The 55,899-nt window shown below is 72.0% G+C and carries 56 protein-coding genes, 2 tRNA genes, 4 pseudogenes and 1 riboswitch (1 of these 63 only partly in view); of the genes and pseudogenes, 27 read left to right on the plus strand and 35 right to left on the minus strand.

Annotated elements, in window-relative coordinates:
* Positions 1 to 1,055, minus strand: a 1,055-nt coding sequence (locus tag B277_RS08330; protein WP_007927232.1) for a serine/threonine-protein kinase, incomplete at its 3' end; no start/stop codon positions are given.
* A gap of 64 nt (positions 1,056 to 1,119) precedes the next feature.
* Positions 1,120 to 1,548 carry a CBS domain-containing protein gene (locus tag B277_RS18395; protein ID WP_007927234.1) on the minus strand — a complete coding sequence of 143 codons (429 nt, stop codon included), beginning with the start codon at positions 1,546 to 1,548 and terminating at the stop codon, positions 1,120 to 1,122.
* Between the two features lie 102 nt (positions 1,549 to 1,650).
* Between B277_RS18395 and B277_RS08340 the strand changes: the two are divergent.
* The 4 genes and pseudogenes from B277_RS08340 to B277_RS08355 all read left to right on the plus strand — a co-directional run bounded on the left by B277_RS08340 (position 1,651) and on the right by B277_RS08355 (position 5,728).
* Positions 1,651 to 3,086, plus strand: a pseudogene (locus B277_RS08340) (alpha,alpha-trehalose-phosphate synthase (UDP-forming)).
* Between the two features lies 1 nt (position 3,087).
* The gene (otsB, locus tag B277_RS08345; protein WP_007927239.1) at positions 3,088 to 3,840 is read left to right on the plus strand and encodes a trehalose-phosphatase; all 753 of its coding nucleotides are present in this window, start codon (positions 3,088 to 3,090) and stop codon (positions 3,838 to 3,840) included.
* Between the two features lie 64 nt (positions 3,841 to 3,904).
* A complete protein-coding gene (locus tag B277_RS08350) occupies positions 3,905 to 5,149 on the plus strand; it encodes a DUF4032 domain-containing protein (RefSeq protein WP_007927241.1) in 1,245 nt (414 codons plus the stop codon).
* On the plus strand, positions 5,150 to 5,728 hold the full coding sequence (locus B277_RS08355) for an RDD family protein (protein WP_007927243.1): 579 nt from the start codon (positions 5,150 to 5,152) through the stop codon (positions 5,726 to 5,728).
* Between the two features lie 15 nt (positions 5,729 to 5,743).
* On the opposite strand, the gene rlmB is transcribed toward B277_RS08355, so the two are convergent.
* Together rlmB and cysS are read right to left on the minus strand one after the other, a co-directional pair.
* Complete coding sequence (rlmB, locus tag B277_RS08360) at positions 5,744 to 6,727, minus strand: 23S rRNA (guanosine(2251)-2'-O)-methyltransferase RlmB (RefSeq protein WP_007927244.1); 984 nt, start codon at positions 6,725 to 6,727, stop codon at positions 5,744 to 5,746.
* Complete coding sequence (gene cysS / locus B277_RS08365) at positions 6,727 to 8,160, minus strand: cysteine--tRNA ligase (RefSeq protein WP_007927245.1); 1,434 nt, start codon at positions 8,158 to 8,160, stop codon at positions 6,727 to 6,729. The genes rlmB and cysS overlap by 1 nt, the downstream gene beginning before the upstream one ends.
* Positions 8,161 to 8,200: 40 nt before the next feature.
* Between cysS and B277_RS19055 the strand changes: the two genes are divergently transcribed.
* Positions 8,201 to 8,659 (plus strand): hypothetical protein, encoded by a 459-nt coding sequence (locus B277_RS19055; protein WP_128277292.1) that lies wholly within the window; start codon positions 8,201 to 8,203, stop codon positions 8,657 to 8,659.
* 9 nt (positions 8,660 to 8,668) lie between these two features.
* On the opposite strand, the pseudogene B277_RS16815 reads toward B277_RS19055, so the two are convergent.
* Together B277_RS16815 and B277_RS08375 are read right to left on the minus strand one after the other, a co-directional pair.
* Positions 8,669 to 9,299: pseudogene (locus tag B277_RS16815) on the minus strand (MBL fold metallo-hydrolase).
* Complete coding sequence (locus tag B277_RS08375) at positions 9,296 to 10,384, minus strand: S-(hydroxymethyl)mycothiol dehydrogenase (protein WP_007927247.1); 1,089 nt, start codon at positions 10,382 to 10,384, stop codon at positions 9,296 to 9,298. Before B277_RS08375 ends, B277_RS16815 begins: the two are co-directional and overlap by 4 nt.
* A 92-nt stretch (positions 10,385 to 10,476) precedes the next feature.
* Between B277_RS08375 and B277_RS17945 the strand changes: the two genes are divergently transcribed.
* Both B277_RS17945 and B277_RS17950 read left to right on the plus strand, forming a co-directional pair.
* Positions 10,477 to 10,803: a hypothetical protein gene (locus B277_RS17945; protein WP_007927248.1), complete on the plus strand. Its 327-nt coding sequence runs from the start codon at positions 10,477 to 10,479 to the stop codon at positions 10,801 to 10,803.
* Positions 10,800 to 11,498, plus strand: a complete 699-nt coding sequence (locus B277_RS17950) for a type 1 glutamine amidotransferase (protein WP_007927249.1) — start codon at positions 10,800 to 10,802, stop codon at positions 11,496 to 11,498. The genes B277_RS17945 and B277_RS17950 overlap by 4 nt, the downstream gene beginning before the upstream one ends.
* A gap of 4 nt (positions 11,499 to 11,502) precedes the next feature.
* Here B277_RS17950 and ispF read toward each other — a convergent pair whose 3' ends face one another.
* The gene (ispF, locus tag B277_RS08390; RefSeq protein WP_040881212.1) at positions 11,503 to 12,003 is read right to left on the minus strand and encodes a 2-C-methyl-D-erythritol 2,4-cyclodiphosphate synthase; all 501 of its coding nucleotides are present in this window, start codon (positions 12,001 to 12,003) and stop codon (positions 11,503 to 11,505) included.
* Between the two features lie 55 nt (positions 12,004 to 12,058).
* Between ispF and B277_RS08395 the strand changes: the two genes are divergently transcribed.
* Positions 12,059 to 13,123, plus strand: a complete 1,065-nt coding sequence (locus B277_RS08395; RefSeq protein WP_007927251.1) for an NAD(P)-binding domain-containing protein — start codon at positions 12,059 to 12,061, stop codon at positions 13,121 to 13,123.
* Here the strand turns inward: B277_RS08395 and ispD are convergent.
* Both ispD and B277_RS08405 read right to left on the minus strand, forming a co-directional pair.
* The gene (gene ispD / locus B277_RS08400; protein WP_007927252.1) at positions 13,095 to 13,757 is read right to left on the minus strand and encodes a 2-C-methyl-D-erythritol 4-phosphate cytidylyltransferase; all 663 of its coding nucleotides are present in this window, start codon (positions 13,755 to 13,757) and stop codon (positions 13,095 to 13,097) included. The two genes, B277_RS08395 and ispD, sit on opposite strands and share 29 nt — an antisense overlap.
* 44 nt (positions 13,758 to 13,801) lie before the next feature.
* Positions 13,802 to 14,284 carry a CarD family transcriptional regulator gene (locus B277_RS08405; RefSeq protein ID WP_007927253.1) on the minus strand — a complete coding sequence of 161 codons (483 nt, stop codon included), beginning with the start codon at positions 14,282 to 14,284 and terminating at the stop codon, positions 13,802 to 13,804.
* A 155-nt stretch (positions 14,285 to 14,439) separates the two neighbouring features.
* Here B277_RS08405 and B277_RS08410 point away from each other — a divergent pair, with 155 nt between their 5' ends.
* Positions 14,440 to 14,961, plus strand: coding sequence for a hypothetical protein (locus B277_RS08410; protein WP_007927254.1), 522 nt, complete (start codon positions 14,440 to 14,442; stop codon positions 14,959 to 14,961).
* Positions 14,962 to 15,028: 67 nt separating this feature from the next.
* On the opposite strand, the gene B277_RS08415 is transcribed toward B277_RS08410, so the two are convergent.
* Together B277_RS08415 and B277_RS08420 are read right to left on the minus strand one after the other, a co-directional pair.
* Entirely contained in the window at positions 15,029 to 15,709 is a 681-nt protein-coding gene (locus tag B277_RS08415) for a response regulator transcription factor (RefSeq protein WP_007927255.1), read from the minus strand.
* On the minus strand, positions 15,709 to 16,881 hold the full coding sequence (locus B277_RS08420) for a sensor histidine kinase (protein WP_007927257.1): 1,173 nt from the start codon (positions 16,879 to 16,881) through the stop codon (positions 15,709 to 15,711). The genes B277_RS08415 and B277_RS08420 overlap by 1 nt, the downstream gene beginning before the upstream one ends.
* Before the next feature lie 156 nt (positions 16,882 to 17,037).
* Between B277_RS08420 and phoU the strand changes: the two genes are divergently transcribed.
* Positions 17,038 to 17,712, plus strand: coding sequence for a phosphate signaling complex protein PhoU (gene phoU / locus B277_RS08425; RefSeq protein WP_040881213.1), 675 nt, complete (start codon positions 17,038 to 17,040; stop codon positions 17,710 to 17,712).
* Between the two features lie 62 nt (positions 17,713 to 17,774).
* On the opposite strand, the gene B277_RS08430 is transcribed toward phoU, so the two are convergent.
* From B277_RS08430 to B277_RS08445, 4 genes are read right to left on the minus strand one after another with little or no spacing between them, the layout of a single operon-like run.
* The gene (locus B277_RS08430; RefSeq protein ID WP_007927262.1) at positions 17,775 to 18,509 is read right to left on the minus strand and encodes a phosphoglyceromutase; all 735 of its coding nucleotides are present in this window, start codon (positions 18,507 to 18,509) and stop codon (positions 17,775 to 17,777) included.
* 22 nt (positions 18,510 to 18,531) lie between these two features.
* Positions 18,532 to 19,056 carry a type III secretion system chaperone family protein gene (locus B277_RS08435; RefSeq protein WP_007927264.1) on the minus strand — a complete coding sequence of 175 codons (525 nt, stop codon included), beginning with the start codon at positions 19,054 to 19,056 and terminating at the stop codon, positions 18,532 to 18,534.
* Positions 19,053 to 20,333: a D-inositol-3-phosphate glycosyltransferase gene (mshA, locus tag B277_RS08440; protein WP_007927265.1), complete on the minus strand. Its 1,281-nt coding sequence runs from the start codon at positions 20,331 to 20,333 to the stop codon at positions 19,053 to 19,055. The genes B277_RS08435 and mshA overlap by 4 nt, the downstream gene beginning before the upstream one ends.
* Positions 20,330 to 21,061, minus strand: coding sequence for a hypothetical protein (locus tag B277_RS08445; protein WP_156811764.1), 732 nt, complete (start codon positions 21,059 to 21,061; stop codon positions 20,330 to 20,332). The genes mshA and B277_RS08445 overlap by 4 nt, the downstream gene beginning before the upstream one ends.
* An 82-nt stretch (positions 21,062 to 21,143) precedes the next feature.
* Between B277_RS08445 and B277_RS08450 the strand changes: the two genes are divergently transcribed.
* Positions 21,144 to 21,956 carry a class I SAM-dependent methyltransferase gene (locus B277_RS08450; RefSeq protein WP_007927267.1) on the plus strand — a complete coding sequence of 271 codons (813 nt, stop codon included), beginning with the start codon at positions 21,144 to 21,146 and terminating at the stop codon, positions 21,954 to 21,956.
* Here B277_RS08450 and B277_RS08455 read toward each other — a convergent pair.
* Genes B277_RS08455 through B277_RS08475 form a run of 5 tightly spaced genes read right to left on the minus strand, consistent with a single transcriptional unit; the run spans position 21,944 to position 24,763 of the window.
* Positions 21,944 to 22,309, minus strand: a complete 366-nt coding sequence (locus B277_RS08455; RefSeq protein ID WP_007927270.1) for a phosphomannose isomerase type II C-terminal cupin domain — start codon at positions 22,307 to 22,309, stop codon at positions 21,944 to 21,946. The genes B277_RS08450 and B277_RS08455 overlap by 13 nt on opposite strands.
* A gap of 49 nt (positions 22,310 to 22,358) precedes the next feature.
* The gene (locus B277_RS08460; protein ID WP_007927272.1) at positions 22,359 to 22,652 is read right to left on the minus strand and encodes a DUF2516 family protein; all 294 of its coding nucleotides are present in this window, start codon (positions 22,650 to 22,652) and stop codon (positions 22,359 to 22,361) included.
* Between the two features lie 9 nt (positions 22,653 to 22,661).
* Complete coding sequence (gene dtd / locus B277_RS08465) at positions 22,662 to 23,090, minus strand: D-aminoacyl-tRNA deacylase (RefSeq protein WP_040881202.1); 429 nt, start codon at positions 23,088 to 23,090, stop codon at positions 22,662 to 22,664.
* A complete protein-coding gene (locus B277_RS08470; RefSeq protein WP_007927276.1) occupies positions 23,087 to 24,076 on the minus strand; it encodes an asparaginase in 990 nt (329 codons plus the stop codon). The genes dtd and B277_RS08470 overlap by 4 nt, the downstream gene beginning before the upstream one ends.
* A gap of 60 nt (positions 24,077 to 24,136) precedes the next feature.
* The gene (locus B277_RS08475) at positions 24,137 to 24,763 is read right to left on the minus strand and encodes a hypothetical protein (RefSeq protein WP_007927277.1); all 627 of its coding nucleotides are present in this window, start codon (positions 24,761 to 24,763) and stop codon (positions 24,137 to 24,139) included.
* Positions 24,764 to 24,766: 3 nt separating this feature from the next.
* Between B277_RS08475 and B277_RS19060 the strand changes: the two genes are divergently transcribed.
* The gene (locus B277_RS19060) at positions 24,767 to 24,982 is read left to right on the plus strand and encodes a hypothetical protein (protein WP_238539388.1); all 216 of its coding nucleotides are present in this window, start codon (positions 24,767 to 24,769) and stop codon (positions 24,980 to 24,982) included.
* Positions 24,983 to 25,219: 237 nt separating this feature from the next.
* On the opposite strand, the pseudogene B277_RS19065 reads toward B277_RS19060, so the two are convergent.
* Together B277_RS19065 and ygfZ are read right to left on the minus strand one after the other, a co-directional pair.
* Positions 25,220 to 25,333 (minus strand): annotated as a pseudogene (locus B277_RS19065) (hypothetical protein); the annotation flags it as partial.
* Positions 25,334 to 25,395: 62 nt separating this feature from the next.
* Positions 25,396 to 26,418: a CAF17-like 4Fe-4S cluster assembly/insertion protein YgfZ gene (gene ygfZ, locus B277_RS08485; protein WP_007927280.1), complete on the minus strand. Its 1,023-nt coding sequence runs from the start codon at positions 26,416 to 26,418 to the stop codon at positions 25,396 to 25,398.
* Between the two features lie 55 nt (positions 26,419 to 26,473).
* On the opposite strand from ygfZ, the gene B277_RS08490 reads away from it, so the two are divergent.
* Positions 26,474 to 27,469, plus strand: coding sequence for an LCP family protein (locus B277_RS08490; protein WP_007927283.1), 996 nt, complete (start codon positions 26,474 to 26,476; stop codon positions 27,467 to 27,469).
* 55 nt (positions 27,470 to 27,524) lie between these two features.
* Here B277_RS08490 and B277_RS08495 read toward each other — a convergent pair.
* Both B277_RS08495 and B277_RS19550 read right to left on the minus strand, forming a co-directional pair.
* A pseudogene (locus B277_RS08495) lies at positions 27,525 to 28,020 on the minus strand (heme-binding beta-barrel domain-containing protein).
* A 49-nt stretch (positions 28,021 to 28,069) separates the two neighbouring features.
* The gene (locus tag B277_RS19550) at positions 28,070 to 28,195 is read right to left on the minus strand and encodes a hypothetical protein (RefSeq protein ID WP_274517177.1); all 126 of its coding nucleotides are present in this window, start codon (positions 28,193 to 28,195) and stop codon (positions 28,070 to 28,072) included.
* A 760-nt stretch (positions 28,196 to 28,955) separates the two neighbouring features.
* Between B277_RS19550 and B277_RS08500 the strand changes: the two genes are divergently transcribed.
* The 8 genes from B277_RS08500 (at position 28,956) to pstB (ending at position 38,077) form a co-directional block, all read left to right on the plus strand.
* The gene (locus B277_RS08500) at positions 28,956 to 29,663 is read left to right on the plus strand and encodes a response regulator transcription factor (RefSeq protein ID WP_040881214.1); all 708 of its coding nucleotides are present in this window, start codon (positions 28,956 to 28,958) and stop codon (positions 29,661 to 29,663) included.
* Complete coding sequence (mshD, locus tag B277_RS08505; protein ID WP_007927288.1) at positions 29,660 to 30,553, plus strand: mycothiol synthase; 894 nt, start codon at positions 29,660 to 29,662, stop codon at positions 30,551 to 30,553. The genes B277_RS08500 and mshD overlap by 4 nt, the downstream gene beginning before the upstream one ends.
* 5 nt (positions 30,554 to 30,558) lie before the next feature.
* Positions 30,559 to 32,841: an RNA degradosome polyphosphate kinase gene (locus B277_RS08510; RefSeq protein WP_007927290.1), complete on the plus strand. Its 2,283-nt coding sequence runs from the start codon at positions 30,559 to 30,561 to the stop codon at positions 32,839 to 32,841.
* 2 nt (positions 32,842 to 32,843) lie between these two features.
* Complete coding sequence (locus B277_RS08515) at positions 32,844 to 33,800, plus strand: NUDIX hydrolase (protein WP_007927292.1); 957 nt, start codon at positions 32,844 to 32,846, stop codon at positions 33,798 to 33,800.
* A gap of 222 nt (positions 33,801 to 34,022) precedes the next feature.
* The gene (gene pstS / locus B277_RS08520; RefSeq protein WP_007927294.1) at positions 34,023 to 35,138 is read left to right on the plus strand and encodes a phosphate ABC transporter substrate-binding protein PstS; all 1,116 of its coding nucleotides are present in this window, start codon (positions 34,023 to 34,025) and stop codon (positions 35,136 to 35,138) included.
* Between the two features lie 115 nt (positions 35,139 to 35,253).
* The gene (pstC, locus tag B277_RS08525) at positions 35,254 to 36,213 is read left to right on the plus strand and encodes a phosphate ABC transporter permease subunit PstC (protein ID WP_051987952.1); all 960 of its coding nucleotides are present in this window, start codon (positions 35,254 to 35,256) and stop codon (positions 36,211 to 36,213) included.
* Positions 36,213 to 37,274, plus strand: a complete 1,062-nt coding sequence (pstA, locus tag B277_RS08530) for a phosphate ABC transporter permease PstA (RefSeq protein WP_007927296.1) — start codon at positions 36,213 to 36,215, stop codon at positions 37,272 to 37,274. Before pstC ends, pstA begins: the two co-directional genes overlap by 1 nt.
* Positions 37,275 to 37,297: 23 nt before the next feature.
* Positions 37,298 to 38,077, plus strand: a complete 780-nt coding sequence (pstB, locus tag B277_RS08535) for a phosphate ABC transporter ATP-binding protein PstB (RefSeq protein ID WP_007927297.1) — start codon at positions 37,298 to 37,300, stop codon at positions 38,075 to 38,077.
* 85 nt (positions 38,078 to 38,162) lie between these two features.
* Here the strand turns inward: pstB and B277_RS08540 are convergent, their stop codons facing one another.
* The 7 genes from B277_RS08540 to B277_RS08570 form a co-directional block, all read right to left on the minus strand.
* Complete coding sequence (locus tag B277_RS08540; RefSeq protein ID WP_007927298.1) at positions 38,163 to 39,164, minus strand: inorganic phosphate transporter; 1,002 nt, start codon at positions 39,162 to 39,164, stop codon at positions 38,163 to 38,165.
* A gap of 5 nt (positions 39,165 to 39,169) precedes the next feature.
* Complete coding sequence (locus tag B277_RS08545) at positions 39,170 to 39,796, minus strand: DUF47 domain-containing protein (protein ID WP_007927299.1); 627 nt, start codon at positions 39,794 to 39,796, stop codon at positions 39,170 to 39,172.
* Between the two features lie 247 nt (positions 39,797 to 40,043).
* A complete protein-coding gene (locus tag B277_RS08550; protein ID WP_007927300.1) occupies positions 40,044 to 40,646 on the minus strand; it encodes a hypothetical protein in 603 nt (200 codons plus the stop codon).
* 3 nt (positions 40,647 to 40,649) lie between these two features.
* Positions 40,650 to 41,372: an enoyl-CoA hydratase/isomerase family protein gene (locus B277_RS08555; RefSeq protein WP_007927301.1), complete on the minus strand. Its 723-nt coding sequence runs from the start codon at positions 41,370 to 41,372 to the stop codon at positions 40,650 to 40,652.
* Positions 41,373 to 41,396: 24 nt separating this feature from the next.
* Positions 41,397 to 42,458, minus strand: coding sequence for an ABC transporter substrate-binding protein (locus tag B277_RS08560; RefSeq protein WP_007927303.1), 1,062 nt, complete (start codon positions 42,456 to 42,458; stop codon positions 41,397 to 41,399).
* On the minus strand, positions 42,455 to 43,258 hold the full coding sequence (locus tag B277_RS08565; protein ID WP_007927306.1) for an ABC transporter ATP-binding protein: 804 nt from the start codon (positions 43,256 to 43,258) through the stop codon (positions 42,455 to 42,457). The genes B277_RS08560 and B277_RS08565 overlap by 4 nt, the downstream gene beginning before the upstream one ends.
* On the minus strand, positions 43,255 to 44,088 hold the full coding sequence (locus B277_RS08570) for a FecCD family ABC transporter permease (protein WP_007927308.1): 834 nt from the start codon (positions 44,086 to 44,088) through the stop codon (positions 43,255 to 43,257). The genes B277_RS08565 and B277_RS08570 overlap by 4 nt, the downstream gene beginning before the upstream one ends.
* Positions 44,089 to 44,353: 265 nt before the next feature.
* Positions 44,354 to 44,530: riboswitch (cobalamin riboswitch) on the minus strand.
* Between the two features lie 109 nt (positions 44,531 to 44,639).
* Here B277_RS08570 and B277_RS08575 point away from each other — a divergent pair.
* Positions 44,640 to 46,298, plus strand: coding sequence for a S8 family peptidase (locus B277_RS08575; RefSeq protein WP_157986931.1), 1,659 nt, complete (start codon positions 44,640 to 44,642; stop codon positions 46,296 to 46,298).
* Positions 46,299 to 46,328: 30 nt separating this feature from the next.
* Here the strand turns inward: B277_RS08575 and B277_RS08580 are convergent.
* A tRNA-Lys gene (locus B277_RS08580) sits at positions 46,329 to 46,401 on the minus strand.
* Positions 46,402 to 46,508: 107 nt separating this feature from the next.
* Between B277_RS08580 and B277_RS08585 the strand changes: the two genes are divergently transcribed.
* Together B277_RS08585 and B277_RS16830 are read left to right on the plus strand one after the other, a co-directional pair.
* Positions 46,509 to 47,765, plus strand: a complete 1,257-nt coding sequence (locus tag B277_RS08585) for an NAD(P)/FAD-dependent oxidoreductase (protein WP_007927312.1) — start codon at positions 46,509 to 46,511, stop codon at positions 47,763 to 47,765.
* A gap of 94 nt (positions 47,766 to 47,859) precedes the next feature.
* On the plus strand, positions 47,860 to 49,044 hold the full coding sequence (locus tag B277_RS16830; protein ID WP_083853702.1) for an acyltransferase family protein: 1,185 nt from the start codon (positions 47,860 to 47,862) through the stop codon (positions 49,042 to 49,044).
* On the opposite strand, the gene B277_RS08595 is transcribed toward B277_RS16830, so the two are convergent.
* Both B277_RS08595 and B277_RS08600 read right to left on the minus strand, forming a co-directional pair.
* Positions 48,998 to 49,681: a DUF6891 domain-containing protein gene (locus B277_RS08595; protein WP_007927315.1), complete on the minus strand. Its 684-nt coding sequence runs from the start codon at positions 49,679 to 49,681 to the stop codon at positions 48,998 to 49,000. The two genes, B277_RS16830 and B277_RS08595, sit on opposite strands and share 47 nt — an antisense overlap.
* 21 nt (positions 49,682 to 49,702) lie before the next feature.
* The gene (locus B277_RS08600; protein WP_007927317.1) at positions 49,703 to 50,959 is read right to left on the minus strand and encodes a DUF445 domain-containing protein; all 1,257 of its coding nucleotides are present in this window, start codon (positions 50,957 to 50,959) and stop codon (positions 49,703 to 49,705) included.
* A 40-nt stretch (positions 50,960 to 50,999) separates the two neighbouring features.
* On the opposite strand from B277_RS08600, the gene B277_RS08605 reads away from it, so the two are divergent.
* Positions 51,000 to 52,436 carry a GuaB1 family IMP dehydrogenase-related protein gene (locus tag B277_RS08605; protein WP_007927319.1) on the plus strand — a complete coding sequence of 479 codons (1,437 nt, stop codon included), beginning with the start codon at positions 51,000 to 51,002 and terminating at the stop codon, positions 52,434 to 52,436.
* A gap of 4 nt (positions 52,437 to 52,440) precedes the next feature.
* On the plus strand, positions 52,441 to 53,490 hold the full coding sequence (locus tag B277_RS08610) for a PHP domain-containing protein (protein WP_007927322.1): 1,050 nt from the start codon (positions 52,441 to 52,443) through the stop codon (positions 53,488 to 53,490).
* On the opposite strand, the gene B277_RS08615 is transcribed toward B277_RS08610, so the two are convergent.
* Positions 53,441 to 55,645, minus strand: coding sequence for an acyltransferase family protein (locus tag B277_RS08615; protein WP_007927324.1), 2,205 nt, complete (start codon positions 55,643 to 55,645; stop codon positions 53,441 to 53,443). The two genes, B277_RS08610 and B277_RS08615, sit on opposite strands and share 50 nt — an antisense overlap.
* Before the next feature lie 204 nt (positions 55,646 to 55,849).
* On the opposite strand from B277_RS08615, the gene B277_RS08620 reads away from it, so the two are divergent.
* Positions 55,850 to 55,899 (plus strand) — tRNA-Glu (locus B277_RS08620) (it continues 23 nt past the right edge of the window).

Genomic DNA, 55,899 nt, shown 5'->3' on the forward strand with positions numbered 1-55,899 from the left:
CCGGGCCACGGCGTCGGCGCGACCTGGGCCGGAGCGGGGGCCGCGGGTGCAGGCGTGGACGTGGGTCGCGGGTCGGTCCAGTCACCACGACCCCAGGGGGCCGGCGGCTCCGCGCGGGGCGCGGGCGCCGACACCGGCGGGAGGGTGCGGGTTGCTTCGGGCTGGAGGGCCCGGGTGCGCTGGGGCAGCACGTCGGTCACGGGTCGCCCACGGGCCCAGGTCTCGAGGGCCATGAGGACCTCGTCGGCGTCGGGGCGTCGGCTCGGGTCCGGGGTGAGGGCGGCGTGCAGCAGCGGCGCCAGCTGCGGGTCGACGTCACGCAGGTCGGCATCGCCGCGGCAGACCCGGGCGAGCACCGCCTCCATGCCGCCACGGCCGAAGGGAGAGCGCCCCGTCGCCGCGAAGACGAGGGTCGCCGCCCAGCCCCACCAGTCGGTGGCCGGGGTGACGTCGCCGCCCTCGATGAGCTCCGGCGACAGGTAGCCGGGGGTCCCCATGACCAGACCGGTCATCGTCATGCGCGAGCTCTCGGCGACGTGGGCGATGCCGAAGTCGATGACGACCGGGTCGTCGTCGAGCATGAGGACGTTGCCGGGCTTGAGGTCGCGGTGGACCACGTCGACCTCGTGGATGGCTCGCAGTGCCTCGGCGAGCCCGCGGGCAAGACGCAGCAGGGCCTCGGCGCCGAGCGGGCCCTGCTCGCGCACGTGCTGCTCGAGGCTCGGGCCGGGGACGTAGCGGGTGACGATGTAGGGCTGCTCGCCCTCGAGGTCGGCGTCGAAGACCGGGGCGATGCGCTGCGAGCGGACCCGGGCCAGGGTATCGACCTCGCGCGCCAGCCGGGCACGGGCCTCCTCGTCGTGGGCGACGTGGGAGCGCAGCACCTTGATCGCCACGGCGCGGCCGCGCTCGTCGAGGGCCAGGTGGACGATGCCCATGCCACCCTGCCCCAGCTGCTGGAGCACGCGGTAGGGCCCGATCGTGTCGTAGTCCGCCACACCGGCCTCTCCGGGCTCGTCCGGGGCCGGGTCGCCCCCGAGCAGCTGCGTCGTCATGCCCCCCAGCGTAGAAGGCCGAGCTTGTGAGGTGTCGGAGCGCTCGCTGTGTGCCGCCTGTAGGTCACTGGGTGATGTAGGCCTCGAGCTGGTCGCGCTCGGCGGCGAGGTCACGGATGCGGTGCTTGACGACGTCTCCGATGCTCACGATCGCGACGAGACCCCCGTCGCCCACGACCGGCACGTGACGGATGCGGCGCTCGGTCATCTGCGCCTCGAGCGCGGTGAGGTCGTCCCCCTCGCCGCAGGTGTGCACCTTCGCGGTCATGATCGCGCTCACCGGCCCCTCGAGGACGCCAACGCCACCGCTGTGGAGGTGACGGACGACGTCCCGCTCGGAGACGATCCCGTCGACGGATCCCTCCCCCACGGAGACGACGACGGCACCGATGCGGTGCTCGGCGAGGAGGGCGAGCAGCTCGCCGACCGTCGCGTCGGGGGTGATGGTCACGACATCGTGGCCCTTGCTGCGCAGCACGTCCGAGATCTTCATGTACCGACGGTAGTGGCCCCGACCGCTCCGTGGAAGGGGTCACAGGAGGGCCCACGCTGGCCCGTAGGCTGGGGACCACCCACTCCTCGGAGGTGCACTGCAGTGCCACGTCAGCACACGTACGACCTCGTCATCGCCGCCAACCGACTGCCCGTCGACCGCGTCGTCGGCCCGGACGGCAGCAGCGAGTGGCACCGCTCCCCCGGGGGACTGGTCACCGCGATGGAGTCGGTGATGCGAGGGCGCGAGGGTGCCTGGGTCGGGTGGGCCGGCGAGGCCGGCGAGGCTCCCGCCCCCTTCGCCGAGGCCGGCATGTGGCTGCACCCCGTGCCGCTCTCCGAGGACGAGCTGCAGACCTACTACGAGGGCTTCAGCAACGACACACTGTGCCGATCTACCACGACGTCATCGTCCCCGCGCACTTCCACCGCGAGTGGTGGCAGGACTACCAGCGGGTCAACGAGCGCTTCGCCGAGGCGGTGTGCGAGGTGGCGGCACCGGGGGCCAGGGTCTGGATCCACGACTACCAGCTGCAGCTCGTGCCCGCCCTCGTGCGTCGGCTGCGACCGGACCTGCGGATCGGGTGGTTCAACCACATCCCCTTCCCTCCCGTCGAGCTCTTCGCGCAGCTGCCGTGGCGCTCGCAGATCATCGAGGGACTCCTCGGTGCCGACTACCTCGGCTTCCAGCGCTCCGCCGACGCCGCCAACTTCGTGCGGGCCGCCCGCCAGCTCGACGGGCGCAGCACGCGCGGCGAAACGGTGACGACGACCCACCCCGACGGGCGCGAGCGGGTGGTCCGCGCGTCCTCGGTGCCCATCAGCATCGACTACGCCGGGCTGGAGCAGCTCGCCCGCAGCCCCGAGGTGCTCGCCCGCGCCGAGCAGATCCGCACCTCGCTCGGCGACCCCGAGATCGTCATGCTCGGCGTCGACCGACTCGACTACACCAAGGGCATCCGTCACCGCCTCAAGGCCTACGAAGAACTGCTCTCGGAGGGTGCCTTCTGCCCCCCCGAGGTGACCTTCGTCCAGGTCGCCACGCCGAGCCGCGAGCGCGTCGAGGCCTACAAGCGGCTGCGCACCGAGGTCGAGACGACAGTGGGGCGGATCAACGGCACCTACGGCACCCTCGGCAGCCCGGCCGTCCACTACCTGCACCAGAGCTACCCGCGCGAGGAGATGGCCGCGCTCTTCCAGGTCGCCGACGTCATGCTCGTCACCCCGCTGCGCGACGGGATGAACCTCGTCGCCAAGGAGTACGTCACCTGCCGCCACGACCTCGGCGGCGCCCTCGTCCTCAGCGAGTTCACCGGGGCCTGGCACGAGCTGCACCAGTCCTTCGTCTGCAACCCGCACGACATCGAGGGCCTCAAGCAGACGATGCTGCGCGCCATCGAGACCGACCCCAAGGACCGCCGCCGGCTCATGCGCGCCTCCCGCCGCCGGGTCAGCGAGCACGACGTCCAGCGGTGGGCCGATCGCTTCCTCGACAACCTCGCCTCCGCCCCCGAGCGTCCCACGCCGAAGAGGGCCTGACGTGCCCCTGCCGGAGCCGGTCACCGCCGCCCTCGCCGAGGTCGCGGCCGCGCCGCGGCTGCTCGTCGCCACGGACTTCGACGGGGTGCTCGCCCCCTTCGTCCTCGACCCTGCCGACGCACGCGCCCAGCCGGGCACCCTCGAGTCGCTGCGCACGCTGGCCGCCGCGCCCGCGACGTGGGCGGCCGTCGTCTCCGGGCGCGACCTCGCCACCCTCGACCGCCTCACCGGGCTCGACGGGTCAGCCCTGACCCGCATCGGCAGCCACGGCGCGGAGTCGAGCGTCGGCACGACCCTGCCCGAGGGCACGCAGGCCGCCGTCACCGCGCTGCGCGGCCACGTCGCGGCGGCCGTCGCGGCCCGCGACCCGCGGATCCGGCTCGAGCACAAGCCGACCGCCGTCGTCCTGCACACCCGGGGTCTGCCCGACGACGCCCTGCCGGTCGCCCGGGCCATCGCGGAGGAGGCCGCCGCCCACGCGGGCGTCACCCACCTCGCGGGCAAGGGGGTGCACGAGCTGAGCGTGCTGCGCGCCGACAAGGGCACCGCCCTGCGGGCCCTGGCCACCACCCTCGGGGTCGACGCGAGCGTCTACCTCGGCGACGACGTCACCGACGAGCACGCCTTCGCCGCGCTCGGGCCGCACGACCTGGGCATCAAGGTCGGCGCCGGTGAGACCGCCGCCCGCGCCCGCATCGACGCCTGCACGGACGTGCCCGAGGTGCTCGCCCTGCTCGCCCGGCGACGGGGGTGAGGCTGCGCCCCCTTCGTCGACGTCGGCTGCGCCACACTGGAGCGATCGACCGAAGGGAGCCGCCGTGCCGCTCGACATCCAGGCCGCGCAACCCGACCCGGCCCTGCTCGACCTGCCGTGGTCGGTACCGCTGGCGGACTGGCCGGAGGACCTGCTCGCCGCACTCCCTCGCGGCATCTCGCGGCACGTCGTGCGGTTCGCCCGGCTCTCGGGCGGCATCGTCGCGGTCAAGGAGATCGCCGCGCCCCTGGCCCGCAACGAGTACCGACTGCTGCGCCAGCTGCGGCGCCTCGACCTGCCCTGCGTCGTCCCGCTCGCCGTCGTCACCGACCGCACGGACGCCTCCGGCCAGCCACTCGATGCCTGCCTCGTCACGCGGCACCTGCAGTTCTCCCTGCCCTACCGCGCCCTCTTCAGCCAGTCCCTCCAGGCCGACACGGCCGTCCGGCTCGCCGACGCCCTCGCGGTGCTCCTCGCCCGGCTGCACCTCACCGGCTTCTTCTGGGGCGACGTGTCGCTGTCCAACACGCTCTTCCGGCGCGACGCCGGTGCCTTCTCCGCCTACCTCGTCGACGCCGAGACCGGTGAGCTGCACGACCGGCTGAGCGACGGGCAGCGCGCGCACGACCTCGACCTCGCCGAGACCAACATCGCCGGCGAGCTCATGGACCTCGCGGCCGGGGGCTACCTGCCCGACGGGCTCGACCCGCTCGACGTCGCCGCCGACGTCATCGCCCGCTACCGGGGCCTGTGGCAGGAGCTCACCGGTGACGAGTGGTTCGACTCCGGCGAGCGGTGGCGCGTCGACGAGCGCATCCGCCGGCTCAACGCGCTGGGCTTCGACGTCGACGAGCTGGCGATCACCACCGACCTCGACGGCACCCACCTGCGCATCGAGCCCAAGGTCGTCGACGCCGGGCACCACAGTCGTCGGCTCATGCGCCTCACCGGGCTCGACGTCGAGGAAAACCAGGCCCGCCGCCTGCTCAACGACCTCGACTCCTACCGTGCGGCGCTCGACCGGCAGGGCGACGACGAGGGGCTCGTCGCGCACGACTGGCTCACCCGCGTCTACGAGCCGACCGTGCGACGCATTCCGCCGCAGCTGCGCTCCAAGCTCGAGCCGGCGGAGATCTTCCACGAGATCCTCGAGCACCGGTGGTACATGGCCGAGCGCATCGGGCACGATGTCCCCATCGAGGAGGCCGTCACGGCCTACCTCGAGGAGGTCCTGCCCAGCAAGCCTGACGAGCAGTCCGTCCTCGGGACGGACACGCAGATGCTGCCCGTCGTCGACAAGGAGAGCTAGATGTCGATCCCGACTCCCCCGCCACCCCCGACCACGGGCAGCGACCCCGACCGCCCGGGCTCCCGCGCCTGGGTGGAGCAGCGCTACGGCCGCACAGCGGCCTTCGCCGACCGCATCGTGCCCGGCATCATCGATGGGCTGCTGTCCACGGCCGCCGCCTTCGTGCCGCTCGTCCTCGGCATCATCTGCATCGCGGCCGGCGTGCCCGACACCTATGACTGCGGGGGCTACTACTACTCCGACACCTGCGAGGTCCCCGGCTCCGGCTCCGGGCTGCTCATCTTCGTCGGCATCCTGTGCTTCCTCCTGACCTTCGTCGCCAGCCTGGCGATGGTCGCGTGGAACCGCGTGTGGCGGGTCACCAAGACCGGTCAGAGCATCGGCAAGAAGGTCACCGGGCTCAAGGTCATCGACGCCACGACGGGGCAGCACCCGCAGCTCGGCGCGATGGCGCTGCGCGAGCTCGTGCACCAGTTCGCCGGCATCATCAGCTGGATCTGGATGCTCGTCGACGACGACGACCGCACGCTGGCCGACATCGTGGGCAAGACCCACGTCGTCCACGCCGACCGGGGCTGAGCCCGGCTCGGTCCGCTACCCCGGCCCGCGGCGGCCGGGTGGGGGTGCGCTCACCCCCCGGCTCCGCAGGCGGGCGACCTCGTAGAGGGTCACGCCCGCCGCGATGCCGGCATTGAGCGACTCGGCGCTGCTGCTCATCGGGATCGAGACGATCTGGTCGCACGTCTCGCGGACGAGGCGCGAGAGGCCCTTGCCCTCGGAGCCCACGACGACGACGAGCGGCGAGGTGGCGAGCTCGAGGCCCGGCAGCTCGACGTCGCCCTCCATGTCGAGGCCGATGACGAAGAAGCCGGCGGACCGGTAGTCCTCCAGGGCGCGCACGAGGTTGCTCGCCTGGGCGACGGGCACCCGGGCGGCCGCGCCGGCGGAGGTCTTCCACGCGGCGGCGGTCATGCCGGCGCTGCGTCGGGAGGGGACGACCACGCCGTGCCCGCCGAAGGCCCCCACCGAGCGCACGATGGCACCGAGGTTGCGCGGGTCGGTGATGCCGTCGAGGGCGACGACGAGCGGCACCCCCGGCAGCTGCGAGTCGGCGAGATCCTTGGGGTGCGCGTACTCGTAGGGCGGCACCTGCGCGGCGAGCCCCTGGTGCACGGCACCGTCGGTGAGCCGGTCGAGCTCCGAACGCGGCGTCTCCATGATGGGGATGCCCGCCTCGGCCGCGATCGTCAGGGCCTCGCGGACCCGGTCGTCGCTGTCGATCCGGTTGGCGATGTACATCGTCGAGATCGGCACCTCGGTGCGCAGCGCCTCGACGACGGAGTTGCGCCCGGCGATCATCTCGGTGGAGCCGGACTTCTTGCGGCTGCCGCCGGGCCGGGAGGTGGGGCGGCGCTCCGAGGGCTTCTTGTACGCCTTGTGGTTGGGGCGCTCCGAGGCCTTGGGCGTCGGCCCCTTGCCTTCGAGGCCGCGCCGCCGCTGGCCGCCGGAGCCGACCTGGGGCCCCTTCTTCGACCCGGAGCGGCGCACCGCACCGCGCCGCGAGCTGTTGCCGGCCATCAGTGATCCTTCCTGGCGAGGCTCCACCGCGCGCCGTGCGGGGTGTCCTCGATGGTGATGCCCGCGGCGACGAGCGCGTCGCGGATCTGGTCTGCCGTCTCGAAGTCCCGTGCGGCCCGGGCCGCGGCTCGGGCCCCGACCTGCAGCTGCACGAGGGCGTCGAGGGCATCGGTGAGCTCACGCTCGCGGCTGCCACCAGCCTGCCCCCACGTCGCGGACAACGGGTTGATCCCGAGCACGTCGGTCATCGCCAGGACGGTGGCGGCGATCTGCGCTGCCTCGTCGCGACCCCCTTCGTCGAGGGCGGTGTTGCCCTGCCGCACGTGGTCGTGGACGACGGCGAGCGCGCCGGCGACGCCGAGGTCGTCGTCCATCGACGCGGCGAAGTCGGCGGGCAGCTCCACACCGGGGTCCGCCTCGGCGACGGCCTGCCCGGGCAGCGCCCGGCGCAGGAAGCCCTCGATGCGCTCGACCGCCGCCGCGGCCTCCTCGAGGGAGCCGGGGTGGTACTCGATCATCGAGCGGTAGTGCGCGGCGGTCAGGAAGTAGCGGACGGTGAGCGGGGCGTGCTCCTGCACGAGGTGCTGGACCTCGAGGGCGTTGCCGAGGGACTTGCCCATCTTTTCCCCCTTCACCGTCACCCAGCCGTTGTGCAGCCAGTAGCCGGCGAAGCCGAGGCCGGCCGCACGAGACTGGGCCTGCTCGTTCTCGTGGTGGGGGAAGCGCAGGTCGATGCCGCCGCCGTGGATGTCGAAGGTGTCACCGAGGTACTTGCGGGCCATCGCCGAGCACTCGAGGTGCCAGCCGGGGCGCCCCTCGCCGTACGGGGTCGGCCAGTTCGCCGTGGCCGGCTCGTCTGCCTTGCGGCCCTTCCACAGCGCGAAGTCCCGCGGGTCGCGCTTGCCGCGCGGGTCGGCGTCCTCGGCCGCGACCATGTCGTCGAGGCCCTGGTGGCTCAGCTCGCCGTAGTCGGCCCAGCTCTTGACGTCGAAGTAGACGTCGCCGCTGCCGTCGGCCGCCGGGTAGGCGTGGCCACGCTCGACGAGCAGGTCGATGAGGTCGACCATCTCGGTGATGTGGCCGGTCGCGCGCGGCTCGTAGGTCACCGGCAGCACGCCGAGCAGGTCGAGCGCCTCGCTCGTGTAGCGCTCGTTGCGATAGCTGAGCGCCCACCACTCCTCGTCGCTCTCGGCCGCCTTGCGCAGGATCTTGTCGTCGATGTCGGTGACATTGCGCACGAGGGTCACGTCGTAGCCGTGGCCGCGCACGAGCCAGCGACGCAGCACGTCGAAGGCGACGGCGAAGCGCAGGTGACCGATGTGCGGCGCGCCCTGGGTCGTGAGCCCACAGATGTACATCCCCACCCGGCCGGGGGTCACGGGGACGAAGTCGCGCTGCTCGCGCGTGGCGGTGTCGAAGAGCTGCAGGGTCACGGGCTCAAGGCTAACGGGCGCAGGTGGTTACCTTGGCCTCGTGACGACCCAGATGCCGTCGTGGGCGGCCGTGACCCTCGCCGTGCTCCTCGGCCTCTGGTCCTTCGGCGTGGGCATCGCCTTCGGGCGTCAGCTCACGCGGCTGTGGTTTCGCCCGGGCTCGAGCGCGTGGCGCACGGCCGCACGGGTGCTCCTGCTGCACGGCGGCCTCATCACGCTCCTCCTGATGAGCGTGCTCGTCGTGCTCGCCGTCCGCGAGGAGACGACGTACCGGACGTGGCTGCTGGGCGGCCTGCTCGTGGCGACCCTCGTGCCGCTCGGCCCGGTCGTCGCCAACGTCCTGCCGAGCCCGTCCGGCCTGGCCCCCGACAAGGAGACCCTTGCCCGCGCGGGGGCCGACGAGAGCCAGGCCGCGGTGATCCGGTGGCTGGGCGCCCCCTTCGCCATCGTCGAGATGGCGATGCTCGTGACGGTCTGCTTCCCAGCACTCGCGGCCTGACCCTGCGGCTCAGTGCCCCCGGTCGAGCCACTCCTGCACGTGGGGGGGCCTCGGCGGCGATCGTCGTGTCATCGCCGTGGCCGGTGTGCACGACGGTCTCCGAAGGGAGGGTCAACAGCGTGTCGCGGATCGACTCCACGATCGTCGGGAAGTCGGAGTACGAGCGCCCCGTCGCCCCGGGACCGCCCTGGAAGAGGGTGTCCCCGGAGAAGAGGGCCCCGAGCTCGGGGGCGTGCAAGCAGCAGGCGCCCGGCGCGTGACCGGGCGTGTGCAACACCGTGAGGTCGGTGCCCGCGACCGTGATGACCTGACCGTGCGCCAGCGCGCCGTCCGGTGCCCGGTCCGGGTAGGTCATCTGCCACAGCGGCGCCTCGTCCGGGTGCACCAGGATCGGCGCACCCGTCGCCTCGGCGACCTGCGCCGCGGCGTTGACGTGGTCGTTGTGCGCGTGGGTGCACACGATCGCCTTCACGGTGCGGCCGCCGACCGCTGCGAGGATCGGCGCGGCCTCGTGGCCGGCATCGATGACGATCACCTCGGTGTCGTCACCGACGATCCACACGTTGTTGTCGACCTCCCACGAGCCACCATCGAGCTCGAAGACCCCGGAGGTGACGACCCGCTCGATGCGCGCGGTCACAGGACCACCACCGAACGCAGCACGTCACCGGAGTGCATCTTGTCGAAGGCCGACTCGATGTCGCCCAGACCGATCCGCTCGGTGACGAAGGCATCGAGGTCGAAGCGCCCCTGGCGGTAGAGGTCGACGAGCATCGGGAAGTCACGGCTGGGCAGGCAGTCGCCGTACCAGCTCGACTTGAGGGCACCACCTCGGCCGAAGATCTCGATCATGGGGAGGGTGACCTCCTTGTCCGGGGCCGGGACCCCGACGAGGACGACCCGACCGGCCAGGTCGCGCGCGTAGAAGGCCTGCTCGTAGGTCTGCGGCAGGCCGACCGCATCGACGACGACATCGGCCCCGAAACCGCCCGTCAGCTCACGGACCCGCTCGACGGTGTCCTCGGTGCTCGCATCCACGGTGTGCGTGGCACCGAAGCCCTTGGCGATCTCCAGCTTCCGCGGATCCATGTCCACCGCGATGATCGTCGTCGCACCCGCAACCTTCGCGCCCGCGATCGCCGCATCACCGACACCACCGCACCCGATGACCGCAATCGACTCACCACGAGTGACCTCACCGGTGTTGACCGCGGCACCGAAGCCGGCCATCACACCGCAGCCCAGCAGGCCCACGGCCGCCGCGTCGGCGTCCCCGTCGACCTTGGTGCACTGCCCCGCAGCGACGAGGGTCTTCTCGGCGAAGGCGCCGATACCCAGCGCGGGGGTCAGCGCCTCGCCGGTCTCGGCGATGGTCATCTTCTGGGTCGCGTTGTGCGTGTCGAAGCAGTACTGCGGCTTGCCCTTCCGGCACGCGCGGCACTGACCGCACACCGCCCGCCAGTTGAGGATGACGAAATCACCGGGCGCCACCTCGGTGACCCCCTCGCCGACAGCCTCGACGACACCCGCGGCCTCGTGGCCGAGGAGGAAGGGGAACTCGTCGTTGATCCCACCCTCGCGGTAGTGCAGGTCGGTGTGGCACACCCCGCACGACTGGACCTTGACCACGGCCTCACCCGGACCGGGGTCGGGCACGACGATGTCGACGACCTCGACATCCGCCCCCTTCGAACGAGCAATGACTGCCTTGACGGTCTGCGACACGATTCGACTCCATTCGACGGCGGGGCGGCGGCCCCGAGGTTCACGCCCCATCGTGACCCATCCGCCCACCGCCGTGGGCATAGGGTCTGGCCATGGATACGAGTCTGCTGGCCGAGGTCCTGCTCACCCGGCTCGCGTGGAGCCTCCCGGTCGCCATCACGGCGACCGTCATCGCCGTCCTCGCGCTCGTGCGCCGGGACGACGGCCAGTGGTGGAAGTTCGTGATCGCCGGCTGCGCCGCACTCCTCCTCGCGCAGCTCGTGGGCCTCCTGGGGACCACGCTGCTGCTGGCGAACCACGACTTCCACCGCTTCCAGTGGATCACCTCGATCCCCACCCTCGTGCTCGACGTCCTGGCGCTGGGGCTGCTCGCAGCGGGCGCCTTCACCGGCCGCCGACCGACGGTCACCCCGCGATGAGCCTGCTCGTCGTCCAGCACCAGCGGACGTGCCCTCCGGGCCGCTTCGGCGACTGGCTCACCGACGCCGGCGTCGAGCTCGACGTGCGCCGCCCCGACACCGGCGACTCCCTGCCGATCGACCTGTCGGGTCACGACGGCCTGCTCGTCCTCGGCGGCCAGATGGGCTGCCGCGACGACGAAGTGGCCCCGTGGCTGCCGGCCGTGCGTCAGCTCATCACCACCGCGGCGAAGCGGGCCACCCCCGCCCTCGGCATCTGCCTGGGCCACCAGCTGGCCGCGGTCGCCCTCGGCGGCGAGGTCGGTCGCAACCCCGGCGGGCGCACCCTCGGTGTCCTGACGGTCGCCGGCACCGGCTCGCTCGCCGACGACCCCGTGCTCGCCGCAGCGGCCGGCGCGCCTGTGCCGCAGTGGAACGACGACGTCGTCACGCGACTGCCCGAGGGCGCCGTCGCCCTCGCCGACAACGAGCGCGGCGACCTCCTCCTGGCCCGCCTGGCCCCCACGGTCTGGGGCGTGCAGGGGCACCCCGAGGCGGACCTCGGCATCGTCACCGCGTGGGCGGACTCCGACGCGGGGGCACCCGAGCTGGCAGACATCGACGTACCCGCCGCGCTGGCCGCGGTCGCCGACGCACAGCCGGCCGTCGAGGCCGCGTGGCGGCCGGTCGCCGAGGCCTTCGCCCGGCTGCTCTGAGGTCTCAGCCCCCGACGACGAGGGCGGTCGCGACGGCGGCCGCGCCCTCGCCCCGGCCGGTGAGCCCGAGTCCGTCGGTCGTCGTGCCGCTGAGACTGACGGGCGCACCGCAGGCCGCGGACATCGCCTGCTGGGCCTCCTGACGACGGGTGCCGATCTTCGGGCGGTTGGCGACGACCTGCACGGCGACGTTACCGATCTCGTAGCCCGCCTCGCGCACGAGCCGGGCCGCCTCGGCGAGCAGGGTGAGGCCCGAGGCGCCCGCGAGCTCGGGGCGGTCAGTGCCGAAGTGCTGACCGAGGTCACCGATGCCCGCCGCGGCGAAGAGCGCGTCGCACGCCGCGTGGCAGGCGACGTCGGCATCGGAGTGCCCCTCGAGACCGACCTCGCCGGGCCACAGCAGCCCACCGACCCACAGCTCGCGTCCCGAGTCCGGCGCCGCGAAGGCGTGGACGTCGACACCGATCCCGGTGCGCGGCAGCCGGGCGACCTCGTGTGCACTCATGGCGACAGTCTCGCAGCCGGGGATCACGCGCGGCCGCACCTGCGTTGGACGCAGCGTGACCCCCTTCGACTCCCTCGTCATCGGTGCCGGTCAGGCCGGGCTCTCGGCGAGCCACCACCTGCGCCGGCTCGGTATCGACCACGTCGTGCTCGACGCCAACGAGCACGCCGGCGGCGCCTGGCAGCACCGCTGGGACTCGCTGACCATGGCCGACGTGCACGGCGTCGCCGACCTGCCCGACGCCGCTGCCCCGGGCGACTCGCACGACCGCGCCAACGAGGTCATCGCCCGGTGGTTCGACGACTACGAGCAGGCCCACGACCTGCCTGTGCTCCGCCCGGTCAGGGTCGACCGGGTCACCGACGTCGGCGGCATGCTCCACGTGCACGCTGCACGGCGGACCTGGGTCACGCGCACCCTCGTCAACGCGACGGGGACGTGGACCCACCCCTTCGTCCCGACCTACCCGGGCCAGCGCGACTTCGCCGGGGAGCAGTGGCACACCGTCGCCTACCCGGGCCGCGAGCACTTCCGCGGCATGCGCGTGCTCGTCGTCGGGGGCGGCGCCTCCGCCGTCCAATTCATCGGCGAGCTCGCGACGATCGCCAAGATCACCTGGGTGACGCGGCGGCCACCGGTGTGGACCGACGAGTTCTCGGGACGGCGGGCGATCGAGCTCGTCGAGGAGCGGGTGCGCGAAGGGAGACCACCCGCCAGCGTCGTCTCGGTCACCGGGCTGTCGCTGCGGCCGCAGGAGATGGCCGCAGCCCGCACCGGGGTCTACGAGCGGCGGCGGCCGATCTTCGATCGGATTGAGCGTGACGGGGTGCGCTGGGCCGACGGCAGCTTCGTCGCGGCCGACGCGATCCTGTGGGCGACCGGATTTCGCCCCGCGGTGCGCCACCTGGCACCCCTCGGCCTGCGCAGCCAGCACGGCGGCATCGCGCTGCTGCCCGGATCACGCGACGTCCAGACCTCCGTGACGGCGGCCCGCGACCCGCGCGTCCAGCTCGTGGGCTACGGCCCGTCCGCCAGCACGATCGGCGGCAACCGGGCGGGCCGCGCGGCGGCCCTGGCCGTCCGTCGCCAGCTCAGCGGAGCAGCTGCTCCGCCCGGGTGAGGTCCGCTGGCGTCGTCACCTTGAGCGCTCGCTCGTCACCCTCGACGACGAGCACGTCGTGGCCGAGTGCCTCGACCATAGCCGCGTCGTCGGTGGCCGCCGCGCCGGCCGCGTGCGCCGCGGCGAGGACGGTCCGGTCGAAGCCCTGCGGGGTCTGCACCGCGCGCAGCGTCTCGCGGCGCGGAGTGGCCGTGATCCGCCCGTCGGGGCCGACGACCTTGATGGTGTCGACGACCGGGACCCCGGGGATGGCGCCGGTCGCGCCGGCGTCGAGTGCAGCGAGCACCCGCCCGAAGACGGTCGCAGGCGTCAGGCAGCGGGCCGCGTCGTGGACGAGCACCCGGTCGACCGTGGGCGACAACGCAGCCAGGCCGGCAGAGACCGAGTCGGTGCGCTCGGCCCCACCGGGCACGACCACGCAGCGCGTGGCACCGGAGTCGAGGCCGGCGACGAGGGCGCTCGCCTCACCGACGAGGTCCTCGGGCACGACGACGGCGATCTCGGCCGGCGTCGTCTCGAGCGCCCCGCTCACCGCGCGCTCGAGGATCGTCACCCCGGCCAGCTCGACGAAGGCCTTGGGCCGGTCGGCACCCAGGCGCGTGCCCGACCCCGCAGCCACGACGACGACGCCCACACCGTGACCGGTGTGGGCGTCGGACTGCTGGAGCAGTGAGTCGTTCAGGACGCGAGGACCTCGTCGAGGATGACCTCGGCCTTGTCCTCGTCCGTCTTCTCGGCGAGCGCGAGCTCGGAGACGAGGATCTGGCGCGCCTTGGCGAGCATCCGCTTCTCACCGGCGGACAGACCGCGGTCCTTCTCGCGGCGCCACAGGTCGCGGACGACCTCGGCCACCTTGATGACATCGCCCGAGGCCAGCTTTTCGAGGTTGGCCTTGTAGCGGCGCGACCAGTTGGTCGGCTCCTCCGCGTGCGGGGTGCGCAGCACCTCGAAGACGCGGTCGAGGCCCTCCTTGCCCACGACGTCGCGGACACCCACGAGGTCGCAGTTCTCGGCGGGCACCTCGATGGTCAGGTCACCCTGCGCCACCTTGAGCTTGAGGTACTGCTTGTCCTCACCCTTGATCTTTCGAATCTTGATCTCTTCGATCAGAGCAGCCCCGTGGTGGGGGTACACGACCGTCTCGCCGACCTTGAAAACCATGTGGAGATTTCCCCTTTCGCGACCTCCAGATTATCACGGCGTGTCGTAGGTCGCACAGTCGTCCGAGGGATCAGAATGCCCCTCGCGCGCCCGCGGAGAGGCATGTCACGCGACCCCGCACGACCCCGGCACCGCCCCCCGCTAGGCTGTGCCCCGTGAAGCGCAACCTCGTCTCCCGCACCCCCGTCATCGCCCTCGCCGTGGCCCTGGCTGCCGGCACGGCTGGATGCTCGGTCAACTCCCCCTTCCAGACCGCCGAGACCATGGCGCTCGCCGACGGCGTCCCGGTCGACCTCGACGGGGCGCAGGTCCGCAATCTCGCCCTCGTCAGCGGCGAGGAGGGCGGCGACGCCACCGTCATCGGTGCCGTCGAAAACACCAGCGGCGAGGAGCTGACCTTCACGGTCGCCGTGAACGGCGGCAGCAAGGCCTCGACCAAGGTCCCGGCCCACGCCACGGTCAACCTCAGCTCCGAGGACAAGGTGACGCTGAGCAAGGTCGCCGCCGCCCCCGGCGACATGATCGACGTCGAGGTGAGCGACGGCGGTGCCGCGACTCCCGTGAGCATCCCCGTCCTCGACCCCACCGGCTACTACGAGGACTACGCACCCGAGGGCTGGACCCCCACCCCCACGCCGTCCGCGACGGAGGAGCACGGCGAGTCCGAAGGTCACTGACCCGCTCGAGCGCTCACGGTGAGAGGTCGGCACCCCGCGGGGTGCCGACCTCTCACCGTGAGCGGGCTCAGCCCTCGAACTTGTAGCCCAGGCCGCGCACGGTGACGATGTGCACCGGCTTGGCCGGGTCGGGCTCGATCTTGGCCCGCAGCCGCTTGATGTGCACGTCCAGGGTCTTGGTGTCACCGACGTAGTCGCTCCCCCACACGCGATCGATGAGCTGCACGCGGGTGAGCACCCGGCCGACGTTGCGCAGCAGCATCTCGAGCAGCTCGAACTCCTTGAGCGGCAGCGAGATCTGCGTGCCGTCGACCGCCACGATGTGCCGGTCGACGTCCATCCGCACCGGGCCGCCCTCGATCGTCGCCGGCAGCAGCTCCTCCGGCTCGTTGTTGCGGCGCAGCACCGCCTTGATCCGGGCGAGCAGCTCGCGCGAGCTGTAGGGCTTGGTGACGTAGTCGTCCGCACCGATCTCGAGCCCGACGACCTTGTCGATCTCACCGTCCTTGGCGGTGAGCATGATGACGGGCACGTTGGACCGCTGCCGGATGGCCCGGCACACGTCGATGCCCGACAGGCCGGGGAGCATGAGGTCGAGGAGGACCAGGTCCGCACCGTCGGCGTCGAAGGCGGTGATGGCGTCGGGGCCGGTCTCGGCGACCGCGACGTCGTAGCCCTCCTTATCGAGCAGGTAGGACAGGGGGTCGGAGAAGGACACCTCGTCCTCGACCACGAGGATGCGGGTCATCAGCGGGACTCCTTGGGGGTGGTGGTGGGTGAGTGTGGTGTGTCGGCCTGCAGGGTTTCGGCCGCGGCAGGCAGGCGGATGGTGAAGGTCGATCCGTGGTCGCCGTCGCTCCACACCTGGATGTCGCCTCCGTGGTTGGCGCAGATGTGCTTGACGATCGACAGACCGAGCCCGGTCCCGCCGGTGGCCCGGGAGCGGGCGGCGTCCATCCGGTAGAAGCGCTCGAAGATCCGGGTCTGCTCGTGCTCCGGGATGCCCGGCCCCTGGTCGGTGACGGCGATCTCGACCGTGTCGCCCTGCAGTCGCGCACCGACCCCGACGGCGGTCCCGGCGTCGGCGTACGAGATGGCATTGCCGACGAGGTTGCGCACCGCCGTGATGAGCATGTCCTCGTCACCGCGGACGTAGAGGTCCGCGGCGACCTTGTCGGTCAGGGTGATCTGCTTGGCCTCGGCCTCGAGCCGCAGGTGGTCGAGCGCCAGGGCGACGACGTCCTCGATCTCGACGAGCTCGGGGTCCTGGAGCACCGGCGTGCCCTGCAGGCGCGAGAGCTCGACGATCTCCTTGATCAGGCTCGACAGACGCACCGCCTCGCCCTGCATGCGCCGTGCGAAGCGGTCGACGGCCTGCGGGTCGTCCTTGGCGTCCATGACGGCCTCGGCGAGCAAAGAGATGCCCCCGACCGGCGTCTTGAGCTCGTGGCTGACGTTGGCGACGAAGTCGCGGCGGGTCTCCTCGACGCGCCGCCCGTGGGTCTGGTCGTCGACGAGCAGCAGGAGGTTCTTCGCCCCGAGCGGCGCGACGCGCGCCGACACGTAGACGAGGGTGCTCAGCCCGGGGCGGGCCAGCTCGAGCTGCGCCTCGCGGATCACGCCGTCACGGGCCACCTGCTCGACCATGGACGCGATCTCCGGGTGGACGAGCTGTCCGTGTCGCACGAGCCCGTAGGTCACCGCGGCGGGCGAGGTCGTGATGACGCGGCCAGCACGGTCGACGACGACCCCGGAGGAGCGCAGCACGGCAAGGACGTCGCCGACGCCGTGGGGCACCTCCGGCTCCGGCTCTGGGGCGGCGGCGCGTTCGCGGTCACTCATGGTGATCGCGGCCCAGACGAGGAAGCCGATGAGCAGGCCGGCGACGCCACCGAGAATTGCCGCGGTCGTAGGCTGCACGTCACCGAGAGTACTTCTCCGTCAGGGCACACTGACACCGGGCGAGCGGTCGCGAGACGACCTCCTGCGGTGTTCACCTGCCCGCCGCAGGATGTTCACCGCGACCGCGTTCACTGGCCCGGGCACCTGCCCGTGCACACCGACGAAGGGGACACCATGCGCCAGATCTTCCACGACGAGCTCGAGCAGATCGCGAGCGACCTCGTCGAGCTGGCCGGGCTCGTCGCCACCGCGATCCGCCAGTCGACCGAGGCCCTCCTCGAGGCGGACGTGCAGCTCGCCGACCGGGTCATCGAGGGCGACCGGGCCATCGACGACCGCCGCAACGACCTCGACGCCCGCTCGGTCGACCTGCTCGCCCGACAGGCGCCGGTCGCGAGCGACCTGCGCACGGTCGTCGCCTCCATGCGCATGTCGAGTGACCTCGAGCGCATGGGCGACCTCGCCCGCCACGTCGCCCAGGTCGCGCGCATGCGCTACCCCGAGCAGGCCGTCCCCACCGAGCTGCGCGAGACCTTCATGCGCATGGGCAGCATCGCCGAGCGGATCGTCACCGAGGTCGCCGCGGTCATCCTCAGCCAGGACGTCGCGGCAGCCGGCGAGATCGAGCGGATCGACGACGAGCTCGACGTCCTCCACCGCGAGATGTTCACCCTGCTCGCCGAGGGCGCCTGGCAGCACGGCACGACGAGTGCCGTCGACGTCGCCCTCCTCAGCCGCTACTTCGAGCGCTTCGGCGACCACGCCGTCACCGTCGCGCGACGCGTCAACTTCCTCGTCACGGGTCAGGCCGGCGCCGTCGAGCTGCCCGAGGAGTCCGAGCGCAGCTGATCGCCCCGACGAGTGAGGGCCCGCCGACGTGACGTCGGCGGGCCCTCACTCGTGCGGTCGGGTCAGCGACCCTGATTGGCCACCGCGGCCGCCTCGGCGGCCGCTGCCTCGGGGTCGAGGTACTCCCCCGGACGCGTCGGCATGAAGTCCTCACCGAGGTCGTAGACGAGCGGCATGCCCGTGGGGATGTTGAGCGCCGCGATGTCCTCGTCGCTGATCCCGTCGAGGTGCTTGACGAGCGCGCGCAGCGAGTTGCCGTGGGCGGTGACGAGCACGGTGCGGCCAGCGGTCAGGTCCTCCCGGATCGGGCCCTCCCAGTACGGCATGAGGCGGGCGATGACGTCCTTGAGGCACTCCGTGCGCGGCACCTCGGGCAGGTCCGCGTAGCGCGGGTCGTCGGTCTGGGCGTACTCGTCGTCGGGCTCGATGGCCGGCGGCGGGGTGTCGAAGCTGCGGCGCCAGAGCATGAACTGCTCGTCGCCGTACTTGTCCCGGGTCGCCGCCTTGTCCAGGCCCTGCAGGGCGCCGTAGTGGCGCTCGTTGAGCCGCCAGTCGCGGCGCACGGGGATCCAGTGGCGGTCGGCGGCGTCGAGGGCCAGGTTGGCCGTCGTGATCGCGCGGCGCAGCACCGAGGTGTGGACGACGTCGGGCAGCAGGCCCGACTCCTTGATGAGGCGGCCTCCGCGGACGGCCTCCTCACGGCCCTTGTCGATGAGGTCGACGTCGACCCATCCGGTGAAGAGGTTCTTCTCGTTCCAGTCGGAGCGGCCGTGGCGGAGCAGGATGAGAGTCGACATGGCGCACAGCGTAACGACGCCGTCAGTCCTGCGCGGACCCGTCCGGGTGCTCGAGCACCGACCGGAAGGCCTCGAGGTTGCGCAGGGACTCGCCGCGCGAGACGCGCCAGTCCCACTCCTTCTGCATCGACGTGCGGAAGCCGAGGAGCAGCAACTCGTTGAAGGGCGCGTCGGCCGCCTCGAGCACGACGCCGAGCACCTGGTCGACGAGCTCCTCCGTCACGGCACGAAGGGGGACCCTCCCCCCGACGTAGACGTCACCGGAGGCGTCGATCGAGTAGGCGAGCAGGGGCATGCGCAGGTTGCGCCGCAGCAGGTAGCGGTAGAAGCGCTCGTGCTGCTCGTCCGCATTGCGGATGACGAAGGCCGAGACGGACAGGGCGCTCTCGCCGACGACGAGCGAGACGACGGTCTTGAGCTTCTTCTCCCCCGGGAGGGTGACGACGAGCTCGCCATCACGGGCACCCCCTTCGTGCTCCAGCTCGGCCTCGGTCACCACGCGGGTCACGACGTCGAGAGCGCGCTCGCGCTCGGTCTGCTCGGTCATCGGGCCACCTCCAGGGGGTTGGCGTTGACGGCACTGCGCTCGGCGACGGCGTCTTCGTAGACGTCGAGCAGCCGGTCGACGGTATCGGACCAGCCGAAGCCCTCGGCGTGCCGGCGTGCCCGGCCGCGCAGGTCCGCGGCCAGGTCGGGGTCGTCGATGATGCGGAGCATCGCCTCGGCCCACGTCGTCGGGTCGTGGTCGGGGACGAGGACCCCCGCGTCGCCGACGGCCGTCGGGAGGCCACCGACCTGGGCGGCGAGGACCACGGCGCCCGAGGCCTGGGCCTCGACGGCGACGAGACCGAAGGACTCGGTGTACGAGGGCACCGCGACCAGGTCGGCAGCCCGGTACCAGTCAGCGAGCTCGCTGCGGCTCACCGGGGCCGACAGGTGGAGCACGTCATCGACCCCGAGCTCCTCGCCGAGACGCTGCAGGCGGTCGGGGGCGCTTAGCCCGCGCCCGGAGGCACCGCCGAGCACGGCGACGACGAGCCGGTCACGCAGCTCGGGGCGCTGCTCGAGGATCTGCGCGGCGGCCCGGACGAGGACGTCGGGTGCCTTGAGCGGTTGGATCCGGCCGACGAAGAGGAGGACGAGCGCGTCCTCGCGCAGGCCCACCCGGGCCCGCGCCGCACTCCGGTCGCCCGGTGCGAAGCGGTCGAGGTCGACCCCAGGCGGCACGACGACGACGCGCTGCAGGTCGGCGTCGTAGTACTCGACGAGCTCGGCCGCCTCCTGGTCGGTGTTGGCGACGAGCCGGTCGGCGATCTCGACGACCTGGGCCTCACCGATCTCCCGGCCGGGGGGCTCGGGCACGTCGTCCGCGGCGAGCTGACGGTTCTTCACCCGCGCCATCGTGTGCATCGTGTGGACGAGCGGGACCTGCCACCTCTCGGCGACGAGCCAGCCCACCTGCCCGGAGAGCCAGTAGTGCGAGTGCGCGACGTCGTAGTGCCCCGCGGGGACCCGCGCGATCTCGCGCATCATGCCGGCGGCGAAGGCGCACAGCTGCCCGGGCAGGTCCTCCTTGACGAGGCCCTCGTAGGGCCCGGCGTCCACGTGGCGCACCGTCACCCCGGGCAGCATCTCCACCGCGTCGGGCAGGTCCGTCGCCGTGCGCCGGGTGAAGATCTCCACCTCGACACCCCGCGCCGCGAGCTCGCGCGCGGACTCCACGACGTAGACGTTGAGCCCGCCCGCGTCACCGGTGCCGGGCTGGGCGAGGGGCGAGGTGTGCACGCTGATCATCGCCACCCGCCGGATGGGTCGTCCGGTCACTGCTCCACCGTCCTCCGGTAGCTCGTCATCGTCACGGTCGCGCTCGGCGACCACGTGTGCAGGTCGGTGTGCCCCGTGCGCCGCAGGTCGACCCCGCGGTGGGCCGGCCCCGGCCCGAGGCCGATGACCGTCCCGAGGTCCGTCGCGTAGGCGTCGGCGACCGACACGGTGCTCTCACCGACCCACCACGCCCGCTTGCGCAGCAGGCGGTCGGGCAGACCCGGCCCGCGGCCGACCGTCCCGAGCTCCTGGGCGGAGTGCACGACGACGGCGTCGGCCCCCTTCGCCTCGACGGTCAGGGAGATGCGCGAGGCCTGCAGCCGGACCGTCATCGTCACCGGCAGCCGGCCCTCGTCGTCGGTGAGCTCGCCCGACCAGGTGACCTCGCCCGCACGGATGGACAGACGGTCCACGCGCAGGTTGCTCCACGTGGCATCAATGGCCTCGGTGCGCTCCTTGCCCGTGCCCTCGACGTGACCGGTCAGCGCGGAGACCGGTGAGCCGCCGCGCACGGTGCGGAAGAGGACGCGGCCGCCGTTGGTCACCCGCAGCCCGGTCCCGTCGAGCTGGGCCGCGCGCCCCTGGCCGAGGGTCACGACGCCGCTCGCCTCGGGGGCGACGACGAGCAGCCCGGGCTGGACCGGCCGCAGGCCCGAGTCACGGCCGAGCGCCGGCGGGACCCAGATGATCGCGGCGAGCACGAGGGCAGCACTGAGCGAGAGGAGCAAGGACACCATGCTCCAGCTCACCCGTCGGTCCGCTCGCCACACATTCGCCAGCCTAGTTCGCGCGAGGACCTACGCTGCGTGCGTGTCCAGTCCCCGCCCCCTCGGCAGCATCACCCGAGGGACGACCAACCCCAACCGGCTGCGCCGCTGCGACCGGTGGTTGCTCGCGACCCACCGCGACCGTCTGACGAAGGGGGACCCGCCCCACCTCGTCGACCTCGGCCACGGCGCCTCCGGCGTGACGACCGTCGAGTGGGCCGACCGCGTGCAGGCGGTCCGCCCCGGCGCGACGGTCACCGGGCTGGAGATCGACCCCGAGCGGGTCGCGTCGGCGCAGGCCTGGGCCCGGCCCGGCGTGGACTTCAGGCTCGGTGGCTTCGAGGTGCCGGGGCGGCCGGCGCGGATCGTGCGGGCCTTCAACGTGCTGCGCCAGTACGACGAGACCGAGGTCGAGGGGCCGTGGCGCACGATGCTCGCCCGGCTCGACCCGCGCGGCCTGCTCGTCGAGGGCACGTGCGACGAGCTCGGCCGGCTCGGCAGCTGGGTCACGCTCGACGCCGACGGCCCGCAGACGCTCACGCTGTCGTGGCGGCTGCGCGACCTCGACGCGCACCGGCCCCCTTCGGTCGTCGCCGAGCGCCTGCCCAAGGCGCTCATCCACCGCAACGTCCCCGGCGAGCCGGTCCACGACCTGCTCCGTCTCGTCGACGACGCGTGGCGCCGGGCCGCTCCCTTCGCGCCGTACGGGGCACGGCAGCAGGCGGTGGCCGCCTTCGGTCAGGTCGCGGCGGCAGCCCCGGTCGTCGGGGGCCGGGACCGGTGGCGGCTCGGCGAGCTGACCCTGCCGTGGGCGGCCGTCGCCCCCCGCAGCGGACCGCTGGCTCAGCGCTGGTAGTCGTCCTCGAGACGCACGATGTCGTCCTCGTCGAAGGTGCCGTAGCCGACCTCGAGGACCCGGCACGGCTGCTCGCCGGAGTTGCCCATGCGGTGGACCTGACCCTGCGCGATCCACACCTGCTCGCCCGGCTGGGCGCTCCACGTCTCGTCACCCACGGTGACGTCGATCGGCCCGTCGAGCACCTGCCAGAACTCGGCCCGGTGCTCGTGGGTCTGCAGGGACAGGCGCTGCCCGGGGTTGACCGTGATGACCTTGACCGTCGTCGGCTCGTTGAGGGTGAACTGCTGGAAGCTGCCCCACGGGCGCTCCGAGACGAACATGGCCTCGCGCGGGTCCGGCAGGTTGGTCACGACATCTCCCCTGGATCGTGGTCGCTGATCGATCGCCATTGTGCACGACTCACCGACGGCGACCGAGGATCTCGTCGATCGCCGGGCGGACGTCGGCGAGGTAGACCCCCGCGACGACGATGCCGATGATCGCGAGCAGGCCGACGCCGACGACCGCGGCGAGCCCCATGAGCGTGGCGATCACCAGGGCTGCGACCCAGAAGGTCTTGGACTGCTTGCCGGTCGCCGTGAAGGCATCGGGCCGTTGCCGCACCGCGTGGACCAGGGCGAAGACCTCGGCCCCGAGCGCGAGGAGGGACAGGACGAGGACGATCGTCGCCTGGATGTCGCTGAAGATCTGCACGTCGGCAGCCTAGGCGGGCACGTCGAGGACGATGGTCACCGGACCGTCGGCGTGGATGTCGATCGCCATGTCCGCGCCGAACCGTCCGGTCGCGACCGACACCCCGAGCTCGCGCAGTCCGTCGGCGACGGCCGCGACGACCGGCTCGGCCACCGGGCCGGGGGCCGCGGCATTCCACGACGGCCGCCGCCCCTTGCGCACGTCGGCGTGGAGGGTGAACTGGCTGACGACGAGGACCTGCGCGCCCCGGTCGAGGACCGAGGTCTCGTCGCGCAGCAGGCGCAGCTGGGCGATCTTGCGCACCGTCGTCGCGATCTCCTCCGGCCCGTCGTCGTGCGTCACCCCGACGAGCGCGACGAGCCCCTCGCCGATCTCGCCCACGACCTCGCCCGCCACCGTGACCCGAGCCGAGGTCACCCGCTGCAGCACCGTCCTCACGGGGTGCGCAGGTCGAGCACCTCGACGGCCCCGACGGGTCGGCCGTGCCCGAGCACCGGCTGGTCGGCCAGGTCCCGCAGCCCGGGGGTGTCGACGCCGAGCGTCAGGAGGGCGTGGGCGAGCAGCCCCCGCCGGGCCCGGGAGAAGGGCGCCCCGTCGGCGACCTTGACCGCCACGCCGCGCCCGTCGGCCAGGCCGGCCGCGTAGACCGACTCGGCGCCGTCCTTGGCGATGAGCCCCGGCACGGCCTGCATGAACTGGGTGACGTCCCGATCGGTGCCGCCGACCATGTGGGGGGCCGTGCGCATGGCGTCGGCGACCCTCCCTTCGTCCGTCGTGGGCTCCGCGGCGGCGAGCCGTCCGAAGGAGGCGGCCAGCCCGCGCAGCGGGACCGCGAAGAGCGGCGCGCCGCACCCGTCGACCGTCGTGTGGGTCACCTCGCCGACGACCTCGTCGGTCGTCGTCCGGATCGCCTGCTGCAGCGGGTGCTCGGGGTCGAGGTAGGTCTCGGTCGGCCAGTCGTTGACTCGGCACGTCGCGAGCATGCCCGCGTGCTTGCCCGAGCAGTCCTGGGCGACCGGCTCCGGGCCGCGACCGCCGGCCAGCCACCGCGCGTGCTCGAGCTCGCCGAGCGGCAGGGCGGGCGTGTTGCGCAGGGCAGACAGGTCGAGACCCACCGTCGCGAGGATCTCGGCGGCCCCCTCGCGGTGGACCTGCTCCGCGGAGTGGCTCGAGCACACGAGTGCGAGCAGGTGCGGCGGCAGGTCGAGGCCGTGCCGGACCATCGCGAGCGCCTGGATCGGCTTGAGCGAGGACCGTGGCAGCACGGGGTCGCCGACCCGGCCGTGGCGAAGGGGGGTCCCCCCACCGGGGTCCGTGGCGACGAGCGTCGCGCGGTGGGCGGACTCGACGAAGCCCCCGCGGGTCACGTGGACCAGCACGGGGGCGTCGTCGAGAGCTGTGGTGTCGGGGGCCTGAGCGGTCACCCGCCGGAGGCTACCGGCTCACCACAGGGTCGGCTGCTCCGCGAAGGGAGCCGGACTCCTTCAGTCGCCGACCTTCTCGGTGGCCTTGGCAGCAGCGGTCGTGGTCTTGGCGGCCGTCTTCTTGGCGGCGGTCGCGGTCGACTTGGTCGCGGTGCGGGTGCGGGTCGCGGCCTTCTTGGCGGTGGTGCTCGTGCGCTTCGCGGCGGTGGTGGTGCGCTTGGCGGAGCCGGAGACGGCCTCCTTCGCCTTGGCGGTGTCGACCTTGACGTCGACGTCCACGGAGTCGGCGACGGCCTCGGCAGCCTTGGCGGCCTCCTTGCGACCGATGGTCAGCGTGGCCTTGGCGGAGCGCTCGACGTCGGCGACGGCCTTCTTGACGGTCGTGACGACACCCTTGCCCAGGGCGACGGTGGCCTCGGCCTGACCGACGAGGTCCTGGGTGGCCTTCTGCTTCTTGATGCGGGTGACGAGGGCCTCGCCGCGCTTGGTGAGGTCGGCGTAGTAGGCCTGCGCGTCGGACGGGGCGGCCTTGACGCGGGCCTGGACCTTCTTGGGCTCCAGCTCGGCGCGCAGGGCGGCGATCTGGGCGGTGTAGCCGCGGACCGTCTCGACGGTGAGGTCGGTGGCGCCGATGGTGGCGTAGGTCTGGTCGGTGACGACCTTCTTGACGGTGGTGGTGACGCTCATGAGGTGCTCCTTGGAGTGCTCTTGCGGGTGGACGTGCGCGAACCCGACGACGCTGCCGAGCCCTTCGTGCTGGCCGCGGTCTTCTTCGCGGTGGTCGTGGTCGCCTTCTTCTTCGGCGTGGACTGCTGGGCCGCCTTGCGGGTGGCGCGGGCACGCGGCGTCGGGCGCGCGGGCCCGGCGTGGTCGTCCGCGGCGGTGACACCGACGAAGGACTGGTAGATCTCGAGCAGCGTCTGCCGCTGGCGCGAGGTGAGTGCGGGGTCGGTGGCGATCGCGGCGCGTGTCGTGGCCCCGGCCTCGGCGGCGGCGGCGTCCTTGGGGTCGAGCAGCCCGGCCTGGACGTAGAGGGTCTCGGCGGAGATCGACAGGCCCTTGGCGATCTGCTGGAGGATCTCGGCGCTCGGCCGCTTGACCCCCCCGCTCGATCTGGCTCAGGTAGGGGTTGGAGATCCCGGCGATCGCGGAGAGCTGGCGCAGCGACAGCTTCTTGGTGAGCCGCTGCTCGCGCAGGTACTCACCGAGGTTGTTGCCCAGGTTGCCCGGGAGGGCGTCCAGCGGGTTCTTCGACATGCCCCCAGTGTGCTTGCTCTAGTTAGCAACTGCAAGCCAAAGACAGCAGAAGGTGACCCGACTCACCCCCGGGGGACGACCACCGTCTGGGCGGCGGCGATGTCCGGGGCGACGAGCAGGTCGGCGGAGTCGTCGGTGTTGCGCTTGAGCAGGGCGAGCGCGATCGGGCCGTCCTCGTGGTGCCGGGCCACGGAGGTGATCCGACCGACGACGCGCTCCCCGAGCGTGATCTCCGCGCCGGGGTCCGGGAGCGTGTGCCCGGAGCCGTCGAGGTGGACGAAGGCGAGCCGGCGCGGGGGTCGCCCGAGGTTGTGCACCCGGGCGATGGTCTCCTGACCGCGGTAGCACCCCTTGTGCAGGTGCACGGCCGTGCGCAGCCAGTCGAGCTCGTGGGCGATCGTCCGGTGGTCGGTCTCGGCCCCGAGACGGGGACGCCACGCGGCGATGCGCAGCGCCTCGGCGGCCCAGGTGCCGACGAGCTCGCGGTCACCGACCGCGGCGGCGACCTCGTCGACGGGGACGATGACCTCGCGCCAGCGCCGGTCGCGCCCGGGGTGCTCCTCGACCGGCGGGCCGTAGAGGGCGGAGTCCCCGACGAGTCGGGGCCAGGGGTCGACCCAGGTCGGGGGCTCACCCTCGCTGCCCTCGCGGTCGACGGTCTCGCCGAGCACCGCGTAGCGGTCCGAGACGTCGGCGACCTCGACCCGCAGCATGAAGCGCATCGAGTCCAGCCAGGCCGCCAACGACGCCGCGGTCCCCGGCTCGACGGTGATCCAGGTCGTCTCACCGTCGTCGACGAGGTGCAGGGCGTGCTCAACGTGCCCCTTGGGCGTCAGCACGAGCGACTCGGCGGAGGTGCGCGGCGCGAGACCGGTCAGCTGCTGCGAGGTCAGCGAGTGCAGCCACGAGAGCCGGTCCGGTCCGGTGACCGTGACGACCCCGCGGTGCGACAGGTCGACGACCCCCAGCCCCTCGGCGAGGATCCGCTGCTCCCGCATCGGGTCCCCGTAGTGGGCGGCAACCCCCGCGTCGAGACCCTCGCCCGGGACCGCGCCGGGCGCCTGCAGCAGGGGAGAGGTGCTCATGACCCCAATCTACGGCGTTCAGGGAGTCACCACCCCGGGCCCCTACCATGTGGCCATGCTCGAAGAATTCGCGGACACCGACGACACCGTCGAGGAGTCCCGCCGCCCACGCCGGCGCCGTCGCGGCCGTCGCATCATCGGCTCGCTGCTCGCCCTCGCCCTCCTCGTCGCCGTCGGCGTCGGCGGCTACGGCTGGTTCCTCAGCAGCAAGGTCGACCGCAACCTCACGCACGAGGACCTCCTCGGCGCGAGCGCGGCCAAGACCGAGACCGCCAGCGGCAAGAAGCTCGTGAGCGACATGGGCACCAACTACCTGCTCATCGGCTCCGACGCCCGCCCCGGCGAGAACGCGAGCCGGTCCGACGTCATCCAGCTCATCCACGTGCCGAGGGACCGCAAGGAGGTGTGGATCATCCACTTCCCGCGCGACCTGTACGTCCCGATCCCCGGCCACGGCGAGGGCAAGATCAACGCCGCCTACGCCTACGGGCAGTCGCCCCTGCTCGTCGAGACGATCCAGGACCTCGTCGGGGTCAAGATCGACCACGTCGCCAAGACCGACTTCGAGGGCTTCAAGAACCTCACGGACGCCCTCGGGGGCGTCACGGTCACCAACCAGCACGCCAGTCCCGAGTACCCCGCCGGCCAGCTCGAGCTCGACGGCGACGAGGCCCTCGCCTACGTCCGCGAGCGCAAGACCCTCGCCGAGGGCGACATCTCCCGCGGGCAGCGGCAGCAGGCCTGGCTCAAGGCGATGATGGCGGAGACGCTCAGCCCCGGTGTGCTGCTCAACCCGGGCAAGCTCGGCGACGTCATCGAGGCCGGGACGAGCAACACCGTCGTCGACAACGACCTGACGACCGGCCGCATCCGCAGCGAGGCGATCAAGATGCGCAACGTGCGTGGCGGCGACATCCACTTCGTCACCGCGCCCTTCAGCGGCTACGGCACGACGAGCCGGGGCGAGTCGATCGACGTCCTCGACGAGCCCGGCATGGACCGCCTCTCCGACGCCCTGCGCACCGACGACATGGAGGGCTACGAGGAGTAGGGAGGGCGCTGCGCCCCCTGCCCTTCGAAGCGCTCGCCAGTGCCGTCTCGGGGGGTCACTCGACCCGCTTGAGCTCCGCCGAGAGGTGGCTCGTCATCGGCTGGCCCATCGCGGCCATGTCCATGACCCACATCAGGTTGGACTTCACGAGGCCGTACATGCGCTTGGCCGCGGAGTACTCCTTCGCGTGCGGGCTGCGGATGACCCCGTCGGTCTGCAGCTCGATCCGGCCCGGCTCCACCGTGCCGTAGTACATCTCGACGATGCCGGTGGGGTGGACGAGGAGCAGCTCCGCCTCCCCCTTCGCCCCCGGCCCGCCAGAAGCCCAGCTCGGTGCCCGACGGACGCACCTTGTTGCCCTCGTCGTCGAGGATCCACGACTGGCTCTCCCACCGGAGGAAGGGGCGCGAGTCGTGGCTGACGACGATCTCCTGACCGAAGTTGGCCGACTCGATCGACGGGTAGCCGAGGACGCCGGCGCCCTCCCAGCGGCCGACGAGCCAGGCGAGGGGTGCGACATCGGGGTGGATCGTGGGATCGAGGGTGAACACGCGCCCATCGTAGACGCGGCGTCGACCGCCCGACCGCCCCGAGGAGTCGCTAGACGAGCGGCAGCCGAGCCACGAGGTGCACGAGCGGCGCGACGACGAGGACCGACGCGGCACCCGCGGCGAGCGCCCCGAGGGGGCCGTCGACAGCGGCCCGCTGGGCGAGGGCCCGACGCATCGCGGCGGCCGCCCCCGGCCCCGGTCACGCCGATGAGCGCCGGCCAGGCGGCGAGCTGACCGTCGATGACGAAGTGAGCGGCCAGCGCGGCGAGACCACCGACGAGCATGCCCGTCGGGATGAGCCACGGGCTCGCCCCCGGGCGCTCGAGGACCAGGTCGACGAGCGCCGCCACCGCGAGGGCGATGCCCACGACGACGACCGGCCCACCCCCGCCGACGAAGACCGTGCTGACGAAGAGCCCACCGCCGCCGATCGTCAGCAGGCCGAGGGCCGTGCCGGACAAGGAGGTCGCGAGGTGCACCCGCGCGGGGGCATGGACGAGGGGGTGGAGGCACATGGCGATGACGCCGAGGGCGATCGCCGCCGGGACGTGCTCGAGGTAGGGCTCGCGGTCCTGCACTGCCAGGGCTGCGCCGAGGGCCAGCGCGGTGACCGCGAGGACCACGGTCATGCCGACGTGACTGCGTGGAGCGACGAGCGGCGGCCAGCCGATCGCCACGGCGAGACCGATGGTCACGATCGTCACGATCTCGACGACGCGCTCCCCCGAGGCGCCCGCGGCGCTCAGGGCGAGCCCGGCCACGACGGTCGCGGCGACCACGACGGGCCGTGGCCGCGTCGCCGGGGCCGTCGCGTCGACTCCCCGGTCCGCGCCCGCACGCTGCGTGCGGCGCGAGGCTCGGGTCTCGTGCTCGGCGGGTACATCTGTGGTCACGTGGCGAGGGTAGCCGCCCGTTCACGCATATTCTTGGGGGCGATGGCCAGACTGCTCCTCCTCACGGACGACCTGGCGCCCAGCGCAGAGATCCTCCCTGCCCTCGGGCTGCTGGGCCATCACGTGCGCACGCTCCCTGCCGAGGCGGCCGCCGTCATCGAGGCCCCGGCCGTCGACGTCGTCCTCGTCGATGCCCGCACCGAGCTGGTCCAGGCGCGCTCGCTCTGCCGCGTCCTGAGCGCCACCGGCACCGGCGCCCCGGTCATCGCGATCCTCACCGAGGGGGGCCTGACCGCCGTGACCGCCGAGTGGTCGGTCGACGACGTCGTCGTCGAGGGGGCCGGTCCCGCCGAGGTCGAGGCCCGGCTGCGCCTGGCGATGACCCGCACCGCCGAGGCCGACGCGGAGGACGACGAGCGGATCGTCGCCGGCGACCTGACGATCGACGAGAGCAGCTACTCCGCCCGGCTCGGGACGCGGCTGCTCGACCTGACCTACAAGGAGTTCGAGCTCCTCAAGCACCTCGCCCAGCACCCGGGTCGCGTCTTCACCCGGGCCCAGCTCCTCCAGGAGGTCTGGGGCTACGACTACTACGGAGGGACCCGCACCGTGGACGTCCACGTCCGACGCCTGCGCGCCAAGCTCGGCAGCGAGCACGAGCAGCTCATCGGCACGATCCGCAACGTCGGCTACCGCTTCGTCCCCGACCGCGGCGACGAGCTCACCGAGACGGGGGGCGAGGTCTCGTGACCTGGTCTCCCACCCCCTTCGTCGAGCTGGCTCCCGAGCAGGTCGAGCAGGTGCGCGCCGCTGCGTCGGCCGTGGCCTCCGCCGACGGGGTCGAGCCGCTCAGCGAGGCCTTCCTCCTCGCTCTCCCCCGGGCCGGCGACCACCTCCTCGTCACGGACGGCGACCGCCTGCTCGGCTACGCGGCCACGCTGGCCGACGGCTCGCTCGAGGCCTTCGTCGTCCCCGACGCCCGGCGTGAGGGCACCGGGACCGCCCTGCTGACCACCGCCCTCGAGCGGCGCCCCGACGCCCGCCCCTGGGCCCACGGCGACCTGCCCGCCGCCCGCGCGGTCGCCGACCGCCTCGCGCTGCACGTCGTGCGCGAGCTGCTCGTCCTCGCCCGCCCGGTCGGGCCCGGCGACGAGATCGACCCGCAGCTGCCCGACGGGATCCGCCACCGGACCTTCCGACCCGGTGAGGACGACGCCGCACTGCTGGCCGTCAACGCGGCGGCCTTCGCCCACCACCCCGAGCAGGGGAGTCTCGACGCCGACGGTCTCGCCGAGCGGGCCGCTCAGCCCTGGTTCGACCCCGAGGGGCTCATCCTCCTCGAGGACGACGACCCGAGCCGTCTCGCCGGATTTCACTGGACCAAGATCGACCCGCCCGGCGGGAGCACCGGCGAGGTCTACGTCGTCGGCGTCCACCCCGAGCTGCACGGCCGGGGGCTCGCTGGCCCGCTGACCCGGCTCGGTCTGGCCCACCTCGCCCGACGCGGCGTCGTGGACGTCGAGCTGTACGTCGAGGGCGACAACGAACCCGCCCTCGCGACCTACCGCAGGGCCGGCTTCGAGCGGCGGGCCGTGCACGTGATGTATTCACGCGAGGTTCACCCCGCAGTGACAGGATGAGGTGCATGTCCGACGCTTCCTCCCCCGTGCCCCGCCCTGCCGTGACCGCGCGCCCGGGCAGTGGTCCCGCCGGAGACATCTCGATCACCTCCTCGTCCCCCGCCGCGACGCCCGAGCTGCGCCCGCGGGCGACCAACGGCCGCTTCGTCCGCGCCGGCGGGAGCGACGACGCGGACGAAGCGCCAGACCTGCCCGTCGACCGCTTCCTCGACCGCGAGATCAGCTGGCTGCAGTTCAACGAGCGCGTGCTCCAGCTCGCGGCCGACGAGTCCGTGCCGCTCCTGGAGCGCGCCCGCTTCCTCGCGATCTTCACGAGCAACCTCGACGAGTTCTTCATGGTCCGGGTCGCCGGGCTCAAGCGCCGCATCGCCACCGGCATCGCGGTGCGCAGCCCCTCCGGGCTCGAGCCGCGCGAGGTGCTCGAGCAGATCTCGCGCATCGCGCACGACCTCACGGCAGTGCAGACCCGCATCTTCGAGGACTCGGTCCGCCCCGCGCTCGTCGACGAGGGCATCAGCATCGTGCGCTGGAGCGAAGTCGAGCCCGCCGAGCAGGAGCGGCTCGGCGAGCTCTTCGGCAGCGAGATCTACCCGGTCCTCACCCCGCTCGCCGTCGACCCGGCCCACCCCTTCCCCTACATCTCCGGGCTCTCGCTCAACCTCGCCGTCATCCTCATCAACCCCAAGACGGGCAAGGAGCACTTCGCGCGGATCAAGATGCCGCCCTCGCTCCCGCGCTTCCTCAAGGTGCGTCGGGCGACGGCCTCGGTGACCTCCGACCTCTTCGAGGCGCGCTTCGTGCCGCTCGAGGACGTCATCGCCGCCCACCTCGACCAGCTCTTCCCCGGCATGGAGGTGCACGAGCACTACTCCTTCCGCGTCACCCGCAACGAGGACCTCGAGGTCGAGGAGGACGACGCCGAAAATCTGCTCGCCGCCCTCGAGAAGGAGCTGACCCGGCGCCGCTTCGGCCCGCCGGTGCGTCTCGAGGTCGAGGAGGACCTCGACGACCACGTCATGGAGCTGCTCTCGCGCGAGCTCGGCGTCACCGACGACGAGGTCTACCGTCTGCCGGCACCGCTCGACCTGCGCGGTCTCAACGAGATCGCCGACATCGACCGGACCGACCTGCACTTCCCTCCCTTCGTCGCCCGGACCAATGCCGACCTGGCGCCGGCGGAGTCCTCCAAGGCCGCCAACCTCATCGGCCGCATCGCCCGGCAGGACGTGCTGCTCCAGCACCCCTACGACTCCTTCTCGACCTCGGTGCAGGCCTTCATCGAGCAGGCCGCCGCTGACCCGCAGGTCCTCGCGATCAAGCAGACGCTCTACCGGACCAGCGGCGACAGCCCGATCGTCGACGCCCTCATCGACGCCGCCGAGGCCGGCAAGCAGGTGCTCGCCGTCGTCGAGATCAAGGCGCGCTTCGACGAGCAAAACAACATCGAGTGGGCCCGCAAGCTCGAGCACGCCGGCGTCCACGTCGTCTACGGCATCGTCGGCCTCAAGACCCACTGCAAGCTGGCGCTCGTCGTGCGGCAGGAGGCCGACGGGGTCAAGCGCTACTGCCACGTCGGCACCGGCAACTACAACCCCAAGACCGCGCGCCTCTACGAGGACATGGGGCTGCTCACCTCCGACCCCGTCGTCGGTGAGGACCTGACCCGCCTCTTCAACCAGCTGTCGGGGCTCGCGCCACGCAGCAAGTTCAAGCGTCTGCTCGTCGCACCCCGCAGCATCCGCGACGGACTCGTCGAGCGGATCGACAAGCAGATCGCCCGCCAGGAGCGCAGCGGCGACGGCTACGTCGCCGTCAAGGTCAACTCCCTCGTCGACGAGCGGACGATCGACGCCCTCTACCGCGCGAGCAACGCGGGGGTCCGCGTCGACGTCTGGGTCCGCGGCATCTGCGCCCTGCGCCCGGGCATCGACGACCTGAGCGCCAACATCCGGGTGCACTCCGTGCTCGGCCGCTTCCTCGAGCACTCCCGCGTCTTCCTCTTCGGGCAGGGCGAGGACCGGGAGGCGTGGATCGGCTCGGCCGACCTCATGCACCGCAACCTCGACCGACGCGTCGAGGCCCTCGTGCGCATCAGCGAGCCACGCCACGTCGACCAGATCTTCGATCTCGTGACGCGTGGCATGTCCGGCGACTACGCCCACTGGAGCCTCGACGGCGACGGGCGCTGGACCCGGGTGCACCAGGGCCCCGACGGGTCCCCGCTGCCCGACATCCAGGCCGCCCTCATCGCGATGCACGCCAAGCGGCGCCGCAAGGCGCGGCGCTGACGATGGCCACCGTCCTGGCCGCGGGCACCCTGCCGTGGCGACGTCGGCGCGGGCGACTGCAGGTCGCCCTCGTCCACCGCCCCCGGTACGACGACTGGTCGTGGGCCAAGGGCAAGCTCGACCCCGGCGAGACCTTCCCCGTCGCCGCGGTGCGCGAGACGCTCGAGGAGACGGGGCTGCGCGTGCGGCTCGGGCACCCGCTGCCGACCACGACCTACACGGTCGCGACGAAGTCCGGCCCCGCGGTCAAGGAGGTGCGCTACTGGGCCGCCGAGGTGACCGGCGGCGTCGGCGGGCTCGTCCACGAGGTCGACGAGGTCGCCTGGCTCGAGGCCGACGCGGCCCGTGCGACGCTTACCTACCCGCACGACCTCGCCCAGCTCGACGCCCTCGTCGCCGCGGACGCGCAGGGGAGCCTGACGACCTGGCCCCTCGCCGTGCTCCGCCACGCCAAGGCCCGCCCCCGCGCCTCGTGGACGGACGACGACTGGCTGCGGCCCCTCGACGACCAGGGGCGTACACAGGCGGCCGACCTGGTCCCCCTCCTCGCCGGCTACGGCATCGAGCGACTCGTCAGCAGCCCCTCGACCCGGGCGAGCGACACCCTCGCCCCCTACGCCACCGCCTCCGGCGGACGCCTGCGCCTCAAGCCCGGCCTGTCCGAGGAGGGTTACGCCGAGGACCCCAGCCGCGCCGGCCACCACCTCAACCGGTTGCTCGAGCGGGGTGTCCCCGCCTGCCTGTGCAGCCACGGGCCGGTCCTGCCCGACCTCGTGGCCCGGGTGCTCGAGCGGGTCGACCCACGCCTGGCCCCCGGTCTCGTCGCGCGGTCCGTCGTCGACGACGCCGTCGGCTCAGGCCTGGCGAAGGGAGAGGTCCTCGTCGCCCACGTCGTGGGCACCGGCGAGGACGCGCGGGTGGTCGCTGCGGAGCGGCACCACCCCCTCGACCGCGGCTGAGGACCGGCGCGGCGAAGACCGGACACCGGCTCCCGATACCCCGAAGACGCACGCGGCGCGACCGGACCACGCATTGTGCAGGTCTGATTCATCGACTGTTCACCGGTTGCGGCCCTTGCGGTCACCGTCGCTCCCTACTTTCGTTGCGTACGACCACGGCGGTCGCGGCGGGCTGCCCTCGTCGCGCGTCCGTGTCCACCCCCTCAGAGAGGTTCGACAGACGTGATCCGTTCCACCCGCGGCCGCAAGGTCCTCACCACTTCCGCTGCTCTTGCCCTGACCTTCACGATGGCCGCCTGTGGCGCAGGCAACGAGGGCGAGACCTCCGCCTCCGGTGGCGACGGCGACGCCGCTGCCTCCGCCTCGGGCACCATCAAGGGTGCCGGCGCCAGCTCCATGGAGAAGGCGCAGAACGAGTGGATCGCCAACTTCACCGACGTGGCCCCCGACGCCACCGTCGAGTACGCCCCCGACGGCTCCGGCACCGGCCGGGAGAAGTTCATCAACGGCGCCGTGAACTTCGCGGGCACCGACTCCGCCATGGAGGACGACGAGATCGCCAAGGCCAAGGAGAAGGGCTGCACCGGCGAGACCATCCAGTTCCCGATCTACGTCTCCCCGATCGCCGTCGCCTTCAACCTCAAGGACGTCGACAGCCTCAACCTCAGCGCCCCGGTCATCGCCGACATCTTCTCCGGCAAGATCAAGACCTGGAACGACCCGGCGATCGCCAAGGAAAACGAGGGCGTCGACCTGCCCGACACCAAGATCACGCCGGTCAACCGCTCGGACGAGTCCGGCACCTCCAAGAACTTCTCCGCGTACCTCTCCGAGGCCGCCCCGGAGAACTGGAAGCACGAGCCCGAGGACGTCTGGCCGATCAAGGGTGGCGAGGCCGCCAAGGGCACCTCCGGTGTCGTCGACACCATCGGCGCCGGCGAGGGCAACATCGGCTACGCCGACGCCTCGCAGATCGGTGACCTCAAGGCCGCCAAGATCAAGGCAGGCGAGGAGTTCATCGAGTACAGCCCCGACGCCGCCGCCAAGATCCTCGAGAGCGCCGAGCGCGTCGACGAGAGCAGCAAGACCAACTACGCCGTCAAGCTCGACCGTGGCAACGCGGGCGAGGGCGTCTACCCGGTCGTGCTCGTCTCCTACGCGGTCGCCTGCACCGACTACGAGGACAAGGACGTCGCCAGCACGGTCAAGGCCTACCTCGAGTACGCCGTCTCCGAGGACGGCCAGAAGGCCTCCACCGACGCCGCCGGCTCGGCCGGGCTGAGCGAGGCCGCGACCAAGAACGCGACCGACGCCCTGGGCCAGATCAAGACCGACTGACCAGTGTGACCCTCAGGGTCGACCCGATCGGCCCTGTGGCTGCAGCGCAGTCGCAGGGCCGATCGGCCTGTCAGCCCACCCCCTTCCCACCCCCTGAAGGAAGCAGCAGGACACCGTGAGCAGCACCTCAGCAGTGGACTCCCCCGGACGGAGCGACCTGAAGTCCGGACGCCGATTCGGCGACGCCGTCTTCAGCGGACTCTCCCTCTCCGCCGGCGTCGTCATCCTCCTCGTCCTCGTGGGGGTGACCTTCTTCCTCTTCTTCGGGGCCAAGGACGCCCTCGTGGCCGACCCCTCCGAGGTCCGCGGGCAGAAGGGCCTCGTCGCCTACATCGGGCCGCTGATCTTCGGCACCCTGCTCTCGTCGATCATCGCGCTGCTCATCGCCGTGCCGCTGTCGATCGGCATCGCCCTCTTCATCAGCCACTACGCGCCGCGCCGCCTGGCTGCGGGCCTGGGCTACATCGTCGACCTGCTGGCGGCCGTGCCCTCCATCATCTTCGGTCTGTGGGGCATGCAGATCGCGCAGAGCGCCGTCCCGACCTTCGAGTTCCTCCACGAGTACCTCGGCTGGATCCCGCTCTTCGGCGGTGAGTCGGTGACGACCACCGGTCGCACGATGCTGATGATCGGCGTCGTCCTCGCGATCATGATCCTGCCGATCATGACGGCGGTGAACCGTGAGGTCTTCCTCCAGACGCCGCGGCTGCACGAGGAGGCCTCGCTAGCCCTCGGCGCCACGCGGTGGGAAATGATCCGCCAGACGGTCATCCCCTTCGGCAAGTCGGGTGTCGTCTCCGGTGCGATGCTCGGTCTGGGCCGCGCCCTCGGCGAGACGATGGCCGTCGCGATCATCCTGTCCGCGAGCGGCGGCGGCTACTCCTGGGAGCTGCTCACCTCGCGCACGCCGGGCACGATCGCCGGTGACATCGCGCTGAACTTCCCGGAGTCCTTCGACATCGAGCGCAGCACCCTCTTCGTCTCCGGTCTCGCGCTCTTCGTCGTCACCTTCCTCGTCAACATGTTCGCTCGGTGGATCATCTCCCGCCGGTCCGAGTTCTCTGGAGCCAACTGATGACCGCCACGACCCACGACGACGTCCAGGCGGACGGCCGCCTCGAGCAGCCGGTCCGCTGGGCGATCCTCGCCGGCGCCGGTGTCGCCGCCGTCGCCCTCCTCGCCGTGGTCGGTGGGCTCAGCCCGCTGACCGTCATCCTCGTCGGTGCGCTCTTCTACTGCATCGCGATCTACGTCGCCTCGCGCAGCGTCGAGGGCTCACGGCACGCCATGGACCGCCTGGTCACCGGCGTGGTGACGACGACCTTCCTCCTGGCGATGGTGCCGCTCGTCTCCGTGCTGTGGACGATCATCTCCAAGGGCCTGGACCGCTTCGACGTCGAGTTCTTCACCTACTCGATGCGCGGTGTCACGACCGGTGAGACCGGCGGGGCCTACCACGCGATCATGGGCACGGTCATCACGACCGGCATCGCGACGCTCATCTCCGTGCCGATCGGCCTCTTCGCCGCGATCTACCTCGTCGAGTACGGCAACAAGGGCCCGCTCGCCCGCGGTCTGACCTTCTTCGTCGACGTCATGACGGGTATCCCGTCGATCGTCGCGGGTCTCTTCGCCATCGGCTTCTTCACGATGATGCTCGGCGACGAGTCCTACCAGTCCGGCATCGTCGGCGCCGTGGCGCTGTCGGTCCTGATGATCCCGACGGTCGTGCGCTCGAGCGAGGAGATGCTGCGCCTCGTACCCAACGAGCTGCGCGAGGCGAGCTACGCGCTCGGCGTCTCCAAGTGGCTGACGATCGTCAAGGTCGTGCTGCCGACCGCCGTCGCCGGTCTGGCCACGGGCGTCACCCTGGCGATCGCCCGCGTCATGGGCGAGACGGCCCCGCTGCTCATCACGATGGGTGCGGCCAAGGCCGTGAACTTCAACCCCTTCGAGGGCTCGATGTCGGCGCTGCCGCTCTTCGCGTACAGCTCCTACGCCAACCCGGGCACCAACAAGGACGACAGCATCGCCGCCGCCTGGACCGCAGCCCTGGTCCTCATGGTGATCGTCATGGTCCTCAACATCGTCGCCCGCCTCATCTCCAAGTTCTTCGCCCCCAAGACCGGTCGCTGACGCGACAGACAAGGAACCACGACGTGTCCAAGCGCATCGACGTCAAGAACCTCGACATCTACTACGGCGACTTCCTCGCCGTGAAGGACGTCTCGGTCACCATCGAGCCCCGGTCGGTCACGGCCCTCATCGGCCCCTCGGGCTGCGGCAAGTCGACCTTCCTCCGCTCGCTCAACCGCATGCACGAGGTCATCCCCGGAGCCCACGTCCAGGGCGAGGTGATCATCGACGGGGAAAACCTCTACGGCAAGGGTGTCGACCCGGTCATGGTCCGCCGCAAGGTCGGCATGGTCTTCCAGAAGCCGAACCCCTTCCCCACCATGTCCATCCGCGAAAACGTCCTCGCCGGCGTCAAGCTCAACAACAAGCGGATCAAGAAGTCGGACGCCGACGAGCTGGTCGAGACCAGCCTGCGCGGCGCCAACCTGTGGAACGAGGTCAAGGACCGCCTCGACAAGCCCGGCTCCGGCCTCTCCGGTGGTCAGCAGCAGCGCCTCTGCATCGCCCGCACCATCGCCGTCAAGCCCGAGGTCGTCCTCATGGACGAGCCGTGCTCGGCGCTCGACCCCATCTCCACGCTCGCGGTCGAGGACCTCATCGCCGAGCTCAAGGAGAACTACACGATCGTCATCGTGACGCACAACATGCAGCAGGCGGCGCGCTGCTCGGACCGCACGGGCTTCTTCAACATCGAGGGCACCGGCAAGCCGGGTCAGCTCGTCGAGTTCGACGACACCCAGAAGATCTTCAACAACCCCACCGAGAAGGCCACCGAGGACTACATCTCCGGTCGCTTCGGGTGATCTGCCGCCCCCCTTCGCCGGGGGCAGCCGCGAACGGCCGACGGACCCGCAGGGGGGATCCGTCGGCCGTTCGTCGTGCTCGGGGTCAGACGCCGAAGAGCGGCATCGCCACCCACATGACGACGGCTGCGCTCAGCCCCGCGCCGGGGAAGGTGAAGATCCAGGCGCCGACGATGTTCTTGGCGACGCCCCAGCGCACGGCCTTGAGCGAGCGCGTGGAGCCGACGCCCATGATGGCCGCCGTGATGGCGTGCGTCGTCGAGATCGGCGCCCGCAGCATCGTGGCGACGTAGAGGATCGAGGCCGCGGTGACCTCCGCGGCGAAGCCCTGCGGCGGGTCGAGGTGGATGATCCCCCGACCAAGGGTGCGCATGATGCGCCACCCGCCGGCGTAGGTGCCGAGGGAGATGACGACGGCGGACATGACGAGGACCCACATCGGGATGTGGTGGTCGTCGCCGCTCTGGTACCCGGCGACGGTCAGGGCGAGCACGACGACGCCGGCGGTCTTCGCGGCGTCCTGCATGCCGTGGCCGAAGGCCATGGCCGCGGCGGACGCGGTCTGCGCCATGCGGAATCCGCGCTTGGTCCGCCCCGGGTGGGCGTCGCGGAAGATCCGCAGGATGAGCTTCATGACGAGGAAGCCGACGAGGATGCCGACGAAGGGTGAGACGAGCATCGGGATGACGACCTTCTCGAAGATGCCTGCCCACTTCACGGCGGCGCCGGCGGCGAGCGCCGCACCGCCCAGGCCGCCGATGAGCGCGTGCGACGACGACGACGGGAGGCCGAACCACCACGTGAGCAGGTTCCACAGGATGGCGCCGAGCAGCGCGGCACCGCACAGGACGAGGCCGAGCTCACCGCCGGGGGCCTCGATGATGCCCTTGCCCACCGTCTCGGCGACCTTGGCGCCGAAGAAGGCGCCGAAGAGGTTGGCGACGGCCGCCATGGCGAGCGCAGCCCGCGGGGTCAGGGCGCGGGTCGACACCGACGTGGCGATCGCATTGGCCGCGTCGTGGAAGCCGTTGGTGTAGTTGAAGCCCATCGCCAGCGCGGTGACGAGCGCTACGGGAAACCAGTCCACGAAGGTCAGGACTCCTTGATGGCGATCGTCTCGACCCGGTGGGCGACGCGCTCGAAGGCATCGGCCGCCTGCTCGAGGCGCTCGATGATGTCCTTGTGCTTGATGATCTCGACGGGGTCGGTCACCGCGCCGCCGAAGAGGTCCCGCAGCAGCGTGCGGTGGATGACGTCACCCTCGTTTTCGAGGCGGTTGATCTCCACCCAGTACTCCGGCAGCGCCTTCATCGTCGCCAGGCGGGGCATCGAGGCGGCCGTGAGCTCGGCCATCCGGACGATGACCTCCATCTGGCCGGTCACCTCCGGCATGAGCCCGTCCATGCGGTAGAGGACCACCATCTGGCCGACCGACTCCAGGGAGTCGGTGCAGTCGTCGAGGGCCGCGGCCAGCTCGACGATGTCGCCGTGGTCGAAGGGGGTGACGAAGCTCGAGTTGACCTTGTGGATGACCGCGTGGGTCACCTCGTCGGCGTCGTGCTCGATGTCCTTGAGCCGGGGCAGGAGCGCCTCGCGCTCGGCGGGCTCGGCCGCCAACATCTGGGTCAGGGTCTCGGCAGCCAGGACGCTCTGACGGGCGCTGTCGGCGAGGAGCTGGAAGAAGGCGTCGTCGCGGGACGACGGTCGCAAGATGCCCACGGGGGTCAGACTCCGGTTCAGGGGAGGAAGCAGGGTCGCGCCCACTCTAGGACCGCTGGGCCATCCACGCGTCATCGGGCGTTCACGCGCGAGACACCGGGGATGCACCGGGTCGGGAGCGCCTCACGGCGCACGGCCGCTCGTGGCGGCGTATTTTGGGACCCGGGGCTACCGCGACCCGGTGCACCAGACCAGCGTAACCACGCGGTGGCCGGATCTGTTCCCCCGGCCGGTCAGGACGACCCGGTCAGGACAGTGCCCCCGCCCGCCAGAGCCGGGCACACGCCTCGAGGTCCTCGGCGGTCCCGATCATCGATGCGGCGGTCGTCACGTCGCCGTCGTCGAGGTGGGCCCGCCCGGTGGCGACGACGCGGCAAAAGGCTGCGGCCCGCTCGAGCGCGACGGCGAGGTCGCCGTCGAAGACGCCACCGAGGATCCGGTCGGAGAGCGCGCGGACCTCGACGGCACCAGGTGGGTCGACGACGCCGGCGATGGCATGGCTCACCTCGGCGACCGCGAGCCCGGCGGCGTACTCACGCGCGGCGACCTCGGGACGGCGCTGGATCCAGGCCCGCAGGACGTAGACGCGCCACAGGGCTCCGGGCAGGCTGCGCGCCGGGCGGTCGGCCCACAGCTGGGCGAGGGTGTCGATGCCGAGGTCCTCGACGAGCCGCACCAGCCGGGCCGTCGTCTCCGGCGAGGAGGTGCTCCGGCCGGCGTCGACGACGGTCTGGGCGGCCGCGTGTGCGGCCGCGGCGGTCTCGGCGGGGTCGGGGAGGGTGCCGCCGTGCGCCTCCATGGCATCCGGCCCGAAGTGGAGCGGACGTCGCGGCCGACCGGGGTCGCCCACCGGTCAGTCCTTGCTGCGCATGAGCAGCGCCCGCACGAGCGTCACGGCCTCGGACTGGGACAGCTCGGTGCGCGAGGTCTCCCAGGAGGCGTGCAGCAGGCGGCGCATCTCGGAGTTGGCCCACAGGTGCTTGCCGCCCAGGTTGTCCGCGGCGTCCTTGAGGGCGGCCGTGACATCGCCGTCGGGTGCCATCTCGGCGATGCCCCAGTCGTCGGCGGTCACGGCGTCCAGCGTGCGGCCGCCGAGCCCGAAGGCGAGCGCCCGCTGCTGCCCGATGGCGCGCGGCAGGAGCCAGGCCAGCCCCGGGTCGGGGGCGCCCGTGCCGCCCTTCGGCGCGACGCAGAAGCTGGCGTCGTCGGCGCAGAAGGCGAGGTCACCGGCGAGGACGAGCCCGAGACCGGACCCCATGGCCCGCCCGTGGACGCCGACGAGGACGAGCTTGGTCGAGGAGTTGAGCAGCGCGAAGAGCTCCTCGAGCGCGGCGGCCAGCTCGAAGACCGCGGTCGTCGGGTCGTCGGCAGCCTCGGCATCGCGCGTGTCCGAGCCGAGGCAGAAGTCCTTGCCGTTGGCGGTCAGCGTGATGATGTCGACATAGGGGTCCGAGAGGGCGCGCTCGATCTGCTTGCGCAGTGTCCGCGCCATCTCGAGGTCGAGCGCGTTGCCGGCCTCGGGACGGTCGAGGACGATCTGGGCCAGCCGGTCTGATGCTTCGTACGTGACTCCCACACCACGCACCTTAGCCACCGCCGCTCACTTCTTCGATGTCGTCGGCTGGAGGTCGTGCTCGGGCTCGATGTCGCTCTCGGGCACGAGGTCGTGCTCCTCGAGGGCGACCCGCAGCTGCTCGGCCGAGTTGATGTTGAGCGGGCTGCTCGTCCAGGCCGGGATCGGCAGGTTGAGGAAGCGCTCCTCCTTGACCGCGGGCAGGTCCTTGGTCGCCGGGTTGCTCTTGAGCACCTTGACCTTGTCCTCGAAGGTCTGCCCGTCGTAGTCGACGAAGGCGAAGAAGTCCGGGTCGGAGGAGACCAGCTGCTCCCACGACACCTCGGTCCAGGTGTCCTTGACATCGGCCGTCGCGTTCTTGGCACCGGCCGCCTCGATGATGGCCTGCGGGCCACCGAAGGAGCCGGAGGTGAAGATCTGCTTGGTGCCGGAGTCGAAGAGGAAGACCGTCGGGGCCTCGTTGGGCTGCGGCGCGGCCTGCAGGGCCTTGAGCCGCGCCTCGATGTCGGCGTTGACCTCCTTCGCCTCCTCCTCGCGACCGGTGATCTTGCCGAGGTTGTCGATGTCGGCCGACAGCGCCTCCCACGGGGGCATCGTGCCCCGCTTGCCGTCGGCCTGACGGCAGCTCTCGGACAGGACGTATCCGGCGATGTCTCGGTCCGCCAAGAGGTCGGGGGTGAGCTTCTTCTCCTCTGAGTAGCCGTAGTTCCAGCCGGCGAGCATGACGTCAGGCTTCTGCGCGATGACGTTTTCCATCGTCGGGTAGTCCGTGGTCGCCACGGGCAGGGCATCGACGACGTCCGTGCCGTAGGCCGTTGAGAGCGCCTCCTTGGTGTCGCTCAGACCGCTGACGCCGGCCACCTGGTCCTGCGCATCGAGCGAGAGCACCATGGACAGCAGGTTGCCGTCGCCGCCGACGTACATCCGCTCCGCGGGCGAAGGGAAGGTCACGTCGGTGCCGCAGTTGGAAATCGTCACCTCCCCCCCGGCGGAGGTGGTGTCGGTGCCTGCGTCGTCGCCGCAGGCGGCCAGCAGTCCGACGGTGAGGGCGAGTGCTCCGCTGACGCGGGCTGCGCGAAGGGGGGTCATGAGGCTGCCTTCCGGTGGCTGGCGGCCGGCGGGGCGCCGGCTCCGAGGACGAGGTGCACCCGGCCGGTCGCCGGGTCCACGAGGTGCTGGGCGTCGACGTCGAAGACGTGACGCACGGTCTGGGGGGTGAGGACGGCGGCGGGAGGACCGACGCTGTGGAGCCCGCCGTCGTGGAGCACGGCGACCTCGTCGAAGTGGGCGGCGGCCAGCTGCAGGTCGTGCACGGCCGCGACCACGGTCCGGCCCAGCGCCCGGACGGTCTCCAGGAGCTGGATCTGGTGGTGCACGTCGAGGTGGTTGGTCGGCTCGTCGAGGACGAGCAGGTCGGTGCCCTGGGCGATGCCGCGGGCGAGCATCGCGCGACGGCGTTCGCCACCGGAGAGGTGCTGGCAGGGGTGGTCGACCTTGTCCGCCAGGCCGACGGCGTCGAGTGCGTCGAGGACGAGGCGGCGCTCCCCCTTCGCGTCGACGGCCCACGGGGGGCGGTGCGGGATGCGGCCCATGGCGACCATCTCGCCGACGAGGAGGTCCTCCGGCGGGGCGTCCTCCTGGCCGACGTGGGCCACCCGGGTGGCGCGCTGCCGCGCCGGCAGCGTCGTCAGGTCGGCGCCGTCGACGTGGACGCTTCCGGCTACGGGCCGGCGCAGGCCGACGAGCGCGCGGATGAGCGTGGACTTGCCGCTGCCGTTGCGCCCGACGACGGCGAGCATGGAGCCGCGGGGCACGGTCAGGTCGACGCCGGAGACGATGGTGCGGCCGTCGATCGCCGCGGCGAGGCCGCGGCAGGTGAGGTGGCTCATTCGCCACCTCCCGAGTAGGTGTAGTGCCGTCTGCCGAGCAGCAGCAGGAAGATCGGGGCGCCGACGAGGCCGGTGACGACGCTCAGCGGGATCTCCTGCGGCCGCACGACGACCCGGGCCGCGACGTCGACCCAGAGCATGAAGAGGGCCCCGCCCACGGCGGCGATCGGCAGGACGTGACGGTGCAGGGCGCCGACGACGATGCGGGCCAGGTGGGGGACGACCAGCCCGACGAAGCCGATGCCGCCGGAGACGGCGACGAGCACGCCGACGAGGACCGAGGTGAGGACGAAGAGCCCGATCCGCAGGCCGCGGACGGGCACGCCGAGCCCGGCAGCGACGTCGGCCCCAGCGGCGAGCGCGTCGAGCCACGAGTGCAGCGCCAGCAGGATCGCGATGGCCAGCACCACGACGATCACCGACGGGAGGATCTGCTGCCACACCGACCCCGAGAGGCTGCCGAGCAGCCAGAAGAGCACCGACTGGGTGGCTCGCGGGTCGGCGCTGAAGAAGACGAGGAAGCTCGAGACGGAGCTGAAGGCGGCGGACATGACCACGCCGGTGAGGATGAGCCGGAGGGGGGTGATGCCGCCCTGCCACATCGAGATCCCGAAGACGAGGGCGGTCGCGAGGAGCGCGCCGCCGAGCGCCCCGAAGGACAGCGCCCAGATGCCCAGGCCGCTGAAGGCGCCGATGACGATGACGAAGGTGGCGCCCACGCCCGCGCCGGCCGAGACACCGAGGAGGTAGGGGTCGGCGAGCGGGTTGCGCACGAGCGTCTGCATGCACGCCCCGGCCATCGCCAGCCCCGCGCCGACGACGACGGCCATGATGACGCGGGGGGGCGCGCAGCTCCCAGACGATCGTGTCGTAGGTGGGGTCGGCCCCCTTCGACCCGGACAGGCGGGCCCGCAGCACGTCGACGACACCGGAGACCGAGAGCGGTTCGGAGCCGAAGGCGAGCGAGGCGACGGCGCTGACGGCGGTCGCCAGCAGCAGGGCGACGAAGAGGGGCGTGACGGGCAGTCGACGCCCGCCGGGACGGTCGTGGGACACGCGGCTCCAGGTGCCTCGGGGGCCCAATCGCGAGACCCGTGCGGATGCAGCGAGCCAGCAGGTTTTCGGACTCGGGGTCGACCCGGCGGGGTTCCTTCCCAGGCCTCACCGCCCAGTGGCTTGCACCCCGCCAGTCACCCTCACCGCTGCGCGACAGCTCCGGAGTCTCACCGGATTCCCTTGCACTGGTGTGCGTCTGGCTCGGGGCCAGCCTAGGCCACTGGGCAGGCGCGCTTCCTGCGGGCCTGCCCCCTTTCGCCTCCTAGACTCAGTGCACCGGACCGACGAAGGGGGACGACCGATGCGGGCACGTCGTGGTGTGGGGGTGCTGACGGCACTCGCCCTGACGGTGAGCGGGTGCACTCTCGTCGGCGGTGAGGACCCGCCGGAGACCAGCGGGTCGACGTCGGCCCCGGTGAGCACGCCGCGGGAGACGACGGTCGAGACCTTCGACCCGCCGCTGGGGGGCCGCGACTGGGTGGTCGTCGTCGAGGACCCGGCCGACACCCAGGACGTCGCTGATGCCCTGAAGGCCGACGGTCTCGACCTCACCTCGATCAACACGGGCATCGGCATGGTGACCCTGCGCAGCACCGCTCGCGACGTCGCGGAGCGGGCGAAGGGAGTCGACGGCGTGAGCGCCGCCGTCACCGACCGCAGCACCAACTGGCACCCGCCCCACGTGCCCCTGCCGAGCGACGGCGACCTGACACCGGCCACCGACATCCCCGCACCCCCGGACGCCCCCGAGGGCGGCGACCCCTTCGACGGGTGGCTGTGGGGCCTGGAGGAGATCGACGCCGCCGGCGCCCACGAGGTGACGACCGGCCGACGCGAGGTGCGGGTCGGGGTCATCGACACTGGCGTCGACAGCAGCCACCCCGACCTGGCCCCCGTGCTCGACACCGGCCTCTCACGATCCTTCGTCTCGGACCTGCCGGAGATCGACGGCTCGTGCGAGGTCGACAGCTGCGTCGACCCGGTCGGCGTCGACGACGGCGGTCACGGCACGCACGTCGCCGGCACGATCGCCGCCGCGGCCAACGACCTCGGCGTCACCGGCGTGGCGCCGGGCATCACCCTCGTCGACCTGCGGGCCGGGCAGGACTCCGGCACCTTCTTCCTCGGGCCGACGGTCAATGCGCTCACCTACGCCGCCGACCAGCAGCTCGACGTCGTCAACATGAGCTACTACGTCGACCCCTGGCTCGTCGCCTGCCCCGGCGGGGCGAAGGGGGACAGCCCCGAACAGGCCGACTTCCAGGACGTCGCCCTCGAGCTGATGCACCGCGCCTACGACCTCACCCACGAGGCCGGCGTGACGATCGTGACCTCCGCGGGCAACGAGGGCGCCGACGTCGGCTCGCGCGGCCCCGACGAGACGAGCCCCAACTACGGCGACGACGCCCACGCGCGCACCGTCGACCCGCAGGAGTGCGAGCGCATGCCGCTCGACGGCGAGCACGTCATCGGTGTTGCGTCGATCGACGAGGGCGCGGTCCGGTCGACCTTTTCCAACTGGACCTCCGACCCCGACGACGGGCGCATCGACGTCGCGGCCCCCGGCGGTCAGGAGCCCGACGGTCGCGGCGGCATCCTCTCCGCCCTCCCCCGCGACCTCGCCCGGACCGAGGGGTCCGTCGACGACGAGGGCCGGGTCACCGAGAGCGGCAACGAGCAGGTCGTGCGCAGCTGCCCCGACGGCATCGGCGAGACCGACCCCGACCCCGACCGGCGCTGCGGCCTCTACACCTGGCTCCAGGGCACGTCGATGGCCTCGCCGCACGTCACGGGCACGGCGGCGCTGATCATCAGCGCGCACGGCGAGCGCATGTCGCCCGACGACGTCGCCGCCCGACTGCTCGAGACGGCCGTCGACCAGCCGTGTCCCGCGGACGAGGGCAGCGTGACGTGCGCGGGCACGACCCAGCGCAACGGGATCTTCGGCGAGGGCGTCGTCGACGCGGGCGCAGCGGTGCGCTGACCGGCTCCGACGTCACCTGACACCACACAGTGGGCCCCGTGGGATTCGAACCCACAACCTACGGATTAAAAGTCCGCAGCTCTGACCGTTGAGCTAGAGGCCCGGCCGCCACAGCGTAGTGCGCAGCAGGGCTTTGCCCACCAACGTGATCTGGGGCACAGTGTGCAAGATGCGCCGCGGAGACCCCGCGGGCCGTCTCGAGAGGACACGATGAGCAGCCAGGCCCCCACCCCCCGCAGAGTCGCCGTCGTCGGCGCCGGCATGGTCGGTCTGTCGACCGCATGGTTCCTGCAGGAGCACGGCATCGAGGTCGACGTCTACGACCGCGACGGCGTCGCCGCCGGCTCGTCGTGGGGCAATGCCGGCTGGATCACCCCGGGCATCTCGACCCCGCTGCCCGACCCGGCGGTCCTCTCCTACGGGATCAAGGCGGTCATCTCGCCCGCGTCACCGGTCTACGTCCCCGTGACGACCGACCCGCGGCTGCTGAAGTTCCTCGCGACCTTCACCCGCAACAGCACGATGCGGCGCTGGTCGCGCTCGATGCGCTCGCTCGTGCCGATCAACGGGCACGCCCTGCCCGCCTTCGACGACCTCGCCGCCGGCGGCGTGGGCGCCACTGCCCTCGAGGCCACCTCCTTCATCGCCGGCTACCGCACGCGCAGCGAGACGGAGTTCCTGCTCACCGAGCTCGAGCACATCGCCGCCTCCGGGCAGGACGTCGGCTTCGAGGAGCTGACGGGCGACGAGGTCCGCTCCGCGGAGCCGACCTTCTCCGACCAGATCGGGGCGGGCATCCGCCTGCTCGGCCAGCGCTACGTCAACCCCGGCGAGTACGTCGACGCCCTCGCCGCCTCGGTGCGGGCCCGCGGCGGGACGATCCACGAGGGCACCCGGGTCACCGGCATCACCGACGAGACGAAGGGGGTGCGCCTCGCCCTCGACCAGGCCGGCACGCAGGCCGTCGACGCCGTCGTCGTCGCGACGGGTACCTGGCTCGACGAGCTCGCCCGCCCCTTCGGCGTGCGCGAGCACGTCCAGGCCGGCCGCGGCTACAGCTTCTCGGTGCCGATCGAGCACACCCCGCGCGGGCCGGTCTACCTGCCGGCGCAGCGCATCGCCTGCACACCGCTCGGTGACCGGCTGCGGGTCGCCGGGATGATGGAGTTCCGCGCGCCCGACGCCGCGCTCGACCCGCGCCGGATCACCGCGATCGTCGACGCCGCCCGGCCCTTCCTCACCGGCGTCGACCTCGACGACCGCCAGGACGAGTGGGTCGGCTCGCGCCCCTGCACCTCCGACGGCCTGCCCCTCATCGGCCGCACGAGCTCGCCGCGCGTGCTCGTCGCCGGCGGCCACGGGATGTGGGGCATGACCCTCGGCCCGGCCACCGGCCGGCTGCTCGCGCAGACCATCGCGACGGGCCGACCGGCCCCCGAGCTCACCCCCTTCGACCCGCTGCGCTGACCCGACCGGCTGGGACCTCCACGCCGAGACGGGGTGAGCCTTCCCACCCCCTCTCGATGTGACGGGCCGTTACCTCTTCGTTACGGTCGAAGGGATGTCCTCCCCCGTCAGTTCACTCCTCACCAGCCGCGACAACTCGCTCAACGCCGTCCGCCTCGGGCTTGCCGCGGCGGTGATCCTCGCCCACTCGTGGCCGCTCGGTGGCTACGGGGCGAGCGCCATGGAGCGCTTCGGCACGATCGGGGTCAACGGATTCTTCGCCCTATCCGGCTTGCTCATCGCGGGCAGCCGGCTGCGCAACGGCTTCGGCACGTACATCTGGCGGCGGGCCAAGCGGATCTTCCCGGGCTTCTGGGCCTGCCTGGCCGTCACGGGCTTCGTGCTGGCGCCGCTCGGCGGGGTCATCGGCGGCCACGGGTGGAACCCCGCCGACTCGCTCGCCTACGTCCTCGACAACGCGGCTCTCGTCATGACCACCCCCGCGATCGGCGGGACGCTCGCCGGCGCGCCCAACCCGGGCATGTGGAATGGCTCGCTGTGGACGCTCATGTACGAGTTCGCGGCCTACCTGCTGTGCGGCGCCGCCCTGGGCATCGTGTGGGTGCGACGCCACCTCGTCGCCTCCGCCGCAGTCGCCGCGGTCGCCCTGCCCCTGCTCAGCTGGTGGGTCGGTGAGCTCTCCGGCGCCGCGCACATGATCACGAGCGCCCTGCGCCTCTTCACCTTCTTCGCCGTCGGCGTCCTCGCCTACGCGCTGCGTGACTGGCTCCGCACGACGACCCCCCCTCGCGGCCCTGTCCGTCGTCGCCGTCGCGGGGCTGACCGTCGCGAGCGAGTCGGCGCTCAACCTGCTCGGTGCGGTGCCGCTCACCTACGCGCTGCTGCACGTCGGTGGCACCTGGCGCACCTCGATCGCCGCCCGCGAGGACCACTCCTACGGGCTCTACGTCTACGGCTGGCCCGTCCAGCAGGTGCTCGGCATGCTCGGCCTCGGCGCGATCGTGCCCGCGCCCGTCTTCGCGCTCGTCTCCTTCGCCTGCGTGCTGCCGCTGGCGGTGCTGTCGTGGCGACTCGTGGAGCGCCCCGCGATGCGCGTGTCGCTGCCCTCGCTGCCGACCCGACCCACGGGCGACCTCCACGTGGCCGACCAGCCCCGGCGGCACGTCGAGCGGGCAGAGGTCCGGCTGCCGCTCAGCACGCCCCGCTGACGCCCAGCGCACCCCCTCCGGCGCTCAGGCGTCGCCCGGCACCGGGTACCAGCGCAGCCTCTCGAGGGTGATCGTGCTGGCGCCGGACCCGTCCCACGTCGGCGCGAGCCCCTCGTCCTCGAGCGCCGCGACGACCCGTCGACCGACCGCCTCGTCCTCGGCGTACTTGTCGGCAGCGGACGTCGCCGTGTAGCGCGCCGCGGCATACCGCAGGTGCAGGGTGCCGGGTCCGTCGACGACGCGCTCGACGTCCTGGGCGTGGAAGAAGACGTAGCCCTCCGCCCCGACGTCCCCGGCCTCCTCCGTCGCGAGCTCGTGACCCTCGTCGTTGTCGTACCCGAGGGCCTCCACCGCGAGCACCCCCTCGGCATTGAGCGCGACGAAGGCCCGCCGCACCGCGCCGGAGTCGTCGTCATCGCGGTGCTCCTGCGCCAGCTGGACGCGCCGGTCCCACTCCTCGCGCAGGATCTCGCGGGCGCGCTCGAGCGGCAGCCCCTCGGCGGCCGCGTCGGTCGCGAGGTCGTCGTGCTGCACCATCGGCATCCGCGTCGTCGCAAAGGTGACCCGGGCCGAGCCACGCAGCGCGGACTCGTGCTCGGCGAGCTCGTCCGGCGAGAGCTCGACGGCCGGCTCCTGCGCTACCTGCCGCGCGGGGGGCGGTCGGGTCCTGGCGCTTGCGGAGGCGGTCGAAGAGTCCCATGCGGGCACGCTAGCGCCGGGCCGTCTCCGTCAGGCGATGAGCACGCTCACCGAGTGGATCGCCAGGCCGGCGAGGGCGCCGACGACGGTGCCGTTGATCCGGATGAACTGCAGGTCGCGGCCGACGAAGAGCTCGATCCGCTCACTCGCCTCGTCGGCGTCCCAGCGCTCGACGGTCACCGAGATGACTTCGGCGAGCTCGTCGCCGTAGGTGTTGACGAAGAAGGCGACGACCTCGCCCAGGTGGGTCTCGAGGCGCTGCTGCCACGCCGCGTCGTGCGCGAGGTGGTCGCCCAGGTGCGTGAGCAGCTCGTCGCCGCGGCGCCAGAAGTAGGACTCCCGGTCGGCCATCGCCCCGAGGAGCGAGGTGCGCAGCGACTGCCACACGGCGACGGCGCTCGTGGGCACCTGCGGGTGCGCGAGCAGACGCTCCTTGAGCGACTCCGCGCTCGCCATGACCTCGGGGTCGTGCTGCAGGTCTGCCGCCAGGCGCCGCAGCAGGTCGTCGAGGGCCGCCCGTGCCGGGTGGCGGGCATCGGAGCGCATCTCGCGGAGCCAGGTGACCGCCTGCCGGTAGGTCCAGTCGATGACCTTGTCGTCGACCCACTCAGGCGTCCACCACGGCGCCTTGTCACCGACGACCTGCTTGAAGAGCTCCGGGTTGTCCCGCAACCACCGGGTGATCTCGTCGATGCCGAGGTCGACGAGACCGGTGTGGCTGCCGCCGTCGACGACGCCCTCGAGGAGCGACCCGGCGATCGGGCTGATCGGCTCCTGCGCCAGGCGCGGCAGGAGGAGCTGCTCGAGGAAGTCGTGCACGTCCTCGTCGGCCACCCGCTCGAGGGCGCGGGTCCCACCGCGGGCGACCTCGGTGAGCACCCGCTGCCGCTGGTCGGCGCCACCGAGCCAGGTACCGAGGCGCTGGGCGACGTGCGCGGAGGCCAGCCGGTCACGCGCGATCTCCTCGGTGAGGAAGTTGTCGGCGACGAACTCCTGCAGGCTGCGTCCGAGCTCGTCCTTGCGCTTCTTGACGAGCGCCGTGTGCGGCACGGGCAGGCCGAGCGGGTGACGGAAGAGCGCCGTGACGGCGAACCAGTCCGCGAGGGCTCCTACCATCGCCGCCTCGGCGGCGGTGTTGACGAAGCCCCACACGCCGCCGTGGTCGAGACGCAGGGTGATGACGTAGACGAGCGCCGCGAGGACGAGCAGCCCCGTGGCCACGGTGCGCATGCGGCGCAGACCGGCCCGGCGGCGCTCGTCGGCGGGGGACTCCTGCAGGAAGCTCACCCTGCGATCCTGCCCCATCTCCCTCCCTACACTGGTCACCGTGGAGTTCCTCAACGGCCTGGTGCCCCAGTTCGACCTGACCTACGACGACGTCTTCATGGTGCCGAGGCGCAGCGAGGTCGCGAGTCGGCACGAGGTCGACCTCACCACCCAGGACGGCACCGGCACGACGATCCCGCTCGTCGTCGCCAACATGACGGCGATCGCGGGTCGCCGGATGGCCGAGACGACGGCCCGACGCGGTGGTCTGACGGTCATCCCGCAGGACATCCCCGTGCAGGTCGTCGCCGAGGTCATCTCGTGGGTCAAGGCCCGCGACCTCGTCCACGACACCGCGATCACGCTCGAGCCGAGCACGACCGCCGGCGAGGCGCTCGCCCTCATCAGCAAGCGGGCCCACGGCGCGGGTGTCGTCGTGCGCGACGGCCGCCCCGTCGGGGTGGTCACCGAGCGCGACCTCGACCGGGTCGACCGCTTCACGCAGGTCCTGGACGTCATGTCAGCCGACCCGATGACCCTGTCGGCCGGGGCCGACCCCCGCGCGGCCTTCGAGGAGCTGCACCGCGCCCGCCGCCGGGTCGCGCCCGTCGTCGACGCCGACGGCCGGCTCGTGGGCATCCAGACGACGAAGGGGGCGGTGCGCGCCAGCATGTACACCCCCGCCGTCGACGCACAGGGCCGTCTGCGGATCGCCGCGGCCGTGGGGATCAACGGCGACGTGGGCGGCAAGGCCGCCGCGCTGCTCGAGGCCGGCGCCGACGTGCTCGTCGTCGACACCGCGCACGGCCACCAGCGCAAGATGCTCGACGCCCTCGCGGCCGTCCGCGCCCTCGACCCGCACGTGCCCGTCGTCGCGGGCAACATCGTCTCCGCCGAGGGCACCCGCGAGCTCATCGAGGCGGGCGCCGACATCGTCAAGGTCGGGGTGGGCCCCGGCGCGATGTGCACGACCCGGATGATGACGGCCGTCGGTCGGCCGCAGTTCTCCGCGGTGCTCGAGTGTGCCGCGGCCGCCCGCGAGATGGGCAAGCACGTGTGGGCCGACGGCGGGGTCCGTCACCCGCGCGACGTCGCCCTCGCCCTCGCCGCCGGTGCGAGCAATGTGATGATCGGCTCCTGGTTCGCCGGCACGCTCGAGTCGCCCGGTGACCTCGTCGTCGACGCGGACGGACGCCGCTACAAGGAGTCCTTCGGCATGGCGTCGGCACGGGCGGTGCAGCACCGCACGGCGGCGGACTCCCCCTTCGACCGGGCTCGCAAGTCCCTCTTCGAGGAGGGCATCTCCAACTCGCGGATGTACGTCGACCCGCAGGGGCCGGGCGTCGAGGACGTCATCGACGAGATCGTCGGCGGCGTGCGCAGCTCGTGCACCTACGCGGGCGCGACGACGCTCGAGGAGTTCCACGAGCGGGCACTCGTCGGGCTCCAGTCGACGGCCGGCTTCGCCGAGGGCCGACCGCTGCACACCTCCTGGTGACGTCGTGAGGTCCCTCGACCCGCTGGAGACCCCGGTCGACCCGGTGGCGGCGCTGCGTCGCGTCGCCTTCCTCCTCGAGCGGTCCCGGCAGCACAGCCGGCGGGTCGAGGCCTTCCGGGGCGCCGTCGCGACCCTGCGCGAGCTGGACGAAGGGGAGGTCCGCGAGCGGGTCGAGGCGGGCACCGTCACCGAGCTCGCCGGCATCGGCAGGTCCACGGCCGGGGTCATCGAGCAGGCCGTGCGCGGCGAGCTGCCCGACTACCTCGCCACCCAGCAGGAACAGCACGGCGGCCCGCTCGTCGAGGGCGGCACCGCCTACACCGAGGCGATCATCGGCGACTGCCACCTGCACTCGGACTGGTCCGACGGAGGCAGCCCGATCGACGAGATGGTCCTCACGGCGGTCGAGCTCGGGCAGGAGTGGATGGTCCTCACCGACCACTCGCCCCGCCTGCGGATCGCCAACGGGCTCTCCGCGCAGCGACTCGCGCAGCAGCTCGACCTCCTCGCACGGATCGACGCCTCGCTCGGCGACGCCTTCACCGTGATGTCCGGCATCGAGGTCGACATCCTCGACGACGGCGGTCTCGACCAGACGCCGGAGATGCTCGCGCGGCTCGACCTCGTCACGGCGTCGGTGCACTCGAAGCTCAAGATGGCGCGGGGCCCGATGACCGCCCGCATGGTCGCGGCCGTCGCCAACCCGCGCGTCAACGTCCTGGGCCACTGCACGGGTCGTCTCGTCACCGGCTCGCGCGGCACGCGCCCGCAGAGCGACTTCGACGCGCGCGCGGTCTTCGAGGCCTGCGCCGAGCACGACGTGGCGGTGGAGATCAACTCCCGCCCCGAGCGGTGCGACCCGCCCGACGAGCTCGTCGAGCTGGCTCTGGAGATCGGCTGCCTCTTCGCCGTCGACTCCGACGCGCACGCGCCCGGCCAGCTGGAGATGAAGGCCTACGGCGCCGAGCGCGCGGAGCGGCTCGGGGTGCCGCTCGAGCGGATCATCACGACCTGGGAGGCCGAGCGGGTGCGGGAGTGGGCCGCCCCGCGCTGAGCCTCACTCGTAGAGCTGGGGGGGCCTGCTCGCGCAGCTCGCGCGACAGCGGCGCGGCGAGCGTGCGGACAAAGGTCGACGACAGGTGCGAGGCGTCGCGGTAGACGATGACGTTGCCGACGACCGCCGGGCAGGTGTCCTTCGGGCAGTAGTACTCCGACAGGTCGACGTAGCCGATCCCGTCGGTGCCCTCCAGGCCGACGAAGGGGGACGTCGCCGCCAGTCCGTAGTTCTTGCTGCCGACCCGCGGGGTGTCGCAGTCGCTCGGGTCGTCGGTGCGGCTGAGGCACTCGGACAGCGGCTTGCGGATGCGGGGGCTGTCGCGCATCGTCAGCACGGGGATGTCGCGCTCCTCGAGCTCGGCCCACTTGTCGAGGAAGCCGCGCGAGGTGCTCTCCGGCGCACCGAGGCTGGTCGTGCCGATGGTGACGACGAGGTCGGGGTCGAGGTCGTCGAGGACGTCGACGATCTCCTTGTTCCAGGCGACGCACGAGCTGCGCGGGGTGATGTCGCGCGGTCGCGGGTACTGGCCGTGGTTGCTCGTCAGCTGGCAGCCGCCCTTGTCGGCGACGAGGATGCGCCAGCCGTGCTGACGACCGAGCTCCTCGAAGGCGGGCACCCACTGGCCGGCGTGCGAGCCGCCAGCGACGACGACGACGGGCATCTCCTCCCAGCCGGGCGAGCCCTCGGGGTGATCGGGGTCGTCGCAGATCAGCGGCTTCTCCGTGCCGGGCCCGTCGGCCTGCTGGCGGCAGGGCTTGTCGTAGTAGTCGGGCTGGTCCTTCTCGAGCACGCCGAGCTCGGGGATGAGCTCGGCGTCGGGCGCGGCGTCCACCCAGCTGTCCGGGTCGAGGTCGCGGGCGCCGGGGTTGTCGAGCACGAGCGGCTTGTCGGCGGAGCCGAGCACCTTGTCCTCCGCGGCGACGCGCGTGAGCGACTCCTGACGCGCCAGCTCGTCCTGCTCATGGCGGGTGATCGCCTGGGCGCCGAGTGCGGTGGGTGCCGCGACGAGCACGACGAGCGCGGCTCCGAGCGCCATGGCCGGGCCGGGCCGGGAGCCGAGGCGGGCGGTGACCGGGCGCTCGACGAGGCGCAGCGTGAGCTGGGCGAGCGTGATGGCGAGCGCGAGGATGCCGACGGCCTCGAGGAGGCCGACCCGCTCGTGTCCGCTGTGGCTGATCCACAGCACGAGGATCGGCCAGTGCCACAGGTAGAAGGCGTACGAGATGTCGCCGACCCAGGCGAAGGGCCGCAGCTGCAGCACCCGCGTCACGCCCCACCGGGCGTCGTGCTCGGACCACATGACGAGCGCAAAGCCGAGGACGGGCCACAGGGCCCACGGGCCGGGGAAGAGCTGGCCGCCGTCGAGGAAGAAGCCGCAGGTGATGATGAGCAGCAGGCCGATCCAGCCGGTGACCGGGCGGATCGCGCGCGGGAGCACCTCGGCGCCGAGCAGGGCGATGAGCGCACCGAAGGCGAGCTGCCACAGGCGCGTGCCGGTGTTGAGGTAGGCGTTGGCCTGCTGGGCGTGGTGCATGTAGACGGCGAAGGGGAAGGAGGCCGCCATGACGAGGACGGAGACGACGATCATCGCGGTCCGGGCGCGCATGCCGAGGCGGCGCGCCACGACGACGGCGACGATCGTCAGCACGGGCCACAGCAGGTAGAACTGCCCCTGCACGGAGAGCGACCAGATGTGCTGGAAGACGCTCGTGTCCGCTCCGGCGGCCTCGTAGGCCAGCTGGCTCTTGATGAGCTCCCAGTTCTCCACGTAGAGCACCGAGGCGGCGGCCTCGCGCAGCAGCGCGTTCCAGCGGCTCTCGGGCAGCACGAGCAGTCCGGCGACGGTCGTGACGGCCACGACGGTGACCATGGCCGGCAGCAGGCGTCGGGCCAGCCGGCCGATGTAGGGACCGACGCGGATCCGCCCGGTCGTCGCGGCCTCGCGCAGGAGCATGCCGGTGAAGAGGAAGCCGGAGACGACGAGGAAGACGTCGAGACCGCCGGAGACGCGGCCGTGCCCGAAGACGTGGAAGAGCGCGACGAGCAGGATCGCCAGGCCGCGCAGGCCGTGCAGCTCGGGCCGGAAGCGCCGCTCGGGCAGCCCCTCGGTCAACCGTCCGGACGAGCCGGGCGCCGTGTCTGTCTCCACCATGGGTCCTTCGTGTGCTGGTCAGGGGGCCACCCCTCAGGGTAACTGCGGGGTGCAGGCATTCCGCTGCGGACGGACCGTCGGCACCCGGTCCTGCAGGGACCGACGCGCTCGTTTTGGCGATCGGCGATGTGTCTCGTATGCTTCTCGAGTCCTCGACGGATTCGGGTGCTGCCTGCTGCGTAGCGAGGGGGTTCTCGGAGACGGGTCCCCATCGTCTAGCGGCCTAGGACCCCGCCCTTTCACGGCGGTAGCAC

The sequence above is a fragment of the Janibacter hoylei PVAS-1 genome (assembly GCF_000297495.1).
GTDB classification, from domain to species: Bacteria; Actinomycetota; Actinomycetes; order Actinomycetales; family Dermatophilaceae; genus Janibacter; species Janibacter hoylei.

Coding starts and splice junctions, on each gene's coding strand:
- B277_RS08490 (WP_007927283.1), top strand. CDS start 26,474: ATGCTCGAAGAATTCGCGGACACCGACGACACCGTCGAGGAGTCCCGC.
- B277_RS08570 (WP_007927308.1), bottom strand. CDS start 44,088: ATGGCCGTCGTCGTCGGCGCGGGGCTGGCGATGGCCGGGGCGTGCATG.
- rlmB (WP_007927244.1), bottom strand. CDS start 6,727: ATGGCCGGCAACAGCTCGCGGCGCGGTGCGGTGCGCCGCTCCGGGTCG.
- B277_RS08435 (WP_007927264.1), bottom strand. CDS start 19,056: ATGACCGAGCAGACCGAGCGCGAGCGCGCTCTCGACGTCGTGACCCGC.
- B277_RS19550 (WP_274517177.1), bottom strand. CDS start 28,195: ATGCGTCGGGCCCTCGCCCAGCGGGCCGCTGTCGACGGCCCCCTCGGG.
- B277_RS08500 (WP_040881214.1), top strand. CDS start 28,956: ATGGCCAGACTGCTCCTCCTCACGGACGACCTGGCGCCCAGCGCAGAG.
- ispF (WP_040881212.1), bottom strand. CDS start 12,003: ATGAGTGCACACGAGGTCGCCCGGCTGCCGCGCACCGGGATCGGTGTC.
- B277_RS17950 (WP_007927249.1), top strand. CDS start 10,800: ATGAGCCTGCTCGTCGTCCAGCACCAGCGGACGTGCCCTCCGGGCCGC.
- ygfZ (WP_007927280.1), bottom strand. CDS start 26,418: ATGAGCACCTCTCCCCTGCTGCAGGCGCCCGGCGCGGTCCCGGGCGAG.
- B277_RS08510 (WP_007927290.1), top strand. CDS start 30,559: ATGTCCGACGCTTCCTCCCCCGTGCCCCGCCCTGCCGTGACCGCGCGC.
- B277_RS08615 (WP_007927324.1), bottom strand. CDS start 55,645: ATGGTGGAGACAGACACGGCGCCCGGCTCGTCCGGACGGTTGACCGAG.
- B277_RS08355 (WP_007927243.1), top strand. CDS start 5,150: ATGTCGATCCCGACTCCCCCGCCACCCCCGACCACGGGCAGCGACCCC.
- B277_RS17945 (WP_007927248.1), top strand. CDS start 10,477: ATGGATACGAGTCTGCTGGCCGAGGTCCTGCTCACCCGGCTCGCGTGG.
- B277_RS08475 (WP_007927277.1), bottom strand. CDS start 24,763: ATGAGCGTCACCACCACCGTCAAGAAGGTCGTCACCGACCAGACCTAC.
- phoU (WP_040881213.1), top strand. CDS start 17,038: ATGCGCCAGATCTTCCACGACGAGCTCGAGCAGATCGCGAGCGACCTC.
- B277_RS08405 (WP_007927253.1), bottom strand. CDS start 14,284: ATGGTTTTCAAGGTCGGCGAGACGGTCGTGTACCCCCACCACGGGGCT.
- B277_RS08430 (WP_007927262.1), bottom strand. CDS start 18,509: ATGTCGACTCTCATCCTGCTCCGCCACGGCCGCTCCGACTGGAACGAG.
- B277_RS08415 (WP_007927255.1), bottom strand. CDS start 15,709: ATGACCCGCATCCTCGTGGTCGAGGACGAGGTGTCCTTCTCCGACCCC.
- pstA (WP_007927296.1), top strand. CDS start 36,213: ATGACCGCCACGACCCACGACGACGTCCAGGCGGACGGCCGCCTCGAG.
- B277_RS08565 (WP_007927306.1), bottom strand. CDS start 43,258: ATGAGCCACCTCACCTGCCGCGGCCTCGCCGCGGCGATCGACGGCCGC.
- B277_RS08515 (WP_007927292.1), top strand. CDS start 32,844: ATGGCCACCGTCCTGGCCGCGGGCACCCTGCCGTGGCGACGTCGGCGC.
- B277_RS18395 (WP_007927234.1), bottom strand. CDS start 1,548: ATGAAGATCTCGGACGTGCTGCGCAGCAAGGGCCACGATGTCGTGACC.
- B277_RS08585 (WP_007927312.1), top strand. CDS start 46,509: ATGAGCAGCCAGGCCCCCACCCCCCGCAGAGTCGCCGTCGTCGGCGCC.
- B277_RS08560 (WP_007927303.1), bottom strand. CDS start 42,458: ATGACCCCCCTTCGCGCAGCCCGCGTCAGCGGAGCACTCGCCCTCACC.
- B277_RS16830 (WP_083853702.1), top strand. CDS start 47,860: ATGTCCTCCCCCGTCAGTTCACTCCTCACCAGCCGCGACAACTCGCTC.